The organism is Chloroflexota bacterium, from assembly GCA_014360905.1.
In the GTDB taxonomy this organism is placed as follows: Bacteria; Chloroflexota; Anaerolineae; order UBA2200; family UBA2200; genus JACIWX01.
Map to the genome: position 1 here is coordinate 1 of JACIWW010000016.1, position 57671 is coordinate 57671.

Annotated in this window: 42 protein-coding genes and 3 pseudogenes; 20 read left to right on the forward strand and 25 right to left on the reverse strand. The window is 58.6% G+C overall.

Annotated elements, in window-relative coordinates:
• The first annotated feature begins 147 nt into the window (after positions 1-147).
• Positions 148-369 (forward strand): annotated as a pseudogene (locus H5T67_07895) (transposase).
• Positions 370-458: 89 nt separating this feature from the next.
• Here H5T67_07895 and H5T67_07900 read toward each other — a convergent pair.
• Genes H5T67_07900 through H5T67_07910 form a run of 3 tightly spaced genes read right to left on the reverse strand, consistent with a single transcriptional unit; the run spans position 459 to position 2615 of the window.
• On the reverse strand, positions 459-1754 hold the full coding sequence (locus tag H5T67_07900; protein ID MBC7245243.1) for an MFS transporter: 1296 nt from the start codon (positions 1752-1754) through the stop codon (positions 459-461).
• A gap of 45 nt (positions 1755-1799) precedes the next feature.
• Entirely contained in the window at positions 1800-2306 is a 507-nt protein-coding gene (lspA, locus tag H5T67_07905; GenBank protein MBC7245244.1) for a signal peptidase II, read from the reverse strand.
• Between the two features lie 27 nt (positions 2307-2333).
• Positions 2334-2615 carry a TraR/DksA C4-type zinc finger protein gene (locus tag H5T67_07910; GenBank protein ID MBC7245245.1) on the reverse strand — a complete coding sequence of 94 codons (282 nt, stop codon included), beginning with the start codon at positions 2613-2615 and terminating at the stop codon, positions 2334-2336.
• Positions 2616-3333: 718 nt separating this feature from the next.
• On the opposite strand from H5T67_07910, the gene H5T67_07915 reads away from it, so the two are divergent.
• From H5T67_07915 to H5T67_07925, 3 genes are all read left to right on the forward strand, one after another.
• Positions 3334-5163, forward strand: a complete 1830-nt coding sequence (locus tag H5T67_07915; GenBank protein ID MBC7245246.1) for a 6-bladed beta-propeller — start codon at positions 3334-3336, stop codon at positions 5161-5163.
• A gap of 2 nt (positions 5164-5165) precedes the next feature.
• Positions 5166-6320: a glycosyltransferase family 4 protein gene (locus H5T67_07920; protein MBC7245247.1), complete on the forward strand. Its 1155-nt coding sequence runs from the start codon at positions 5166-5168 to the stop codon at positions 6318-6320.
• 177 nt (positions 6321-6497) lie between these two features.
• Positions 6498-8198 (forward strand): alpha-amylase, encoded by a 1701-nt coding sequence (locus H5T67_07925; protein MBC7245248.1) that lies wholly within the window; start codon positions 6498-6500, stop codon positions 8196-8198.
• A 221-nt stretch (positions 8199-8419) separates the two neighbouring features.
• On the opposite strand, the gene H5T67_07930 is transcribed toward H5T67_07925, so the two are convergent.
• The 11 genes from H5T67_07930 to H5T67_07980 form a co-directional block, all read right to left on the reverse strand.
• Entirely contained in the window at positions 8420-8662 is a 243-nt protein-coding gene (locus tag H5T67_07930; GenBank protein ID MBC7245249.1) for a hypothetical protein, read from the reverse strand.
• Between the two features lie 282 nt (positions 8663-8944).
• Positions 8945-9940: a hypothetical protein gene (locus H5T67_07935; protein ID MBC7245250.1), complete on the reverse strand. Its 996-nt coding sequence runs from the start codon at positions 9938-9940 to the stop codon at positions 8945-8947.
• A 109-nt stretch (positions 9941-10049) separates the two neighbouring features.
• Positions 10050-10991, reverse strand: a complete 942-nt coding sequence (locus tag H5T67_07940) for a prolyl oligopeptidase family serine peptidase (protein MBC7245251.1) — start codon at positions 10989-10991, stop codon at positions 10050-10052.
• Positions 10988-11773: an inositol monophosphatase family protein gene (locus tag H5T67_07945; protein MBC7245252.1), complete on the reverse strand. Its 786-nt coding sequence runs from the start codon at positions 11771-11773 to the stop codon at positions 10988-10990. Before H5T67_07945 ends, H5T67_07940 begins: the two co-directional genes overlap by 4 nt.
• 78 nt (positions 11774-11851) lie before the next feature.
• Positions 11852-12259 carry a protease inhibitor I42 family protein gene (locus H5T67_07950; GenBank protein MBC7245253.1) on the reverse strand — a complete coding sequence of 136 codons (408 nt, stop codon included), beginning with the start codon at positions 12257-12259 and terminating at the stop codon, positions 11852-11854.
• Positions 12260-12299: 40 nt separating this feature from the next.
• Complete coding sequence (locus H5T67_07955; protein MBC7245254.1) at positions 12300-12869, reverse strand: DUF998 domain-containing protein; 570 nt, start codon at positions 12867-12869, stop codon at positions 12300-12302.
• 6 nt (positions 12870-12875) lie between these two features.
• A complete protein-coding gene (locus H5T67_07960) occupies positions 12876-14252 on the reverse strand; it encodes a C69 family dipeptidase (GenBank protein MBC7245255.1) in 1377 nt (458 codons plus the stop codon).
• A gap of 245 nt (positions 14253-14497) precedes the next feature.
• Complete coding sequence (locus tag H5T67_07965; GenBank protein ID MBC7245256.1) at positions 14498-16171, reverse strand: ABC transporter ATP-binding protein; 1674 nt, start codon at positions 16169-16171, stop codon at positions 14498-14500.
• Positions 16172-16374: 203 nt separating this feature from the next.
• Positions 16375-17397, reverse strand: coding sequence for a hypothetical protein (locus H5T67_07970; GenBank protein MBC7245257.1), 1023 nt, complete (start codon positions 17395-17397; stop codon positions 16375-16377).
• A 116-nt stretch (positions 17398-17513) separates the two neighbouring features.
• Positions 17514-18161 (reverse strand): SdpI family protein, encoded by a 648-nt coding sequence (locus H5T67_07975; GenBank protein MBC7245258.1) that lies wholly within the window; start codon positions 18159-18161, stop codon positions 17514-17516.
• A gap of 336 nt (positions 18162-18497) precedes the next feature.
• The gene (locus tag H5T67_07980; GenBank protein MBC7245259.1) at positions 18498-19544 is read right to left on the reverse strand and encodes a CAP domain-containing protein; all 1047 of its coding nucleotides are present in this window, start codon (positions 19542-19544) and stop codon (positions 18498-18500) included.
• Positions 19545-19791: 247 nt separating this feature from the next.
• On the opposite strand from H5T67_07980, the gene H5T67_07985 reads away from it, so the two are divergent.
• From H5T67_07985 to H5T67_07995, 3 genes are all read left to right on the forward strand, one after another.
• Positions 19792-20478 carry a hypothetical protein gene (locus H5T67_07985; GenBank protein ID MBC7245260.1) on the forward strand — a complete coding sequence of 229 codons (687 nt, stop codon included), beginning with the start codon at positions 19792-19794 and terminating at the stop codon, positions 20476-20478.
• 113 nt (positions 20479-20591) lie between these two features.
• The gene (locus H5T67_07990; GenBank protein ID MBC7245261.1) at positions 20592-21008 is read left to right on the forward strand and encodes a hypothetical protein; all 417 of its coding nucleotides are present in this window, start codon (positions 20592-20594) and stop codon (positions 21006-21008) included.
• Position 21009: 1 nt separating this feature from the next.
• Positions 21010-22008, forward strand: a complete 999-nt coding sequence (locus H5T67_07995) for a methyltransferase domain-containing protein (protein ID MBC7245262.1) — start codon at positions 21010-21012, stop codon at positions 22006-22008.
• A gap of 86 nt (positions 22009-22094) precedes the next feature.
• Here the strand turns inward: H5T67_07995 and H5T67_08000 are convergent, their stop codons facing one another.
• From H5T67_08000 to H5T67_08015, 4 genes are read right to left on the reverse strand one after another with little or no spacing between them, the layout of a single operon-like run.
• Positions 22095-23009: a metal ABC transporter permease gene (locus H5T67_08000; protein ID MBC7245263.1), complete on the reverse strand. Its 915-nt coding sequence runs from the start codon at positions 23007-23009 to the stop codon at positions 22095-22097.
• Positions 22970-23743, reverse strand: a complete 774-nt coding sequence (locus H5T67_08005; GenBank protein MBC7245264.1) for a metal ABC transporter ATP-binding protein — start codon at positions 23741-23743, stop codon at positions 22970-22972. The genes H5T67_08000 and H5T67_08005 overlap by 40 nt, the downstream gene beginning before the upstream one ends.
• 52 nt (positions 23744-23795) lie before the next feature.
• Complete coding sequence (locus tag H5T67_08010) at positions 23796-24734, reverse strand: zinc ABC transporter substrate-binding protein (GenBank protein ID MBC7245265.1); 939 nt, start codon at positions 24732-24734, stop codon at positions 23796-23798.
• Positions 24727-25197 carry a transcriptional repressor gene (locus H5T67_08015; protein MBC7245266.1) on the reverse strand — a complete coding sequence of 157 codons (471 nt, stop codon included), beginning with the start codon at positions 25195-25197 and terminating at the stop codon, positions 24727-24729. The genes H5T67_08010 and H5T67_08015 overlap by 8 nt, the downstream gene beginning before the upstream one ends.
• Before the next feature lie 623 nt (positions 25198-25820).
• Between H5T67_08015 and H5T67_08020 the strand changes: the two genes are divergently transcribed.
• The 5 genes and pseudogenes from H5T67_08020 to H5T67_08040 all read left to right on the forward strand — a co-directional run bounded on the left by H5T67_08020 (position 25821) and on the right by H5T67_08040 (position 32247).
• Entirely contained in the window at positions 25821-26768 is a 948-nt protein-coding gene (locus tag H5T67_08020) for a site-specific integrase (protein ID MBC7245267.1), read from the forward strand.
• 249 nt (positions 26769-27017) lie between these two features.
• A pseudogene (locus tag H5T67_08025) lies at positions 27018-28833 on the forward strand (ABC transporter ATP-binding protein).
• Positions 28817-30628, forward strand: coding sequence for an ABC transporter ATP-binding protein (locus H5T67_08030; protein MBC7245268.1), 1812 nt, complete (start codon positions 28817-28819; stop codon positions 30626-30628). The pseudogene H5T67_08025 and the gene H5T67_08030 overlap by 17 nt, the downstream one beginning before the upstream one ends.
• A gap of 127 nt (positions 30629-30755) precedes the next feature.
• The gene (locus H5T67_08035; protein MBC7245269.1) at positions 30756-31571 is read left to right on the forward strand and encodes a class I SAM-dependent methyltransferase; all 816 of its coding nucleotides are present in this window, start codon (positions 30756-30758) and stop codon (positions 31569-31571) included.
• Positions 31564-32247 (forward strand): hypothetical protein, encoded by a 684-nt coding sequence (locus tag H5T67_08040; protein MBC7245270.1) that lies wholly within the window; start codon positions 31564-31566, stop codon positions 32245-32247. Before H5T67_08035 ends, H5T67_08040 begins: the two co-directional genes overlap by 8 nt.
• Positions 32248-32449: 202 nt before the next feature.
• Here H5T67_08040 and H5T67_08045 read toward each other — a convergent pair whose 3' ends face one another.
• From H5T67_08045 to H5T67_08055, 3 genes are all read right to left on the reverse strand, one after another.
• The gene (locus H5T67_08045) at positions 32450-33817 is read right to left on the reverse strand and encodes a bifunctional folylpolyglutamate synthase/dihydrofolate synthase (GenBank protein MBC7245271.1); all 1368 of its coding nucleotides are present in this window, start codon (positions 33815-33817) and stop codon (positions 32450-32452) included.
• 364 nt (positions 33818-34181) lie between these two features.
• The gene (locus H5T67_08050) at positions 34182-35003 is read right to left on the reverse strand and encodes an orotidine 5'-phosphate decarboxylase (protein MBC7245272.1); all 822 of its coding nucleotides are present in this window, start codon (positions 35001-35003) and stop codon (positions 34182-34184) included.
• 6 nt (positions 35004-35009) lie between these two features.
• Positions 35010-35768: a slipin family protein gene (locus H5T67_08055; GenBank protein ID MBC7245273.1), complete on the reverse strand. Its 759-nt coding sequence runs from the start codon at positions 35766-35768 to the stop codon at positions 35010-35012.
• 295 nt (positions 35769-36063) lie between these two features.
• Between H5T67_08055 and H5T67_08060 the strand changes: the two genes are divergently transcribed.
• The 6 genes from H5T67_08060 to H5T67_08085 all read left to right on the forward strand — a co-directional run bounded on the left by H5T67_08060 (position 36064) and on the right by H5T67_08085 (position 49385).
• The gene (locus H5T67_08060) at positions 36064-36687 is read left to right on the forward strand and encodes a tetratricopeptide repeat protein (GenBank protein MBC7245274.1); all 624 of its coding nucleotides are present in this window, start codon (positions 36064-36066) and stop codon (positions 36685-36687) included.
• A gap of 85 nt (positions 36688-36772) precedes the next feature.
• Positions 36773-38098 carry a hypothetical protein gene (locus tag H5T67_08065; GenBank protein MBC7245275.1) on the forward strand — a complete coding sequence of 442 codons (1326 nt, stop codon included), beginning with the start codon at positions 36773-36775 and terminating at the stop codon, positions 38096-38098.
• 684 nt (positions 38099-38782) lie between these two features.
• The gene (locus H5T67_08070) at positions 38783-41032 is read left to right on the forward strand and encodes an ABC transporter ATP-binding protein (GenBank protein MBC7245276.1); all 2250 of its coding nucleotides are present in this window, start codon (positions 38783-38785) and stop codon (positions 41030-41032) included.
• Complete coding sequence (locus H5T67_08075) at positions 41029-42963, forward strand: ABC transporter ATP-binding protein (GenBank protein ID MBC7245277.1); 1935 nt, start codon at positions 41029-41031, stop codon at positions 42961-42963. The genes H5T67_08070 and H5T67_08075 overlap by 4 nt, the downstream gene beginning before the upstream one ends.
• A 338-nt stretch (positions 42964-43301) precedes the next feature.
• Positions 43302-48095, forward strand: a complete 4794-nt coding sequence (locus H5T67_08080) for a 5'-nucleotidase C-terminal domain-containing protein (protein MBC7245278.1) — start codon at positions 43302-43304, stop codon at positions 48093-48095.
• A gap of 201 nt (positions 48096-48296) precedes the next feature.
• Positions 48297-49385: a 4Fe-4S binding protein gene (locus H5T67_08085; protein ID MBC7245279.1), complete on the forward strand. Its 1089-nt coding sequence runs from the start codon at positions 48297-48299 to the stop codon at positions 49383-49385.
• A 64-nt stretch (positions 49386-49449) separates the two neighbouring features.
• Here H5T67_08085 and H5T67_08090 read toward each other — a convergent pair.
• Positions 49450-49944, reverse strand: a pseudogene (locus H5T67_08090) (thioredoxin domain-containing protein).
• Positions 49945-50151: 207 nt separating this feature from the next.
• Between H5T67_08090 and H5T67_08095 the strand changes: the two are divergent.
• Positions 50152-50865, forward strand: coding sequence for a hypothetical protein (locus tag H5T67_08095; GenBank protein ID MBC7245280.1), 714 nt, complete (start codon positions 50152-50154; stop codon positions 50863-50865).
• A 658-nt stretch (positions 50866-51523) separates the two neighbouring features.
• Here H5T67_08095 and H5T67_08100 read toward each other — a convergent pair.
• The 3 genes from H5T67_08100 to H5T67_08110 are packed head-to-tail and all read right to left on the reverse strand — an operon-like array spanning position 51524 to position 56445.
• On the reverse strand, positions 51524-53773 hold the full coding sequence (locus H5T67_08100) for an alpha-galactosidase (protein ID MBC7245281.1): 2250 nt from the start codon (positions 53771-53773) through the stop codon (positions 51524-51526).
• Positions 53770-55968: an ATP-binding protein gene (locus tag H5T67_08105; protein MBC7245282.1), complete on the reverse strand. Its 2199-nt coding sequence runs from the start codon at positions 55966-55968 to the stop codon at positions 53770-53772. The genes H5T67_08100 and H5T67_08105 overlap by 4 nt, the downstream gene beginning before the upstream one ends.
• Before the next feature lie 6 nt (positions 55969-55974).
• A complete protein-coding gene (locus tag H5T67_08110; GenBank protein ID MBC7245283.1) occupies positions 55975-56445 on the reverse strand; it encodes a hypothetical protein in 471 nt (156 codons plus the stop codon).
• Between the two features lie 314 nt (positions 56446-56759).
• Here H5T67_08110 and H5T67_08115 point away from each other — a divergent pair, with 314 nt between their 5' ends.
• Positions 56760-57221, forward strand: a complete 462-nt coding sequence (locus H5T67_08115) for a DUF1232 domain-containing protein (protein MBC7245284.1) — start codon at positions 56760-56762, stop codon at positions 57219-57221.
• Positions 57222-57671: the final 450 nt, after the last annotated feature.

Consider the following 57671-nt stretch of genomic DNA (forward strand, 5'->3'; position numbering starts at 1 on the left):
TTCGCAACGACAAATCCTTGAACCGCATCCGCGAATACATCGTTAACAACCCGGTTCAATGGGATTACGATCGCGACAATCCCTGTTTCGTGCCCAAATAACGTTGTAGGGGCGGGTTTGAAACCTGCCCCTACCATTGGTGGGCAAAAACGGCACGGTCTGCCCGAAATTATCCGTGGGTTCAAAACATTTTCGGCGCGGCGTATTAACGAAATGCGCAATACACCCGGCATCCCCGTTTGGCAACGCAACTATTACGAACACGTCATTCGCAACGACAAATCCTTGAACCGCATCCGCGAATACATCGTTAACAACCCGGTTCAATGGGATTACGATCGCGACAATCCCTGTTTCGTGCCCAAATAACGTTGTAGGGGCGGGTTTGAAACCCGCCCCTACCATCATCGCATGCCGTGCCCCGACAACCGCGTTTGTTCGCGTGACATCGTTCACAATTATGTCAATGCCATCGCATCCGCTTCCTGCGCCACGCGGATGCCCTCTTTCTCATCCACCAGGGTCAGCAACAGCCCGCCTACCACAAAGAAGATGATGAGCGAGATGATGCTCAGGCGACTGGTGCCGGTGAGCTGTCCCACCAGGGCAAACAACGCCGGTCCGGCAATCCCTGCGAATTTGCTGCTCACGTCGTAAAAGCCGTAGAACTCGGCGCTCTTGGCTTTGGGCACCATCACCCCGAAAAGCGAGCGGCTGAGTGCCTGACTGCCCCCCTGCACCAATCCCACCATGCCCGCCAGCACCCAAAATTGCCAGGCACTGGTCATGAAATAGCCCGCAATGGAGATCAGCGTGTACACGCCAAGCGCCAGGTAGATGGAGCGCTTGGTGCCGATGAACTTGGGCAGCTTGCCAAACAGCAGCGAGAAGGGGATGCCCACGAACTGCGTCAGCAAAAGCGCGCCGATCAAACTCGCCTGCCCTATGCCAATCTCCGTGCCATAAATCGTGGCCATCTTGATGATCGTGCCAATGCCATCGTTGTACAGCCAGAAGGCAATGATAAACTTGGTCAACTCTTTATAGCGACGGATGTCGCGAAAGGTGTGCCCCAGGCGTTGGAAGGCGGCGCGGAACGGGTTCACGCGTGTCCCGCTCACTCCCCGCACTGGCGGTTCTGGTACGATGCGCAAAATGGGGATGGAAAACACCGCCCACCAGATGCCCACGCTAAGGAAGGAAAGGCGGGAAGCCATCTCCTGGCTAGGCAATCCCAGTTTGTCCCAGAACAAAATCATGACGATATTGACCGCCAACAAAATGCCTCCGCCCAGGTAGCCCATGGCATAGCCCTTGCTTGAAACATAGTCAATATCCTCCGGCCGGGCGATATGGGGCAATAAGGAATCGTAAAAGACGATGGACCCGCTGAAGCCAATCTCGCCCAAAATGTACAGCACCGAGGCGAGCAGCCAGTCCCCCTTGCTGACCAACACCAACAACGAAGTGAAGAAGATACCGAACAGGGCAAACACTGCCAGAAAGCGCTTCTTGGCCCCCAGATAATCCGCTGCGGCGCCAAGAACTGGGGCCAAAACAGCGGCAATCAACAGCGCAATCGAAGAAGTATAGCCCCAATAGACCGTGGCCAAGTTGCCCGGCAAATCCGCACCGGCCACCGCGCCATAGAAAGTGGGCAACACCGCCGCCATGATCGTCGTGGCGAAAGCCGAGTTCGCCCAGTCGTACATGCACCAGGCATTGATGATGCGTTGATACGCCTTGTCCTGCATTGATGTGCCTCCTTTATGGATAAAAATAGGCTTCCGAAGTCCCCCTCAGGCTTCGGAAGCCTTGGACAAAGCCTTTTCGCGAAAGAGCATATAGATGACCATGATACAGACGCCGACCACAAGGGAACTGTCCGCTATGTTGAAAACCGGCCATTCGTGCATTGGCCAGAAATTGAGATCAATGAAATCAATCACCTGCCCATGCCAAAGGCGATCTACCAGATTGCCGAGAGCACCGCCTAGTTGCATGCCTAGACTGACTGCCAACAGCCAGTGGTCAATGGGGAAACGGCGGTAAAAGAGGATGATGAAAGCAGTCACCACTATCGCGACCAGGGTGTAGAACCAACTCAACTGCGGGAAGAGACCGAAAGAACCGCCAGTGTTGGTCACAAAGGTGAAGCTCATGATGGGACGCAGCCATGGAGTCGGGTTCCAAGGTACAGCTGGCAGGAGGTGCTGGCGTACCCAATGCTTGCTAAGTTGATCGGCGGCCAATACAACGAGCGCGGCACCGAAGACGAAAATGTCTCTGGCTCGCCTGGAATTCAATGCATTTTCCCCCGCTGCATAGTGCTTTTAACGTGAGCTCCGCATTTCAGCGCGTGCCTGGCAGTACATGCATAGCGTGGCATAAGGCAGCGCCTTCAGCCGCGCCGGGTCAATGGGATCTCCACACTGCTCGCAGATTCCATATGTACCCTTTTCCATCTTCTCCAATGCCTTGTTGACTAGATTGAGCGTATGACGCAGACGCTGGCGGACTGCCAAATTCTTGGCCTGTTCAAAGACCTCCGTTGCGTTATCTGCCATGTGCGTGCCATAACCCGGGCGCTCGCGTTCGTCCATCGCTGTGCCCATGCAACTCAGTTCGTTCTCCAGGCGGGCGCGCTCCTCCTCGAGCCATATTCTGTTACGTTGCAACCGTTTCTCGCTGAGCACCCAAATACTCCTACGAACTTGTTTAGCACATTATTTTACCTCATATATTGCCAAAAAGCAAATTGGGACAAACAGCAGATGCTTTGCCGTGCTCAAAGATTCCTGTCATTCTGCGGAGCGCAGTGATGAAAACCTCGCTAACCCTCCCTCTCCTGCGCTGCAGGAGAGATTTTGCTCCAAGGCGGACAACAGTCCACTGCGTCCTGGCGGGTTTGTAGTGAGCGCTTCAGCGCTCGGATTGCCTCACCCCCGGCCCCCTCTCCTACAGCGTAGGAGAGGGGCTTTTTGCGCGGGCTGTTGCCCATTGATGCCAGGGATTGAAATCCCTGGCTAAAAGCGAACAGCCCCTTTCAGGGGCTTCTCACATTCAGCTGGGGAATTCATTCCTCGGCTATGCTCCAAGGCGGACAACAGTCCGCCGCCTTCTGGCATGGGCTGTTGCCCACGCGTTGCAGGGGCGTAATTGAATTGCATCCCTGCAACGCTCATCAGAGCATCCTCGCAACGATATAAACAAGGGGTTGCCAAAATCGCCTGAATAGTGTAAAATATCAATACATGACAAAACTGTAACGAACCCACACGCTTACCCATTACGTCTTATTTACTGAGAGAGAAGCGCGAGGAGGCATAAGCGATGAAAGCGTTCAGGCGCTTGGTGTGGGTAGTGCTCTTGTGCTTAGCCTGGGCGCCCCTAGCTTCGGCACAAACTACCGAAGGTTATGCCTGGATTCGGACCATTGGCGTCCCGCATGGCCCTGGCGAATTCAAGTGGCCATGCGATGTTGCGGTGAGTCCCAACGGTCTGGTCTATGTCGTGGACAACGCGAACCACCGCATCCAGGTCTTTGCTGCTGACGGCGCTTTTGTACGACAATGGGGGGGCTACGGCATCTACAGTGGTCAATTCAACTTCCCCACCAGCATAGCGGTTGGGCCTGATGGAAGCGTTTATGTGGCGGACACAGGAAACTACCGCGTGCAAGTCTTCGATGCCAATGGCAACTTCCTGCGCAAATGGGGCGGCTATGGCACCGATAACGGGCTTTTCAGTTATCCCTCAGCCTTAGCCATTGGCCCTGACCAACACATATACGTCGCTGACCGTCAAAGCAACTGCATCCAAGTTTTCGACTCCCAAGGACGTTTCATCTTGCGCTGGGGCTCTGAAGGCAGCGGTGACGGGCAGTTCTCCTCGCTCTCGGATATCGCTGTAGCCCCAAATGGCCGGGTCTACGCTGCCGATGCTTGGAACCACAACATACAAGCCTTCGACAGCAGCGGACACTTCCTCTTCAAATGGGGTCGCTACGGCACCGGCAATAGTTCCCTGGGAGCGCCCGCCGGCATTGCCGTAGATCGCAACGGATACATCTATGTCACAGAGGGCTGGAACCACCGCGTGCAGATTTTCGACAGTAATGGCAGTTATCTGTACAAATTCGGCTCCTATGGCACTGCAGATGAGCAATTCCGCAGCCCTGCAGGCATTGCCATAGCCCCGGATGGACGCATCTATGTCGCCGATTATGCCAACGAGCGCATTCAATCGTTTTACGCTGACCGCACCTTTGCTGCTAAGTGGGGGGCACCCAGCATAGGCAATGGCCAGTTGCTCTGGCCAGCCGACGTCGCAGTAGCCCCTGATGGACGCGTTTATGTTGCTGATACGTCCAATCATCGCATCCAGATTTTCGACCGCGATGGGGCTTTTCTCAGCCGATGGGGCACGCAGGGGACAAACCCCGGCCAATTCAACCTCCCAGGCAGCGTGGACATTGCACCCGATGGGCGCGTTTACGTTGCAGATACCAATAACAGCCGCATCGAGGTATTCGACGCCAATGGCAATTACCTGAGCGCATGGGGGAGCTATGGCAGCGCAGATGGCCAATTCGCTTCACCCTCGGGTCTGGCGGTTGCATCGTCAGGGCTGGTGTACGTGGTGGATAAGAACAACCACCGCATCCAGGTCTTTGACGGTGACGGAAACTGGCTCAATAAATGGGGTATCCAGGGCACAGGCCCTGGACAGTTCTCCTGGCCTTCGGACGTTGCAGTGGACCCATTGGGGCAAGTATACGTGGCAGACACCTCCAACCACCGCATCCAGATCTTTGGCCCCAACGGCGAGTTTCTATCCGCCTTTGGCAGGTTTGGCTCTGGTACAGGCATGTTCAACTCGCCCGCAGGCATAGCAGTTAGCGCAGATGGCCGCATCTTTGTTGCAGATACCGGCAATCACCGCATCCAGGTCCTGGACAGCAGTGGTAGGTGGCTCAACATGTGGGGACAGCAAGGTTCTATCAATGGACTCTTTGGCCACCCGCGTGGCATAGCCATAGACTCGGATGGAAACGTCTATGTCGCTGACACCGAGAATCATCGTATCCAGGTCTTTACATGCCTGTATTATTCCTACCGGCTGTACCTCCCTCTGGCTTCCTGGACGGCAGAGGGTCGCTGAACATGACCATTTACATTGACATCTCTGCCGCTATCCACCAACGGGCAGGGCTGGCACGCTATGCCGAGGGTTTGGCTAGCGCTCTGCTGACCCACCATTATGGTCAGAAGCATCGCTTTGGCTTGTTCTACAACGGCAACGGGCAGGCAAGAATGGCACCCATATTGCACAATGTGCCCACAGACGTGCCCATACGCACCGTTCGTGCTGGTTACAAGCCTTGGCGCATGGCAGTCTGGCTGGGTCAACTGCTGGGCGTGGGTTTCAATCGCCTGCTGCCCGACGCCGAACTCTATCACGCCACCGAGCACCTGCTCATGCCCTTGCGCGACATCCCAACCGTGCTGACCGTCCACGACCTGGTCTATCACCTCTACCCTGCCTATCACAAACGCCTGAACTATTGGTTCCTAAACACCGCTATGCCCCTCTTCGTGCGACGCGCCAGCGCGCTCATCACCATCTCCGAGTCCAGCAAACGCGACCTAATGCGCATTTACCAGGTGCCGGAAGACAAAATCACCGTGGTATATGAAGCCGCATCCCCTGCCTTCTATCCTGCGCCAGCCGAGCAAGTGGCGGAGATCAAGGCTCGCTATGGTTTGCCCGAACAATACCTCCTCGCCTTGGGCACCATCGAGCCGCGCAAGAACCTGATCCGTTTGGTAGAAGCCCTGCGCTTGCTGCGCCAGAAGTACCCCCAATTAGCCTTGGTCATTGTCGGCAGCGCCGGCTGGCTGTACCAGGACTTTTTCCAGATGCTGGAGAAACTGGACGATCCCAAAGCCGTGCTCCTCTCTGGCTATGTGCCCGATGAGGACTTGCCAGCTATCATCAGTGGGGCAGAAGCCTACGTCCTAGCCTCTCTGTACGAAGGCTTTGGACTGCCCATACTGGAGGCCATGGCTTGCGGCACGCCTGTGGTATGCAGCAATACCTCCAGCATGCCCGAACTGGGGGGTGATGCTGCACGTTACTTTGACCCGCACGATGTACGAGACATGGCCGCAACCATTGGCACGGTGCTTGCGGATGCCGACCTCCGCGCCGAAATGCGCCAGCGTGGCCTAACCCAAGCCGCGCGCTTTTCCTGGCAACGCGCCGCACAAGAAACCCTCGCCGTGTACGAACGCTTGTTGAGCCCAAAACCTAATTGAACCAGCCTGTGCATTGAGCGCTAAAGCGCTCAATGCCACTGAAGTGCGTACTACGAATGGCTTTGCTAGAGCTTTGAGCATGCGCTATAATATGAAATGCATGGATAAGAGCATCCAAGCGATGCTGCATCACGGTGAGAGAAGGGGTCCTTTGCCTTAAGAAAGGAAAGCCTCGCCATGAACCGGCACCATATTAAAATCTTCGCTCTCGTTGCCCTCCTATTGCTGAGCAGTTGCGCCAGAATAGCGCCGACGCCCACTGCTGAGCCCACCACTGCCCCGCCCAAGACCGCTGAACCCACGCCGCGCCCAGCCAGCACACCCCCGTTGCCCATCCCAGGCGGACTGAAGCCTGGTTGGTGGAACGACTGCATCTTCTACGTCCTCCTGGTGCGCAGTTTCTACGATAGCGACGGCGACGGCAATGGTGACCTCAAGGGTCTGATGGAGAAACTGGACTATCTCAACGACGGCAACCCAGATACGGATTCCGATCTAGGCGTCAACGCTTTGTGGCTCATGCCCGTATACAAATCCGCTGCATATCATGGCTACGCCGCCACCGATTACTACAACATCGAGCCCCACTATGGCGACAACGAAACCTTCCGCCAACTGGTCAGCGAAGCACACCGCCGGGGCATCTATGTCATCGTGGACATCGCCTTGAACCACACTTCGGAAAAGCATCCCTGGTTCCTGGAATCCCTCACCGGTCCCACCTCCTCCTATCGCGATTGGTACATCTGGTCGGATACGGATCCGGGATGGCGCGGCCCCGATCAGCGCCGGGTCTGGTATCAGCGCGACGGCAGTTACTATTACGCCTTTTTCGGTCCCTCCCTGCCGGACCTGAACCTACGCAACGAGGTGGTGACGCAGCAGATGCTGGATGTCATCCGCTTCTGGCTGCAGGACATGGGGGTGGATGGCTTTCGCTTGGATGCCATCCGCCACCTCATCGAAGAGGGGACGCAGCAAGAGAGCACGCCCTCTACGCATCAATGGCTGAAACGCTTCTACTCGTTCTACAAAGGGCTGCAGCCCAATGCCTTCGCCATCGGCGAGGTAACCGGCCCCACTTCCGAGCGCTTGGGCTATTACCATGAGGAAGTGGACATGTGCTTCGAGTTCGATTGGGCCAATGCCGCTGTGACCAGCCTGGATCAAGGCGATCCCACGCTGTTCCGAACCCAACAAGGCATCATCCACTCCCTCTATCCCAAGGGACAGTACGGCACCTTCCTGGCATTGCAGGACCACAACCGCATCATTACCCAACTGCGCGATAGCCTGCCCAAGGCACGTCTGGCTGCCACGCTCCTGCTGACTTCACCCGGGGTGCCCTTCCTATACTATGGCGAGGAAATTGGCATGAGAGGCGCCAAACCCGATGTCTTCATCCGGCGACCAATGCAGTGGGCGAACACACGCGCCGCTGGCTTCACCACGGGGCGCCCCTGGATGGATGTGGACCTGAACTACAACGAGGTCAACGTGGAGAGCCAACTAGGCGATCCAGATTCTCTGCTCAGTCACTACCGGCGCCTGACCCGTCTGCGCTTGCAGTATCGCGCCCTGCGCACCGGCGACTGGATGCCCCTGGAATCCAGCGCTAAGCAGGTCTATGCCTACCTGCGCCACGCACCCAATGCCGACATACTGGTTCTGCTCAACTTTGCGGATCGCGTCATCCGCGACTGGTATCTGATCGCTACGCAGAGCCCCATCCCAGCCGGCCAATATACACCACAAGACCTGCTGGGCAAAGAAACCATTGCCCCACTGACCGTGGGCGCAGGAGGCAGCATCAGCGGCTACACACCGCTCCCCACGCTGGCTCCGCTCACTGGATATGTCATCCTAATCCGTTCGTAAGCACAGGGGGACATCTCGAGATATTCGTCTAGCAGCGAGGAAACAGCGCTACAGATCGTACTGGCTACAGCCTGCTGGGAGCAGGCGAAATCGAGGCAGCACAAAACAGCCCTGCCCTAACCATTGCAGGACAGGGCCAAATAACCCTTTGCGCGCTCACAACAAGCACCTGGGTTGAACAGGGAAATATGCACTTGGGAGAATAAAGCGGTGGCTCCAATTTAATCCTGTGTGTCCATTTTCTTGCTGTGCTCGGCGATTCCCAAGCCCAGGAACATGCCGACCACGAGCCCTGCTGTAGCAGCGCTGGCAATGACCCAGGTATTGCTGCGCAACTGGTCAACCAACGCAAAGGCTACAGCAAGGATCACCCCTTCGAGCAATGTGGAAGCATACTGCTTCACCAGATTCTTTACCCCTCCACTAAGCACCTCCTTTTGTCTGGAAACAGCTATGCTTGGCACTGCTCTTTCCACTGATAGAATTGTTAAGGGATTGGGTTCCTTGTGGCCTTAGCGAGTGACCTGCTGGCTAACAGTATAGCAAGTTGTCCCTTGAGTGTCAAGCCATGAACAACTGCTAACCTAGGAGGGAACTAACGGAAAACGGCAGCCCCAGCTCCCAAGGCTGCCGTTCGTCGGATGGCTTGCTGAGGTCACAGGGGCCTGGCTGCTCTCCTGCCATCGCCCCTGCGGGAGCTGTGCTCCTTCCTCTCAGTGTCGCGCAGAGCGAAAGCAAAACACATCCTATTCTGGGGTTTGCGTAGTAGCGGACAGGATCTCGATCTTCTGCGCCGTCAATGGCCGACGCGGTATGGACACAGCCTGCACATGAGCCATCAACCCAACTCGTGGCGTGCCCACGATCTCCGTCTCGCGCGTTACCCATACCTCGCGCCCACCCACGACCCAGCGTCCAATGTAAGTGGGGGGATAAATGGCGATATTGGGTGGCAATCGTTCAATCTTGCCGGTCCATTCGATCAGTTGTGACTCATCCTGCACCACGATGAGCAGGGCCAACAATAGGCCATTGGGTTGCCTGATCGCCCGTACCTTGGCCGTCAGACCAACCCGCGGCTGACCAACGATCGTAGTCTGCCGCGTCACCTGCACCCGCTGTCCTCCGATGATCCAGGCCGGCTGACCCATGTACTGGATGACGCCCTCGAACTCTACCACACGCTCGGACAGAGGGAGCACCTCGATCTTCAGGGCCTTCAATCCCTCGCTGGTGCGCACAGCCAGCACATGCACCACCACGCCGACTTTCAGTTCTCCTATGATCACCGTAGAGTCGTCATACAGGATCCTGAGCCCGTTCACCACCAAATAGGTGTCTCCCACCTCGCTGACCCAGCCACGGATGGCAATGGGGCGCACCGTGTCGCTCGTTGCCAACACGCGTATCCAAATCGCCTCCAGCACTGCTGCGCTGGAGTCGGGTCCTGGCACGCGCTTGGCCTCGACCTCCACGTGAGAGCCCTCTACGGCAGGGCCAAGCGTCTCATCCAACGTAGTGTCTTCGGTCACCCCCACTTGACGGTTGCCGATGATCCAAATGCCCAACGTGGTGTCATCGGGGCGATCCACCACTACCCCACGGAATCGTATTAGCAACGTGGGAGGGCCAACCACTGGCGGATCCGTCTCGGGGTCAGCCAGGGCAACTCCACCACCCAGCGCCAGCACCAGGCTGGCTAGCACTACTGTCAAGATTACCAAGCGCCACTTTTGGTTCATTCTATACACTCCTTTCTCCCTGAATCTAGGGGGCGTTTTCGCCCCTCACTTCAGAAGAGAGCCCAACGCGAGAAAAAATACACAAATACAAGAAACCGGGTTTCTTATGCTATCTTTGCTGCGCAAACAGCCAGGCATATAGTTCTTCATCAGCGTATGCCCGCTCCCAAGCCTGCGTGTGCGCCGCATCATCGTAGAGCGTGAAGCGCACATTGCCCCCGCATTCCTGCAGTGCCAGCACCGCTTTCTCCGAATCGGTGTAGGGCACATTCTGGTCCAGCCGCCCATGGAAAACCCAGATGGGCAGTTCCTTCAGATCGCACATGTTCTGCGGCACCTCGTCACTCACAGCGTTAGCTCCGCCGGCGATGGGCACCATGGCAGCAAAACGCTGCGGATAGCGCAGCGCCAGTGCCCACGCCCCATACGCCCCCATGCTGATGCCTGTCAGATAGACGCGTTCGGCATCAATGGCGTACAGGGACTGCACTTGATCCAGGAAAGCACCCAAGATGTGCACCCGAGACACCCAGCGCTTTCCCTGGGGACATTGCGGCGATATGACCACTGCCGGGAAATCGGGACGCCCCTCCAGCATTTTGGGCAGTCCCTCCCTCTTCAGCAGGCCTGGGTTCTCGCCACGTTCTTCCGAGCCATGCAAGAACAGGACGAGCGGCCATTTCCGCCCCTCCTCCTGCCTATAATCCTGGGGAAGATACAAGAGATAATGGACCTGAACGATCTCCGTCATGCCGCCAGCGCCTTCTACCTGCACCGTGGTTGAGCAGGCTTGCTGTCCGCTCCAGGGGCGGGGCGTAGGCGATGGGCTCATGCTCGGCGTCGCGGTAGGGCTTGGCGTAGCGGTTGCCGGCACGGGCGAGGCTGTAGCGGTGGGGGTGGAAGTCGGAGCAATGGGTGTAGCCGTTGCTGTATGCGTCGGGGAAAGAGCAACCTGGCGCACAACCGGAGAGGCGCTGGGATGACCGGCACTTGTGCAGCCTACCAGCATGCTCATGACCGCGACGGAGAGCAAAAACGCCAGGTACTTCAATCCCCGGCCTCCTCCCCGCGGATGAGCGCCAGCAACTGGGGCAGCAGAGCCTTCGTTGCGGCCAAGCCTTCGCTGGCGTAGATCGTGGCATTCCCCTGCCAGTCGCCGAAGTAGCCACCCGCTTCCTGCAGGATGGGCAAGAGAGGAGCACTGTCCCACACGCTCATCACCGGGTCGAGCATGACATCCACCCGCCCCGTCGCTACCAGGCCATAGCCATAGGCATCGCCCCAGCCGGCGCAGTAATAAGTGGCCGCCTGGATGCGCTGCCATGCTTCTCCTCGTCCGTAGCGCTCAAAAAGGCTCAAAGAGGTAAATGCCACCACTGCCTGACGGAGATGGGACACGTTCGAAACATGCGCGCGGCGTCCATTCCACCAGCATCCTTCGCCGCTGGCTGCAGCGATCATTTCATCCAATGCGGGAAAGTAGGTCACGCCGACCTTCGTGTCTCCTTCGATTTCCAGCGCCAGAAGCACGCCATAGAGCGGCACGCCACAGACAAAGGATTTGGTGCCGTCAATGGGGTCAATGAACCAGCGATGGCTCGCTTCCTCGCTGCCTTGTTCGCCGTACTCCTCGCCCACGATGAAATGCTGCGGATATTTCCGCTCGATGCGCTGGCGAATCAACTCTTCTGCCCGGCGATCCGCCACTGTCACCGGACTGCCATCGGTCTTGAACTCAGGTCGTGTATCCGCTTGGAAGTAGCCCAGTGTAAGTCTACCTGCCAGGTAGGCTGTTTCGACGGCAAAGTCTAAATATTCACGCAAAGATTCCATCGCCCAATCCTTTCCCCGCGAGTAATCGTGCTACTACGTCATCTGTTTATTTGTGCCCCCTATGCGTTGACCGCTGCCCTATTTGGCTTCCTTGACCAAAATGTACAACTCAAAGGTCTTTGCTGGTGCAACCCTTTGCTCCCACGAACGGTGGTAGACGAGGCGCAGCCACTCTTCCCCCGCAGCCACAGCCTGAAAATGGATCGTCATCTTGCCCCCTGCACCGAGAGCATTGCTGTCCGGTACAAACTCTGGCTCCCCGACCTGCTGCACAACGCGGACCTCCCCCGCCAACTCCCATTGATACCCCGTGGTGGGGTTAGCATCCAACACCACATCGAACTTGTCTCCGACGCGCAGTTCGAGCATGCTGCCGGTATCCCTTTCCACCACCTTCAGCGGCTTCCGTGCCACCGTGCAAGCGACTAGAGCCACCACACACACCATGCACCATAACCCCATAGATTGCCATAACCGCTTATCCATTTGTATTCCTTTCTGTTTTCTGTTTGACGCTTTCCATCTCCTATTCCAACAACAACCTCATGCCCGTCGCAAACACCCGGCTGGTCAAGATCAACGTCGCCACAATCTCTGGCACCGCCAAGCCATTGTGAGGGACACCCATGATTGCTAGGAAAGCGCCTATTCCAGCAGCGATCGTCAGCGCACCATGCACTCGTTGCCCTTTGCACCATGTTGCCGCGCCGAGCAACACATAACCAACGGGCGTGATGAGAAAATAGGTCGCTGCGGCGTACCAGTGCACTCCACCATAGTTCTCCGGGAACACTCCAACCCCAATCAGCCCCACAGCGCCGATGAATGCCGCTGCCGTCCCGCAATAACCAATCCAGCCTGGCCCAATCCATTGCCCCACGCCGATAGCCAGTGTGGCAGTAAGCACGCCGCCGATGATCAGCGCCGCGTTGAACCAGCCAGCCGTTCCAGGGTGGACCCCCAAGTCGCTCAACGCATTGGTGTGCCAGTTGAACCAGGGCGAAATGGCAACGGCAAAGAAGATCATGCCCAGTGAAACGACCGGAGCAATCACGCCGCATAGTCCGGCCACGCGGAGGAAAGACTTCCTTGTCATCCGATGCTATACCGAATGCTCTATCTTGAACTCTGCTGCTTTGTTGAAGCCATCCCAGGCCAGCCTAAACAGCCAGGATGGTTTGTGCTTCACCGGCGTTGCTGAAACCATTTCAGACCAACGCACTGTCGCCTCCCGCGCTCGCGCAAAGCACGAGGCGGTAAAATCCCGCAGGAAAGGCGCCCGCTCCTCTACGCTCATGCCACGGTATTGGGCATACATCTCTGCTGCCTCACCCAGGAAGGCTTGCTCCAGTGCATCGCGCTCGCTGCGGTACAAGGTCATCCGCGTTGCATAATCCTGGATCACAGCGCGGTGCAATCTCTCGTGCGTCCACCATAACGACTGCTCGTCGTAGTGGCCGCTTGGCTCTGGTCCCAGGTCGGGCAGCCCAGCTCCGCCCAGGTACACCGGCTTGAAGATGCCCGTGCATGTCCCGGAGGTGCCGGTCAGCCAATACGTGGGCAGGTCGCGCGCCAGGTGAGCCACCATCGCCCCCGTTGACTGGCTTGGACGCGTCGGCCCCAGCCCAGCATGTACGCAAATGGTATCCATCACCCAGCCCCGGCTAGGGTTCCAGGTAGCATCGGCAACCGCGCCAGAGCCGTGATCGCGCAGCACGGACATCATCACCTGCGGCGTAATGCGTCCCTGCTGCTCCTCCAGCAGCGCAGTGGAACGGCACTGCCGTGGCCGACAGCCATCCAAGCGCGTGTACAGGAAATCCGAATAACAACGGGCAAAATGGAAATCCTCCTTGGATTTGCACCATCCCTTCTCGATGGCATGTTCCACCAGCCCAGGCGAAGCCAGGTCCCACTTATTTCCAATGGTCAAGCCATTGGAAATAGTGCGCACGCCGCGCACTCGTTCTGCCGCCCAGTACTTGCCTGCCGTCTCCAATACCCATGCCTCTTCGGGATCGGCGATGATGAACGAGTTGTGATAGTACGTCTTGTGCTGAAAGCCGCAATTGCCGCTCTGGCCATAGGTCGCCAGGAGTTCCACGATGATATCCAGTGCTTTGCGTGCTGTATCCGCGCGTTCCAAGGCCAAGCGCATCATGTCCATACCTAATAGACCCGGTTCCTTGCCATAAGGTTCCCTGGTGAACACGGCTTCATTGCCTATCGCCACACCGTGTTCGTTGGCACCCATCTCGCATCCCCACATCCAGAAGGGGCGCGAGAGGATCACTTCGTACGTTTCCGCCACCTGTGGAACCTCGATATAGGTGCACTTGACTTTGCTCCCAGGCTCGTGCCTGGCGCGCGGGATGTACGTCAGCACCTGGGCTTCGTTTGGCTCGCGATCGCTGTTCTTGGCCAGGATTGTCGTGCCATCAGCAGTAGCCTCGCCCACTGCCACCAGTGTATCACACATCTCCCACCTCCATGATAGATAAGTTCGTAGCGCGCACTTTAATGCGCTTTGTCGTTCGTAGCGCGCACTTTAATGCGCTTTCGTTCGTAGTGCGCACTTTAATGCGCTTCGTTCGTAGTGCGCACTTTAGTGCGCTTCGTCGTTCGTAGTGCGCACTTTAATGCGCTTTGTCGTTCGTAGTGCGCACTTTAGTGCGCTTCGTCGTTCGTAGTGCGCACTTTGCTTTGCGCTGCGCGCATCAAACCTTACCTCTCTGCAAACTGTAGCGTGTACAAGCGGTGATACACGCCACCGGCAGCCATCAACTCCCAATGCGTGCCCTGCTCCACGATCTTGCCGCCCTCCAGCACCACGATGCGGTCAGCTCGCTGCACGGTCGCCAGACGGTGCGCAATGATGAATATAGTTCGTCCGCGCATCAGCCGCTCCAGCGCCATCTGCACTTCGTGCTCCGCTTCTGCATCCAACGAAGACGTGGGTTCGTCCAAAATCAAGATGCGCGGATCCTTCAGCAGCGCCTGCGCGATAGCCAGCCGCTGGCGCTGCCCGCTCGAAAGCCGCACCCCACGCTCGCCAATCACCGTATCATAACCTTCCGGTAGATTGACAATGAACTCCTCGGCACAAGCGGCGCGTGCCACCGCGGCGATCTCCTCATCGCTGGCCCCGGGCTTGCCATAGGCAATGTTCTCGCGCACCGTCCCACCAAAGAGGAAGATATCCTGTGGCACTAGCCCGATCTGCTCGCGCAGGCTGCGTAAGCGCACGCGACGGATATCGTAGCCATCAATTTCAATGCGTCCCTGGGTCGGTTCGTAGAAGCGCAGTAGCAGGCTGACCAGAGTGGTCTTCCCCTCCCCACTGTGCCCAACCAAAGCGATGACCTCGCCAGGTTGGACCTCTAGGTCGATCCCCTGCAAGACCGGTTCCACGCCGTTGTAACTGAAATGCACATCCACAAAGCGCACCAATCCCTTCACCGGCGGCAACTCTGGAGCCTGCGCATCGTCCAAAGGCTCGGGCTCGGCCCGCATCAGTTCCAACACGCGTCGCGCTGCACCAATCGCCTCTTGCACCTGTGAATACAGGCCAGCCATCGCCGCCATCGGCCCGCTCACCAGCATCATGTACACCAGAAAAGCCACCATCTCGCCAGGAGTCATCATGCCCGCCAGGACCTGCTGCCCACCAAACCACAACAGAGCCAGGATGAACCCCAGTCCCAAAAAACTAATCAAGGCCATGAACGCTGCGCGCAGGCGAGTGCGTTGCATCGCCGTGCCAAAACCTGCTTCGACATAGCGCCCAAAGCGGCGTCGTTCCGAATCCTCCTGGACGAAGGATTTGACCACGCGTACCCCCGCCAGCGTCTCCTCCAGGACCGCAGTGGCATCGGCCAAGCGATCCTGCACGGCTGTGGACAAGCGCCGCAAAGGTCGCCCGAATAAGGCGGAAACACCCAAGATCACTGGCACGAGGACAAACACCAGCACAGTCAGTTGCCAGTTCATTACCAGCATCAAGACACCGCCGCCGGCCAGAGTGATGATCTCGCGCAGGAGGTAGATAGGAGTTTCGGTCAGCATGGCCTGAATCACGGTGATATCGTTCGTCACCCGTGAGACCAATTCGCCCACGCGCCGCTCAGTCAGAAAACGCAGCGGCAGACCAACCATGCGGTCATAGATGGCTCGCCGCAGGTCCACCGTCACCCGTTGTGCCACGAAAGTGAGCGCATAACTTTGGACAAAGGTGAACAATGCCTGCAGCAAAAAGAGCACCAACAGGCTCAGAATCAATCGGTTGAGTTGGCTCTGCTCTCGGCTGACGAACACCGAGTCTACCAGAGCACGCAGCGCCCAAGGCAAGGCTAGGCTGATGAGACTGCCTGCCATCAGCGCTAGCCCAGCCAGAGTCATCTGCTTCCAATACGGCCTTACATAGCGAAACAACGCGCGCAGTTCAGACAAGAGACCTGCCTTTGCTACTAACCGATAAGCGTGTCGCTAGCCACTTCAGTCGCTTTATCGCAGACGAGCGCAGCCATCAATATACACACCATACCACTATCCGGCACTTCATAAGCGATGACCGTGCAACCACGGCATGGTATAACAAGCCGTCAGAACCAATGTCGTCCTAATTTGGGATGACGCTTCGCGGCGAGATTGATCAGATAACTGGCCATTGCTCCATAGGAATAGCCAGCCTCCGCTGCGGCATAGACTGTGCTCGTTTCTGCGCTGATGTCTGGGTTGGGGTTCACATCCAGGACGTAGAAAATGCCGCCTCGCAAGCGGATGTCCAACCGTCCATAGTCGCGGCAGCCAAGAGCCAGGTACGCGGCGCGTGCCGTCTGCTCCAGTTGCCTGCATTCGTCCTCATCCAGCGGCGCGGGCAAGCGCAACTGGATGCAGTCATAGTGCAATGAACCAGGACAGAACTTGGAATCAAAACTGCACAAACGGTCATGTATATCAGCAAAGGCGCTGAAATCCATCTCTGCCGGCGGTAGAACTTGCACCTCCCCATTGCCCCATAGCGTAACGTGGAACTCGCGACCATCAATGAAATCTTCGACTAGAGCAGGTTGGTGAAATACATCGAGCACATAGGCGATCCGTTCGCATAGCTCTTCCGGCGTGAGCACTACCGATTCGGGGGTGACGCCATAACTACAGTGTTCATGTACCGGCTTGACAATGGCTGGGAAACAACCCCAATCGGAAGCCTGAGCCCTTTCGTAAATCTTCCAACGCGGTGTGGGAATGCCACATTGACTCAGCAAACGCTTCACTCTGCCCTTAGCCCAGCTCAGAGTCAGCACGGACGCGGGCGAACCAGTGTACGTGAACCCCAAAGCACTCAACGTCTGGGCCACTTGTGCCTCGCTGTAGGGCACTCCAGGCAGGCTTTCGCACCAGTTGAAAACGATGTGCTGATCCGGATCGTACTCGCCGAGATAGGCAGCCAGTTCCGCATTGGAAACAGGCACAGTGGTAACAGGATGCCCCAGCTCCTGCAGTTCCTCTACCAGGCGGTTAACGTCGCGCTGCGCTTCCTCTATCTCGTCAACCGTCCATGAGGTGTCCAGGTCATGCATCAACAACACGGGCAAATCGGTGCGGGTATGAATTGCGCTCACGTTCAACACCTCCACTTTGATTGGGCCAAGCCCTTATGCAGTTTTTCTGCCCGTGCACTTCCGCGAAACTGGCCGCGGTACATGCAGCAGAGGCTACTCATTCACCAAGCGTCTTTTCAAGTTGTGGGTGTTTTGGTCACTCTCTGGTACTCTAGATATGAATACATGGCCGTGTACAGTGCCGCCAAGAGCACAGGGGCCATGATGAAGAAAAGCCCCCACTGCGGCCATATGGCTCCGCCCAGAGCAAGCAACCCAGCCGCCTTGAACCACTTGCCACCGACCTTGTGCGTGCGGTTCCAAACCTCCTCATTTGCCAATGTCCACGGCGTGCGGATGCCAATGAAATAATTCCGCTTGGCATGTTCCACGAGGACTCCTGCGCCATAGAAGAGAAGTGCCATCCCAGGGGAGATCACCCGCATGATGGGCATCTCCCAGCCCAGGTTCGCCGCCAAAGTGAAGAGATGCACATAGAAGAAAAAGCCCAGCGCGAGCACCACAAAACGTTCGTACTGCGCCAGAAACTGTTCGATGTTCTCCCGCAAGGGATCGATCTTGGGCAGCACAAGCAGCAAGAGCGCAAAGGCAACCAGCAGCAACGGCAGAAAGAACACGCCCCAGAACCTGGGCATGTAGCCATCCACCTGACCTTGGGCATTCCAATGCGAAGCCATCTGCTCTGGCATCCTGGGATAGAGATAGATGCTCACGGCAAACGACAACAGGATAATCGCAATCATGAGCATGCGATTTATCTTCATGGTAATTCGACCTCGCTTTCACAGAAATATCTCATAAGCGCCACGCGCTTTCCGAGTATACTATTAGCTTCGCCTTTCGTCAACTTGCCGTGTTCTGAGCGCTCCGCGGGGGCAACAGCCCACGCCTGCCTGCACCGCAGAGCACGCGTTGTAGGGGCGCAATTGAATTGCGCCCCTGCTCCGCGTGGGCAACAGCCCACGCCAAAAGACGGCGGACTGTTGTCCGCCTGGAGCAGGCATGCCATCAACGAATGGCTGCGCCAAAACGAATGAACGAATCGCCAGCGCAGTCCATTCGTTTATTCGTTCCCCTATTCGCTGATGGCTCCCCTCATTCTAGTACGGATCGAAGAGGATCACCACGTACGTAAAATGATGGACAACGCCCCCTATCACGACATTGCGGACACGCACGGTGTACCATTGATCCTTGCTGGGGCGCTCTAAGGATATATGCGGCTCCCAAACAAGCGTGTTCTCGCCATAGCCATCGGCAACGGGCAACAGCGTGAGGGGCACCTCGCTGCCCTCGTAGGTCATGGAAACCGAAGCCTGGGAGAAATCAGCATCATCGTAGGAAAAGGACCAGCGGGGATAGACCACGACGTAGGGTACGTAGCCGGGAGGAGGCCAGGCAAAAAAGTTGTCGCGTGTTTTGGGCCTTTCGGCAGAGGCAATACCAAACACCAACAGCGCATTCGCCGCCGGGTAGCCCGAAACTGGTGGGATATCCCCAATGCCCATCGTCATGGTGCGTGGATTCAGCAGCCAGCGACGGTGGGGCACGTGTGCATTGCCGCTTCCCGCATCCTGCATATACCCGTCAATGGCCTCGCAGGAATGCGCCACCAAATACAAATTGGAACTGCGGGCGCCCTGCGCTCCCTCCAGCGAATAGCAGCGCCAACTCTCATCCGGTGTGTGGCTCAGCAGCCCGTTCGCGCTGAGCATCAACGCTGCTTTCTGTGCTTTCTCATTCAACTCCGCGCGGAAGGTGATATCCGCCGGCACGCCTGCCATGGCGCGGAAGTAATTGATGCGCTGCAAAACCGCAGCCTGAAAAGCCTCCGAGGTGCTCCCTTCGTTGCAAGTGGCGTGGTTCCCGGTCCAGCCAGTGGAAATGTTTTCGCAGGGGCGGTAGTAGGCGTAGAAAAAAGCCCACGCATTCTGCTTCTCCAGCGGATTGACGGACAACCCACCTTCACGCGCACCCGCGGGCACGATCGTGAACGCACCCGCGAAGGATTCATCTACCAGAAGCCAAGGGGCCTGCCCCAGTTCAGGTGACAAAGAGGGCGATGAACCATCTCCCATTTTCCCCAGCGCGAACAAGAGCAGGAGACAGAGCAACAAAAGCGGAATGATCAGGCGCAGGCGTCTCATGTGCATGGTTATCCTTCACTCGCACTGTAATGGCAAACAATGCCAATGGGATTATACTACGCAGAGGACGCGCCTACAACTACCATGGGCGAACCTCGTGTTTGCCCCTACTGCAACGACATCATCGCCTGTTTGACATTGTGCGAATCCCGTCATACAATTGCAATAGGAACAGTTGAATCATCGCCGACGTCCCTTGCAACTTGTTTCTATACCATTTTCTATACCATCTAAAGGAGCAAGACGCATGAAAAACGCCAAGGCCATCAAACCGCTCGATATTGGGATCGCTATCCTCGCCCTCGGCTCTCTGTGGGGCTTTTCCGAGGTCGTGCTGAACAGCGCCATCCAGCGTGCCGGTCTCCCCTTCCGCGCCGCCATCCTCACCGGCATTGGCTTCGGACTCATGGCCATTGCCGTGGCCATGTTCAAAAAGCCATGGATGCTGGCTGGCATCGCCATCGTCGCCATCCTGTGCAAACAACTGGCCGTGCCCATCCTGCACGTATCGGTCATGTGCAAAGCCAACTCGTGCCTGGCCGTGCTCTTGGAAGGATTAACCCTGGCTGGTGCAATCGCCGTAGCCGGACGCGCTCTGCACAAAACCAGCCTAGCCCGCGCTGCCACTGCTGCTTCGGCGGCGTTGCTATCCGCGGGAGCATTCCACTTCCTGGGCATCCGTTTGGCTCCCTGCCTGTACCTGCTCTCCTTCAACCGTCCGGGGGGGTTGCTGGCATTCCTGGCGGCAGAAGGCATCCCCTGGGCAGTAGCCTCTGCCATGCTCTTCCCGCTGGGCTACCGTCTTGGAGAATGGCTGGAAGTGAATGCGCCGCAACTGCGCGCACGCCAGCCCGTGACCTACTACGTCAGCAACGCAGTGCTCATTGCCACTTGCTGGCTCGCCAGCGCTGTGGCCATTGCCACAGGGTTCTAGAAGAAGCACTGGGGCAGGCTCAATTGCAGCATCACTGCCACTTGAAATTGATAGCGCACCATCCTCGCAAGAGCAGCCCCAATGCCGAGACTTGCACAAGGTAACGCTGGACTATGAACACAAAACTCCTCGTACGTTATGCCATTCGCGAGGCTATGGGACTTGTCTTTATGGGCGTGGCCCTGTTTGCATCAGCCGGGCGGATAGATTGGTGGCCAGCCTGGGCGTGCCTTGCAGTGATGTTAGCGTGGATCATAGCGACAGCCAGCATCATTATCCGCTCCAACCCAGACCTGCTGGCTGAGCGCCTGGGTCCGCGCAAGGGGGCTAAGACTTGGGACACGGCCATCATGAGCATGCTCGGCCTGGTTCAGTTGGCGCGCTATATCGTTGCCGGGCTTGATCAGCGCTATGGCTGGTCTGGTGGCTTTTCTTTGACTGCTCAAATTGTGGCATTGATCGCATGTGCCCTGGGCTATGCCCTGGTCGTCTGGGCCACCGCTGCTATCGAACGTCCTACGGAGGTCTGATATGCATCCCTACCTCATCGAAATGCTGCAATGCCCAGCCTGTCACGGCAATCTGGAGTGGAGCATTGCCGAGCGCAGCAATGCCCGCATCGAAACCGCAGAAGCACGCTGTGCGGCATGTGCCGCCTCCTATCCCGTCCGCGAGGGAATTGGCGTATTCCTCACCCCCGATCTACCGCGCGATGACCTGTGGGAGCACTTGGACAGCCGTCTGACGCAATATCTGCGCGAACACCCCGAAGTCGAACGCCAATTGATGAATGTGGCGCTGGAGACTCTGTCCCCTGCTGACCAATTCTTCCGCGCCATGATCTTGGACGAACGCGGACAGTTCGCTCAGGCAAAGGCTGCCAGGGACGTAGCCCTTCCGGGAATCTATACTCCAGAATACCTCGCCTGCTCGGAGAGACAAATCAACTATATCATCGAACGCCTCGCTACCACTGATGGCCCTATCGTGGATCTAGCCTCGGGATTATGTCACTTGGTTGAAAAGTTGGCGCGCGGGCTCAACCGCCCCGTCGTCGCCACCGACTTTAGCCCCCGCGTGCTGCGCCGAGACCGCAAACGCTTCGAGTTCTTTGGACTGTACGACCACGTGAGTCTCCTGGCATTCGATGCCCGGCGCACACCGTTCAAGGACGGTGCGGTCGCGACTTTGACCACCTATCAGGGTTTGCCGAACATCAGAGAACCCGGCGATTTGCTCCGCGAACTGCGACGCATTGTCTCAGGCTCGTTCCTGGCCATCTCCATCTTCTTCCCCGAAGATGACGAGGACAACGCCGCACGGATTGCCGAATGGGGGCTTTCTGACCTGCTCTTCCGCCGTTCCCTGCTGGAGCGTTTCGCCCAAGCCGGCTGGGAGGTCGAAGTGGCCACTTCTTGCTTCGGGAAAGCGCGCCCGACCCCAACTGGCGTGGTATTGGAAGGAGCCACCATAGATGCCCTGCCGATGAAAGAGACGACGCTGGAATGGTGCACCCTGGTGGCAAAATAGCATACCCGGGCGGCAGTACTCACCACCAAGACACCAAGACACGAAGATATTATAAAAACTTGGTATCTTCGTGCCTTTGTGGTAAATTAACTTTCCTCTGCACATTCCGCCAGCAGTGACGTCTGCCTCCCTCTCCGCCACTGCCAGAGCGCACCGCGCTGTGGCGCCAGCAGGAACGCTGCCAAAAAGACGGCGGTCGCCACCAGCACCACTGCTGCGCCAGAGGCGACATTCCAGTAGAAACTAATGTACAAGCCCGTGACGCTCGAGAAGGCGCCAATCAACGCTGCCACCGCCATCATGGCCGGCAGGCGACGCGTGAGCAGATAAGCCGTTGCCCCCGGCGTCACGAGCATCGCTGCCACCAAACCCACGCCCACCGTCTGCAGTGAAACGACCACCGTCAGTGCCAGCAGGATCAGCATCAAATGGCGTAGCCACTCTACGGGCAAGCGCAGGGTCGTAGCCAGCACTGGATCGAACGAGATGACGAGAAACTCTTTGTACAACAGAGCAATGGCCGTCAGCACCAGCAGGCTCAGCGCCCCCGTCAGCCACAGGTCGCCCGTGCTCACGCCCAGCACATTGCCAAAGAGGATGTGTGTCAAATCCACGGCATAGGTGCGAATCGTGCTGATGAGCAGCACCCCCAGCGAAAGCGCCGCCGCAAAGAGGATGCCGATAGCCGTGTCCTCCTTGATCGTCCCTTGGCGGGAGAAGAAGCCAATGCCCAGGGCAACGACCACAGCTGCTGCCAGCGCCCCGATGAGCAAATTGCCCTTCAGCAGGTAGGCTACAGCAATGCCAGGCAGGATGGCGTGCGCCAGAGCATCGCCAATGAAAGCCATCGAACGCAGCACCACATAGCAGCCAATCACGGCGCACAATACCCCCACCATGATCGAAGCCATCAGTCCACGCTGCATGAACTCATACGCCAATGGCGCAGTCAGCCAGGTGATCACCTCCGCACCCTCCTTCCTGTATCTGGCGCGCAACATTGATCAACCACTACAGCCCCTTCGCCCAGGATGAACAACTGCCCGCCAAAAGCCTCTGCCAGTCGCTCCTGCGTGAACACCTCGTGTGCGGCTCCGCAAGCAATCACACGCCGGTTGAGCAACAACACCTGGTCGAAGTGCGCCGAGGCCAGGCTCAGGTCGTGTGTCGAAATCAACACCGTTACCTGCTGCGCCCGTAGCTCTTCCAGCAGCGCCATAATCGCTTCCTGCGTGGTCATGTCAATTGCGGTGAAGGGCTCGTCCATCAACAGGATGTGCGGCTCCTGCGCCAGCGCACGTGCCAGGAACACCCGCTGCTGCTGTCCTCCCGAAAGCTCTTGGATGGGACGACGCGCCAAATCAGCGATGCGCATGTGCTCCAGACAGCGCCAGACGACCTCCTGGTCCTCTTTGCTTGGGCGCTTCAGCCAACCCAACCGCCCATAGCGCCCCATCATCACCACGTCGCTCACGGTGAGTGGGAAGCGCCAGTCCACTTCCTCGCGTTGCGGGACATAAGCCACGCAATCGTGATGATGCCCCAGAGGGCGCCCATGGATCAAGATGCGACCCCCGTGCCAGGGCAATAGCCCCACCAACACCTTGAACAGCGTGGACTTGCCCGCGCCGTTGGGTCCCACCACCGCCACCCGTGCTCCATGCGCGACTTGAAAAGTTATATCGCACAGCACTGGCTGGCCGTTGTATGCCACGCTCACATGCTCCACTTCCAGCCGTGCCGGCTCAGTCTCTGCAAACAACCTCTCACCCTTCACTCCTCACTCCTCACTCCTCACCTTTCAACCCATCCACAATAACCCTCGTATTATGTCGCATCATCTCGATGTAACTGGAAGGTGAGCCACCTGCTGCTCCCAAAGAGTGGGTGTATAGATTGGTAACGATTTTGACCCCCGTCTCCCGTGCCAATTGCTGCGCCAATTGAGGATTGCTGCCCGTTTCCAGGAAGATCGCCGGCGCACCACTCGCCTTGATAGCATCCACCAGCCGTGCCAATTGCCGGGCAGAGGGTGAAGCGCCCGTGCTCACACTGGGTATAACCGTGCCCACGATGCGCAAGCCATAGCGATCCGCAAAGTAGCCAAAACTCTCGTGGTTGGTCACCAGTAGGCGCCGCTGCGGTGGAATCTGCGCTATTTGCTCGGCAATCCAGGCATCCAACTCCTTGAGCTGAGTAACGTACGCCGCGGCATTGGCTGCATACACCGCTGCCCCTTCAGGATCCACCTGGCTCAACCCATCGCGAATGTTCTCCACGTAGCGGATGACCAAGTTCGGGTCGAGCCAGAAATGGGGATCGTGCTCATGTCCATGAGCCTCGCCTTCCAGAACCTCGCCCTCGTGCGGCGTACGGCTGACCAACCCTGTTGACGCCTCGATGACGACACGCTCACCACCGACGCTGCGCAGCAGCCTTTCCAGAAATGCTTCCAAGCCGGCCCCGTTGATAATCAACACCTCGCTATCGGCAACTTTGGCCACATCTGCTGGCGTCGGTTCATAACTATGCGGATCCACACCAGCAGGCAATAGCGACGACACTCTCAAACGGTCGCCGGCCACGTTCTGGGCAACGTCCGCTAGAAATGGCAGCGTCGCCACCACATCCAAGGAAGTCGTCGTTCTTGGTACTGGAGCCGCGGGACGACAGGAGACGAGCAACAAGACCAGGATCAGCATCCCTATTTGTAGGGTATTACGCATTCTCACCGCTTTCCCCCTCCTCTAGTACCTCCGCCTTCTGCCGCTCTCTGCATTCCTCGCACAAGCCATAAAACTCAAGCAAATGCCCCTTGATTTGGAAGCCCAAGCGCTGTGCAAGCAGCGCTTCCAGATCACTGACAACGCATTCCTCAAATGGGATCACGTTGCCACAACTCACACAAAGCAGAAGGTGATGCCCGCGATGGTGCATCTCCACGCAGGCCACGCGCGAACGAGCCTCACCGGCATGGATCATGCACAGCAGCCCCAACTGCGCCAAAATCTCCAGCGTGCGGTAAACGGTCGCCCTGCTCAGCGCAGGGTAAATCGCCTGCCCGCGCGCCAGCACCTCTGCTGGACTGAGGAACTCCCCTTCGCTCTCCAGCACTTGCAATACCGCCCGGCGTGGCCTGGTAATGCGATAGCCCGCTTGCTGCAAGCGTTCCGCAACGTCAGCCAACATACCCCACCCTCCGCTAATTGAGACTTTGTCTCAATTATATCCATGTGACGCATTCTTGTCAAGGGATACAGCCCGAGGTGTTGAAAGTCGCTTTTGTCATGGGATGCCATCAACGAATAAGGCAACGAATAAACGAATGCGCCACGATCTAGCCGCCATCCTCTGCTCGGCGTGGGCAACAGCCCACGCACCACATCCCTAGATTGTGGTCCAGCCGAAGCAAAGAGAGATTCGTTCCAGCGCAGCCATCCGTTGATATGGCGAACTCCGCTCAGCGCGGGCAACAGCCCACGCACCACATCCCTGGACTGTGCTCCAGCCGAAGCAAAGAGAGATTCGTTCCAGCGCAGCCATCCGTTGATATGGCGAACTCCGCTCAGCGCGGGCAACAGCCCACGCGCCACATCCCTGGACTGTGCTCCAGCCGAAGCAAAAAGAGAAATTCGTTCCGGCGCAGCTATCCGCTGGTGGCGAACTCCGCTTGGCAATGAGAATCGAGACCATGGATATACGAATGACCTTTTCTCGTTGCAACCGTCCGTTCGCATATTCCCAATATTTGACAAGTCTAAAGTCCCTGCTATAATTATGTCATAAACTAGTCCTATACGAAGGAGACTGCCATGATGTCTCAACAACCGCTGCTCTCATCTACCGAAGAGGCGCCACTGAGCGCAAAAGAGACTGCAAAACTGACTGCCAACTCTTCCCTGCACAAAGCTCTTGAAGCCTTCCACGCCCACATGGTCAGCCAAGACCTGAGCATCCACACGATCAAAGCCTTCGACAGCGATTTGCGCCTTCTCTCTCGCTACCTGGGCCAAAGGGCGGTCATCGGCCACATCAGCACCAAACAACTGGAGGACTTTCTCCACTACTTGCGCCACGAACGCGGCGTGCCCTGCAAGATGAAATCGCTGGCGCGTCGTTTGACTACACTCAAAGTCTTTTTCTCCTGGCTGGCGGAGGAAGGCATCATCCCATCTAACCCCGCTGCCCCGCTTGTCCACCAGCGCGTCAGCACTCCCCTACCCCGTGTGCTATCCGAAAAAGAAATCGCTCAGCTCCTCACCGCTACCGAGAAGTGGCGCCGCAATGCGCAAAAACCCGATGCGCGCCCCCATCTTCTGTGCATCCTGCTGCTGAGCACGGGCATCAAAAAGTCCGAGTGCATGAACATCGCTCCTACCGACATTGACATCTCCGATCCCAATATGCCCACCGTCTTCATCCGCTACGAAAGCATCCGCCAGCGCTACAAGGAGCGCAAACTGCGCCTGCCACCTCAGTTTCCCGCTGTCCTGAGAGAGTACATTTCCCAGTACAAGCCCCAGACCAAACTCTTCGAGTGCACGGCACGCAACCTGGAATACGTATTGGACGAGTGCACCAAACGGGCTGGGTTGCCATCGCGGAGCGTCTCCTTCGAGATCCTGCGCTGGACCTGCGCCGTGCGCGACCTCAAAGCGGGCATGGATGAGGACCTCCTGCGCCGCAAATTGGGCCTATCCCGCATCACCTGGGCGGATGCACTGGACAAACTCAAGAGGCTTACTGCTGCGCCGCTCTAGACACGGGAAGAAAGCGCCACATCGCCATTGCAAGCCGCCCCAGGCGGCAGGGTTTGCTCCAGGCGGACAACAGTCCGCCGTCTTTGATATGATAAAAACTTGGTGTCTTGGTGCCTTTGTAGTAAAAACTATTCCCCTCCGCCTGGCTTTGCGGCAAAATTGGAAAAAACCCATTTCTGTGCTAAAATGGTCCATTGTCCTTGTTCGGTTGAAACACGAACAGCGCAAACAACCATCTCTAGGACTTGTATGACGCGCTCATCTGCGACGAAAAATGCATACGATTTGAAGGACATGGTCACTTCCAACCGCTTAGAGGGCCTGTGGCGGCTGATGACTGGCTTTCGTTTGCCCTACCTGGCCGCCACGGTCAGCCTGGCTATTGCCGCTACTTCCAGGGCAGGAGAGCATTTCTTGCTGCGCTACTTCGTGGATCAGGTGCTGACGCAGGACCTGAGCTACTTGTGGCTGGTCGTGCTAGCATTTGTCGGGCTGGCGGCGTTAGAAGGCGGGTTCACTTTTCTCAGCGGCCGGCTGGCTGCCTACACCGCCGAGGGCATCACATTGCGCCTGCGCAACTACCTTTTCGACCACATCCAACGCTTGTCATTCACTTATCACGACCACACCTCCACCGGCGAACTGATTGAGCGTTGCACCTCCGATGTGGATGCGGTGCGCCGTTTCTTTGCCGACCAGGCTATCGGCGTGGGGCGCATCCTCTCCCTGTTCCTCATCAGCCTTGCGGCACTGTTGCGCCTGAACGTACGGTTGGCGCTGCTCTCCGTGGTCGCCGTGCCCATCCTGGTTGCCATGTCCGTCTTCTTCTTCAGGAGGGTCTCCAAAGCCTATGAAGCGATGCAGCAACAGGAAGCGGTCGTCTCCACCACTTTGCAGGAGAACCTGACCGGCGTGCGCGTAGTCAGGGCCTTTGCCCGCCAGGACTTTGAACGGCAAAAGTTCCAGCAGGATAGTTGGGAAAAGTTCCGTCGCGCGCGGTGTTTCATGACCATGCATGCGCTGTACTGGCCCATCTCCGACACAATCTGTGGCGCACAGACCCTGTTCGGCGTGGCCGTAGGCGCCTGGATGGCAATGCATGGCACCATCACTGTGGGCACCTATTTGGCTTACACTGGCTTGCTCATCTGGGTCGTCTGGCCCATACGCAACCTGGGGCGGCTCATCGTGCAGATGTCCAGCGGGCTGGTTTCTTACGAACGCGTCGCTGAGATCATCGCGCAGAAGCGCGAGCCGCTGACGGAAGGCAGATACCAGCCGCGAGGCAATGTGCGCGGTGAAATCATCTTCGATCGCGTCAGCTTCGAGTACTCTTCAGGTTATCGCGCATTGGACAATATCTCCTTCCGCTGCGTACCAGGGCAGGTAACTGCCCTGCTGGGTTCGACCGGCTCGGGCAGGACGACGCTGGTGAACCTATTGCCCCGTTTCTACGATTACACCAATGGCAGCCTGACCCTGGACGGCGTGGAGTTGAAGGACTACCCACGCCACTACCTGCGTCGGCAGATCGGCATCGTGGAGCAGGAGCCATTCCTCTTCTCGCGCACCATCCGCGAGAACTTGACCCACGGCGTCCAGCGCAAGGTCACGCAGGACGAAATAGAGGCGGCCGCGCGCCGCGGCCATTCACGATGAAATCATGCAGTTCCCAAAAGGCTATGACACGCTCGTTGGCGAGCGCGGGGTGATGCTATCTGGCGGGCAGAAACAACGCGTCGCCATTGCCCGCACGCTTTTGAAGGATCCGCGCATCCTCATCCTCGACGACGCCACCTCATCGGTGGACGTGGAGACTGAGCACCTCATTCGCCAGGCTTTGGAGCGCCTCATGCATGGCCGCACTACCTTTATCATCGCCCACCGCATCCAAAGCGTGATGAACGCCGACCTAATTCTGGTCTTTGACCAGGGTCGCATCGTGCAGATGGGTACACACGAGGAACTGCTGCAGCAAGAGGGCATCTACCGGCGCATCTATGAGCTGCAGACGCGGGTGGATGTCGAGCTAGAGAAAGAGATAGCCAGTGTCGGAATACTTTGACGAAGAGGAAGAAAAGCAAACAGAGGTCAGCCTGCAGACGCTGTGCCGCATCCTGGCTCAGACCAAGCCGCACTGGAAGTGGGTGGTTGGGTTCATGGTTTCGGTCGCCGTTGTCTCGGTGCTGGATTCGGTCTTTGCCTACCTGCGCAAGCAGATTGTTGACCAGGGCATTTTGGGCGGCAATCAGACCGTTTTTGTCCAGACATTGTTGATCTATGGCGCGACGATCCTGGCGCAAGCGCTCGGCGTATTCGCTTTCATTTATTTAGTAGGCATCTTGGGACAGCGCATCGAGTATGACCTGCGTCAGGCGATGTTCGACCACCTGCAGGAACTGTCCTTCGACTACTTCAACCGCCGGCCAGTGGGCTGGATCATGGCACGCGTGACCTCGGATTCGGAACGTGTGGCGCATCTGGTCACCTGGGGGTTGTTGGACGTGACCTGGGGACTGCTGAATATTGCCACATCCGCTGTTTTCATGTACATTATCAACTGGCGGTTGGCGCTGATTGTCCTGACCATGCTGCCTATCTTGCTGGTGGTGGCGGCGCAGTTCCAGAAGAGGATCCTCCGCGAATACCGCCGCGTGCGGCGCTTCAATTCCAAGATCACCGCCGCTTACAACGAAAATATCACCGGTGTGCGCGTGGTCAAGGCGCTTTGCCGCGAAGAGGAGAATTTGCGCGAGTTCGGCGCGCTTTCTTCGGACATGTACCGTTCTTCTTACCGTGCGGCTTGGCTTTCTGCACTGTTCCTGCCCACCGTGCAGATCATCAGCGCCTTGGGCGCGGCCAGCGTCATCGGGTACGGCGGTTGGCAAATACGCTGGGGCGGGATCACCATCGGCGGCATCCAGGCCTTTCTCTCTTACATTGGCTTTATGATGTGGCCCATCCAGGACCTGGCGCGTGTTTATGCCGAGCTGCAGCATGCCCTGGCCTCCGGCGAGCGCATCTTTGCCCTGCTGGATACGGCGCCCACCGTAGCGGACCGACCCGGCGCGGTGGAAGTGGACACCATCCGCGGCGACATTTCCTTCGAGCACGTCTATTTCGACTACGATCCAGAAACGCCCGTGCTGGAGGATTTCAATCTTTATGTCAAACAAGGCGAGACCATCGCCCTGGTGGGGCCTACCGGCGGTGGTAAGACCACCATCGTCAACCTCCTGTGCCGCTTCTACGAGCCATGTCAGGGGGTAATCCGCATCGCGGGGCGCGACTATCGGGAGTTATCATTACACTCTATCCAATCGCGCATTGGCGTGGTGCTGCAAACGCCACACCTGTTCTCCGGCACCATTCGTGAAAACATCCGCTACGGCCGCCTAGGAGCTACAGATGAGGAAGTGGAAGAGGCGGCGCTTATCGCAGGTGCACACGACTTTATCGTGAAGCTGGAGAAGGGCTACGATACAGAGGTGGGCGAAGGCGGGCAACTGCTCTCGGTGGGGCAGAAGCAACTCATCAGCCTGGCGCGGGCGGTACTGGCGCAGCCAGACATCTTTGTCATGGATGAGGCGACCAGTTCCGTGGACACGCTAACTGAAGCCTCTATCCAGAAAGGCATGGAGGCGTTGATGAAGGGCCGCACCAGCTTTATCATTGCCCATCGCCTTTCTACCATCAAGCGCGCCAACCGCATCCTGTTCATTGACCACGGGCGCATCGTCGAGATGGGCAGCCATGCCGAGCTCCTGCGTGCTAAGGGGCGCTACTACCAACTCCATGTGCAGCAATTCCAACGCGAGCTGGAGCAAGAGGTGCTGGGTCTGGAAGTCGCCGCCAACTGAGAATACGGGGGCGAATACGAGATTCGCCCCTACGCGGCGTATTGCTCCGCGCGGACAACAGTCCGCACTCTGCTGAAATGGGTCAAGGTTGAGTTGCACTTTTGCTGTTTGCTGCTATAATCAGTGCATGGCTATTTATGACCAGTATGCACGGGTATACGACGAGTCCGGGCAAATTGCCTTCAGCTTGAAGATGATCCCCTACTTGGATGAGCTATTGCAGCGCCATCCTGTGCCGGCACGTTCTATGCTCGATCTGGCCTGTGGCACGGGCACAGTGGCGGTGGCTTTTGCCCAGCAAGGGTGGGAGGTCTATGGCGTGGATGCCTCCGCGGGTATGCTGGAGCAAGCCAGGCGCAAAGCAGCGCAGATAGGGCAGTCAGTGACATTCAGTCAGCAAGATATGCGCCAATTCGTCCTGCCGCACGCGGTGGGGCTGGTCTCTTGCCTTTACGACAGCCTCAACTACATGCTCACCCTTGCTGACCTGCAGCTCGTCTTCCAGCGCGTAGCAGCGGCTCTGCTGCCGAATGGCGTGTTCATGGGCGACATGAACACCCGGGAGATGCTGGAGCATGTGTGGGATAACAACACCTTCTTTGTCGAGGGCAAGAACCTGGCCATCGTCATGGTCAGCAGCTACGACCCAGAAATGGGGCTATCCACCGTAGATGTGGTGGGCTTTGTGCGGCAGGAAAACGGGCTGTACGAGCGCTTCGAGGAACGACACATGGAAAGGGCTTACGAGAACATGCAAGTCCGGGCGGCATTGGAAAGGGCCGGCTTGCGCGTAGAAGCTGCCTACGAATGCTTCAGCTTCGACCCGCCGGATGAGGAGACCAGGCGCATCCTGTGGGTAGCAAGGGCGCACACGAATCGGGACACGGAATACGAAGCATGTAACACGCAATCCCTTCACTCCCTCCTGATCAACCATGTATAATCGCTTTCTAGGCCTCATCTACGCCATTGCCTATGCCTTGCAGCGCAGCAAGGTGGGTTTCTTGTGCCTGCGCATCGGGGCGATCTTGCTGTGCTTGTTCGCGGCTGCTTCAGTCGCCTGGCGCGGCTGGGAGCGCGGATTTGCCTGGAGCGATGCCGGCCTGATTGTGCTGTGCTTTCTCCTGGCTTTCCTGCTTTTCTGGGCGGATAGAAGGCGGTACGTAGTTTTCCGGGTGCGCCCTGTCGCTTGGACAGATGCCACACCAGACCTTGCCGCCGAAGAAAAGCTCTTTCTGCATGGCAGCGGCGTCTTTGAGGTGAGCAATATGAGCCGCTACCTGGTGGAGGTGCCGGTAGTATTCTGGACGACGCAACTGGCGGAGCATATCCTGGCAGCCAAGGTGCGCGCTTTCAATATCCTTGGCGTGGGCGTGCCCACTGATGAGCGCGGCTGGTGGTACATCTTTCTAGAACCGCGCCACGTCGTCGAAATCCAGGTTGGTGAGCTGTGCTTTGGCTTGCGCTGTCGGCCTGCGGTGCGCCTGCTCTACGAGACGAAGAAGGGTCGCCAGCCTATCCATCTGAGCTGCGAGAGCGCGGCACAATTGGCCTGCCTAGTGAAGGAACTGCGCGCCAAGGCGCAGGCAGCAAGCGGGGTAGGTGGGGAAGGTCGTTGATTTTTGCACCACAGAGCGTGCTGAGAACGGTGTCATCCTGAGCCTTGCCTCGAGCAGAGCGAAGGGGCAGCGAAGGATCTCCATCACCCCCCTCGCCCTCTGGGAGAGGGGTTGGGGGTGAGGGCCAGCCCAGCCCCTTGCGCGGACTGTGCGGAGCAAACCTTGCCGCCTGCAGTGGCTCACAATGACGGAGGGAGGCGGTTTAGACTTTGGGGTCTAGCGGTGGCAGCGGCATATTGTGCAGACGCAGCCAGGCCTCGCGGGCTTCGCCCGCTGTGCTGAAGGAGCCTGCCGCTACCACCAACCCGTCCGTGTCTGCCTGTCCCAATGCCACACGCGTGGCTTCACCTACATCAGCGATCACTTGGGTGGGAATGCCATAGCGGACTGCTTCCGTCTCTAATTGCTCTGGGTCTGCTGCGCGTGGATGGTGCGAACGAGTGAAGGTCGCACCGCGGGCATGCGGCAGCAACTGGTGCAGGATAGCTGGGATGTCTTTGTCACTGAGGATGGCGAGGACAAACCATGGCTTTCGGTTCGGGAAGTATTGCTGCAGAGTTTCGGCAAGGCAACGCGCCGAATCCACATTGTGCGCTCCGTCCACGATAAAGTAGGGGGAGCGCCCCATGATTTCGAAACGTGCTGGCCAGACCACATCGCGCAGCCCTTGACGCAACGCCGTATTGCTGACCTGCCACCCTAAGGAACGCAGCACTTCGACGGTCTGCAGGACGACAGTGGCGTTGCGCAGTTGGTGCTTGCCCAGGAGCGGAATATAAAGCTCCTTGTAAAGCCCATTGTTGGGGAGAGGGTTCTGCCCACGATGTGTGGCGGTGAATTCCTGCCCCTCCAAACTGTATTCGGTGTTGCGCCATTGCCAGTCCTTGCCGACGGCATGGAGCGGGGCATGTTTCTCGCTGGCGACGCGCTCGATCACCGCCATCGCTGCCGGCTCCTGCGGCGCAGATACGACGGGCACACCCTCTTTGATGATACCCGCCTTCTCGGTAGCGATCTTGCGCAGCGTCTTGCCAAGGATGTGCATATGGTCATGGCCAATCGTGCTGATAATGGAAACGAGCGGCAGGATGACATTGGTAGCATCCAGCCTCCCACCCAGGCCCACCTCTACGACGGCAATGTCCACCCCGACTTGCGCGAAGTAGGCAAAAGCAAGCGCCGTGGCGACCTCGAAGGTAGTCAACTCCTTATCCCGCTCCGCGATAGGGCGAATTTGACCCACAAGGGCCGCAAAGTCGGCCTCGGGGATATAGTCGTTGTTCACCTGGATGCGTTCACGGAAAGAGTGCAAGTGCGGCGAGATGTACAGTCCGGTGCGGTAGCCGGCCATCTTGAGAATGGAGGCAAGCATAGCGCAAGTGGAGCCTTTGCCTTTGGTGCCGGCAATGTGCACGCTCTGGAACTTGTGGTGCGGATTGTCCAGCGCCTCGAGCAGGCGCTCGACACGTCGCAAGTCAAAGAACTGCGGCGCGTAGGCATAGGTTGACTTGATCTCATAGTTGGTGAGGCTGTATAAATAGCTCAGCGCTTCTGGATAAGAGATGGGCACGCATTGTTCTCCTTGCATGAGATGGCCAATTTTAGCGCCAAGGGCTAGAGATGGCAAATGGGAAACGAATCATTATGGCTATGCTTGTAGTGAGCGCTTCAGCGCTCGGACTGCCTCTCCCCCTGGGAGATGGCCATCAGCGAATAGGGGAACGAATAGGCAGAGATTCGTTCATTCGTTTTGGCGCAGCCATTCGTTGATGGCATTCCTGTCCCAGGCGGACAACAGTCCGCCTGCATTCTTGGCGTGGACTATTGTCCACGCCAAGCAGATGCCAGGGATTGAAACCCCTGGCTAAAAGCGAAAAACTCCTTTCAGGGGCTTCTCACTTCAGCCGGGGAATTCATTCCCCGGCTATGTCCTCTTATTCGATAGTCTCCAGGAACTCGCGCGCCAGCCCGCCCACGTCCGCATCAGCGCGGATGCCTTCCCAGGGCTTGCCTGGCGAGACGATATTGACCACCACGATGTTGGCGCCGTTGAAGATGGCGCTGCGCGCCTCGCGCAAATCCACACCGCCCGCAGCAGAGATGAGCACGTCGAATTTGCTGCGCAGACGGTTGACATGCCGGTACTGGATTACCTTGCCACGTGTGCCCTCCTCATCCCGACCACGGTGCAGGACAACAACCCTGGGCGGCTTTCTCAACTGCGTTACCACGCGCAGCGGGTCGCTCACGCCCAGCATATCAATCATGGACTCCATGCCCAGCCGCTCACAGGCAGCGATGAAGCGGTCCAACGTCTCGATCGGCGAGCTGCCCAGCACCGTGGCGGCAGTGGCGCCCGCGGCATAGACCATCTCTGCCTCCTCGGCACCACCGTCTGACGCTTTCAAATCAGCCACGATATGTCCTGGCCAGTAGCTACGGATCGCCTGGATCCCTTTCAAGCCCTCGCGTTTGATATATGGCGTGCCTGCCTCGATCAGGACGCGCTCGCTCATTGGGATAGCCGGAAGAAGGCGACGCGCTTGTGCCCAATCCTCGTTGAACGCCAGTTGCAGGTAGCGAAAGTCGCTGCTGAGCCTGCTTCGGCTGGGCAGCGCCATGAACTGTTCTGCCACTTCTTTCGCCTCTGGCCATCCTTCGCCAAGAAGGGTTTCCAATCGGGGGTCCACACGGCCCTGGGCGCGCTGTTGTTCCAGGGCAGCTTCCAGTTGCTTGCGGATGATACGGCGCAGCATGGCCCTTTACCCCTTCTGCACGAGCTTGGCGACGGTCTCCTCCAAGTTGCTGGGCATGAAGATGATGATTTTCTCCGACGGGTCGGCAGCGATGTCGCGGATGGTCTGCAAGGTGCGCAGGTGTAGGGCACCGGGGCTCTTGGCGAGCATCTCAGCCGCTTTCATCAGGTTCTCGGCAGCGGACAGCTCGCCTTGCGAAGCAATGATCACCGCGCGGCGCTCGCGCTCCGCCTCGGCCTGCTTCGCCATGGCGCGTTTCATCTCGGCAGGCAGCTCGATCTCCTGGATCTTGATGGATTCGATGTCAATGCCCCACCCAGAAGTCTCGGCGTCCACGATCTTGCGGATGCTCTCGGCAATCTTCTCGCGCTCGCTCAGGACAAAGTCCAACTCGCTGTTGCCCACGACATCGCGCAGGGCAGTCTGCGTGTACTGGCGCACAGCATAGCCGTAATCCTCGATCTTGATGATGGCATCTTCCGGCCTCTCCACGCGGAAATAGACCACCGTGTTGGCGAGGATGGTGATGTTATCGCGAGTGATGACCTCCTGCTTGGGGATGTCCGCGGTCTTGATGCGCATGTCCACTACGCGCATGTTCTGGAAGATGGGCGCAATCCAGGTCAAACCGGGATTGCGGGTACCACTGTACTTGCCAAGAGTAAAGACCACCCCACGTTGGTACTGGTACAACATGCGGATGCCCGAGAGCAGGTAAAAGAACACAAACAGCACCACAGCCAAAAACAGCATGACCCAAAACATGGAACACCTCCTTTATGCATTCTTCGCTACAGCCTGGACGAAGCGATGCCTGGCATGTCGCGATCTTTCATTTTCATTGTACTCGAAAAGGCGCAAATTTTCCTGACAGCCACCCGACAAGCAACTGAAACTGCGCCAATATAGCACAAGACGCTGTGCTAGTCAATTAACCCTGACCGTTTGGACTGCTGAAGCATAGTTTCACAGATAGATCTCTTTGCCCTTTGCAGTGGTTGAGACGGAGGCGAATAGCAAGACCTGTCCCTACTCTCGGCGTTTGCAGCGCTGACACATTTTGACACTTGATCGCTTTGCTCTTATACTATTGTCAAGCACAAGCCAGCATGCGCAAGACAATGCGCTAGCGTCCTCGCATGGCAGGGGAGTTGGGGAGCATGAGCGATATTTTCTGAAATGGATCCAAGAGCACCGAGATGCCCTGAACTTGCTCCTTGGCCCGGGCATCCTTGTCGTGGTGGTGGGCTCGATCATCGCTTCCTTTCGTTGGCTTTGGAGGCGATGGCGTGCGCATCAGATACGCGAAGAAATCTTCCCCTTCGACGAGATTCCCCCGAACAGCGACGTAGCCCGTGTCATCCTGCCTGGCGACGAATACGGCCCCTTATCAGACCGCCTTATTCCCTATAGCGAGGGATATTTCCAGCAGGCCCTGGCACAGTGGGACAAAGCCTGGCAGGAGCATTTGCAGTCTGTAGCGGGCTTGCTCGAAAACAAAGCCATCGCTCTGCTCTGCTTGGGGCAAAAACAGGAGGCTCTCTCCACTCTCACGCAAGCCTTGCGCCAGTGGCTGCCGGCAGATGTGATTGATTTCGCGTTATACGACTTGCTGCGCACCGCGCCCCATCCGCCTGACGGCGTTGAGGAAATGATTGCCATGTTGAAAAAAGGCCCGTCGTAGCAACGATAGTAGTAACGGGCATAAAGCAGAGCGGGAAAATCACGCCGGTCTGCATTTTCGGTGACAAATCGAGGAGTGGAAAGCAATGAGAAACTGGCTATTGAAGCTAGGCAAGGTGCTCTTGAGCGTCTTGGTCCTCTGGCTGCTGCTGGAGGCAGTCGTGCGAATCTACGTTGAGGCGCCCCTCGCCAGTGATTTCTATGGCTCCATCCCACGCACGGAGGTGGCAGAAGAGCAAGCACACTACGGCGTGCAGGTCAACACTGGCCCTGGATGGGTGCACCTGGGCTGGATCGCCAACCCTGAAGCGGAGACCTACCGCATCGAGCGGCGGGCTGCCGCGGGCTGGCAGACAGTCGGGCAGGCGCAGTTCGGTTCCTTCCTATGGCGTGGGGAGGGCGGCTCCTTCCGTGTCTGGCGTGTGCCCAAGCGGGGCGGAGAAGCCACGCTGCTCGACGAGGCGCAGGCGTGGCCAACACAGGACAGTCCCCCATTGTTCGTGCCGCGCATCGCCGGGGAATGGCAATCGCTCTTCAAGCCCGCGCAGTATGGATATTACATCAATGACCACACGGTGTTCCAGGACGCGCAGGGCAACTGGCGGTTGGTGGGCATCACCTCCCTCACCGATGGCGACTATAACCAGGAAAAGTACTTTGCCGTCGCGGTGAGCAAGGATTTCCCGCCCTTGGACGGCATGCAGGAGCAGACCCCCATTGCCGATTTTGGCGAACTGGCGTGGGCGCCGCACGTCCTCTATGCCCAGGGCAAGTATCACATGTTCTGGTCGCCGCACAAGCTGCACCAGATGACCTCTCTCGATGGCATCGGGTGGGAGGATCACCGCATCACCATGTCCACGCCATACCACAAATTCTTCCGCGATGCCATGGTGTTACAGGTAGCCGAGAACCAATGGCTGCTCTACACCACGGCACGCGGGGCTTACTACTCCCAGATCGATCTCTATCAATCCTTCGACTTGGAGCACTGGCAGTACATCCGCACCGCCCTGGGGAGTAGCTGGGGCAGCGAACGCAATTCCGCCTTCGCCTCCATGGAATCGCCCTTTGTCCTGCAGTACGATGGGCACTACTACCTCTCACTCACCTACAACAACGACTCCTTCTTCTGGCCCGCCATCCTCATGCTGTTCAGAATCTGGCCCGATAAAGCCAGCTACAACGAGACGCTGGTCTTTCACTCTGACAACCCATACGATTTCGGCGTTTACCGCGGCAAAGGCCGCTCCCCCACCTTGCTCACCCAACTGGAAGCACATGCCCCGGAGTGGATCTACCATGCTCAGCGCGATCAGTGGTACATCACCACAGCCGGCTGGCCCTGGGTTGCCACCCTCACCTCCGGCGAGGTCGCCATTGCCCCCATCGCATGGCAGCCGCAGCCGTAAACGGCCTTCAGCGCCGCGGGCGATTTCACCCTATTCGTTGATGGCCATCATCACATTGCTCCAGGCGGACAACAGTCCGCGCCAGGGATTGAAATCCCTGGCTAAAAATGACAAGCCCCTGAAGGGGCTTCTCACATTCAGCCGGGGAATTCATTCCCCGGCCACGCTAGCGCGCTGAAGCGCGCACTACGAACCCAACAGGAAAGGTGGTTAGAAAAGCCTCCCTGCACTACACGCTACCTCCTCTCCTGTAGCAGGAGAGGGGACGAGGGGTGAGGTCCTTGCTCCAGGCGGACAAGAGTCCGCCGTCCCCTGGCGTGAGTTCGTAGTGAGCGCTTCAGCGCTCATGCGCACTACGAACTTATCTCACTGCTCTAAGGCGGACTGCTCATGCGCACTGAAGTGCGCACTACGAACTTATCTCACTGCTCTAAGGCGGACTGTTGTCCACGCCGAGCGGAAAGGCGGCTCCTGGCACGGGCTGCTGCCCACCCCGAGCGCACCCCACAATTGACAAAAACGCGCCCCTGTGGTATCATTAGCAACGCTAAATAATTGCCACAGATCGGGATGAACCGCGTAGGCCAGTTGTGACCGGGGCTGCCTGTTGTCCGCGCATGATTGCGCGGCCCGGCCGACTTTTGGCCGCTTTTTGTGGTTTTCCCAAATGCCAAAGGAGTTTCGATGCTGCGCTTGCTCAAATACCTAAAGCCATTCACTTGGTGGATTTTGCTTGCTATTGTGCTGCTTTTCATCCAGGCCAACGCTGACCTGGCCCTGCCCGACTATATGTCGCGCATCGTCAACGTGGGCATCCAGCAGGGCGGTGTAGAGCACGCCGTGCCGGAGGCTTTGCGCCAGAGCACGATGGAACGCTTGGCGCTCTTCCTCACCGCGGACGAGAAAGCAGAGGTGCTTGCCCACTATCGTCTGGTGACGCAATCCGCTCCCGATTACGAAGCGTATCTCGAGAAGTATCCCACGCTAGCGCAAGAGCCTATCTATGTCCTACAGGACGCCGATGCCGCAACGGTGAAGCGCCTCAACCCCGTGATGGGGCGGGCGCTGCTCATCGTCTTTGGCATCGAGCAGATAAAAGCGCATCCCGAACAGGCCAGCGCCCTGATGCCGGGGCTGGAAGTCTTCGACCTCTCCAAACTTCCGCCGGGGATGGACCTCTTCGCCCTCCTGGGTCGGCTGTCCGCTGATCAGCGCACCCAGATCAATACCGCGGTGGAGCGGCGCTTCGCGGCGCTGGGCGGCGAGAAAGCGCTGTTGCAAGCAGCAGCGCGTGCTGTGCGCAGCGAATACGAAGCCCTCGGCGTGGATCCACTGCGCATTCAGAACGCCTACATCCTGCGCGTGGGTGGGCAGATGCTGCTCATCTCTCTGATCTCCATCACCGCGGCCATCATCGTTGGTTTCCTCTCGACGCGCACCGCAGCGGGACTGGCGCGCAACCTGCGGCACTTTTTCTTCGCGCAAGTCATGCGCTTTTCCAGCGTCGAACTGGAGCGTTTTTCCACCGCCTCGCTCATCACGCGCTCGACCAACGACATCACCCAGATTCAGATGGTGACTATGATGATGATCCGCATGGTATTCTTTGCTCCCATCATGGGCATCGGGGGCATCATCCATGCCCTGAACAAAAGCCCCTCGATGTGGTGGATCATTGCCCTTGCTGTGCTGCTCCTGATCAGTCTGATTGCGACCGCCTTCCGCATCGCCGTGCCCAAGTTCCGCATCATCCAGTCCCTGGTGGATGCGCTGAACCGCATTGCGCGTGAGAACCTCTCGGGCATGATGGTGGTGCGCGCCTTCAACCGCCAAAAGCACGAGAACAAACGCTTCGACCAAGCCAACCGCGATCTGATGCGCATCAGCCTCTTTGTCAACCGCGTCCTTGTCATCATGATGCCGCTGATGATGCTGTTGATGAACGGCGTCTCCATCCTCATCATCTGGGTCGGTGCGCATCAAGTCGCCCAGGCAAGGATGCAAGTGGGGGACATGATGGCCTTTTTGCAGTATGCCATGCAAGTCTTCTTTTCCTTCACGATGCTCTCCATGCTCTTCATCATGCTGCCCCGCGCCGATGTCGCAGCGAACCGCATCGCCGAGGTGCTGGAGACCGAGGTCAGCATCTGCGACCCCGTAGAGCCCACACCTTTCCCGGAACCATTCGAGGGCACGATCGAGTTCCGCCATGTTTCGTTCCGCTATCCCGATGCCGAGGAATGCGTGCTCCGCGACATCACCTTCACCATCCCTGCCGGGCAGACCGTGGGCATCATCGGCACGACCGGTTCGGGCAAGTCCACGCTGATCAACCTCATCCCGCGCTTCTACGATGTCACCGAGGGGGCAATTTACGTCGGCGGAGTGGACATCCGCCGCGTGCGCCTGAGCGAACTGCGGGACAAAATTGGCTACGTCCCCCAGCAGAGCAACTTGTTCAGCGGCACCGTCGAGAGCAACCTACGCTATGCCAACGAGGACGCCAATGAGGAGGTGATGCGCCTGGCGTTGGAGATTGCCCAGGCTGAGGATTTCGTCCTCTCGCAACCGGAGGGGCTGGCTGCGGATGTTGCGCAAGGCGGGGCGAACTTTTCCGGGGGGCAGAAGCAGCGCCTGAGCATTGCCCGTGCTCTGGTCAAGCATCCGCCCATCTACATCTTCGATGATAGTTTCTCGTCGCTTGATTTCAAGACCGACGTCCGTCTGCGCCGCGCGCTCAGGCAATTCGTGGGCGACAGCACGGTCATCATCGTCTCGCAAAGAGTGGCGACGATCAAAGATGCCGATTGGATCCTCGTGTTGGACGAGGGGGAGGTGATTGGACAGGGCACCCACGAAGAACTGCTCGAGCGCTGTCCCATCTACCACGAGATCGCGCAATCGCAGTTGAAACTGCAGGAGGTGTTGGCATGAGCACAACCGATCGCCCACCGCGAAACTCTTCCGCACCTCGCCCTGATACGCAGAGCAGACCCAGTCCGATTGGCACCCCAGGCCCATTCGGCAGAGCTGGCCCGTTTGGTGGACGGGGGCCAAGGGGCAGACCTGGCCCGCCCATCTCCATGAGGCCGGTCGAAAAGGCACGCGACTTTCGCGGCACGTTGCGCAAGTTGATCGCTTACCTTGGCCCACATCGGATCAGCATTGTGGTGGTCATCCTGCTGGCTGCTGCTTCCACCATCTTTTCCATCTTCGGGCCGAAGGTGCTCGGTTCGGCGACCACCAAACTGTTCGAGGGGCTGATCGCTCAAATCAGCGGCACGGGTGGAATTGACTTTGCCGCCATTGGGCGCATTTTGCTCACCGTCTTGGGACTGTACCTGCTCTCGGCAATGCTGAGCTATGTGCAGGGCTGGCTGATGACCGATGTGACCATGCGGATTACGTATCAGTTGCGCGGGGACATCATGACCAAGATCCACCGCATGCCCTTCCGCTACTTTGACGGCACGACGCATGGCGAGGTCCTCTCGCGCCTGACCAACGATGTGGACACGGTCAACCAGACGCTCAACCAGAGCTTAACGCAGATGATCACGTCGGTGGTCACAGTCGTGGGCATGCTCGCCATGATGCTGAGCATCAGTTGGCAGATGACGCTGATCGCCTTGCTCATCCTGCCGCTGGCCACGGGTCTGACCACGAGCATCATCCGCAGATCCCAGAAACTGTTCGTTCAGCAGCAGGAATATCTCGGGCATGTGAATGGGCATGTGGAGGAGATGTTCGGCGGGCATGTCATCGTCAAGGTTTTCAACGGTGAGGAAAAAAGCATTCGCCAGTTCGACCGCTACAACGATGCCCTCTACAGCGTGGCCTGGAAGGCGCTGTTCCTCTCCGGCATCATGATGCCAGTGATGCACTTCATCAGCAACCTGGGCTTTGTCGCCGTGGTGGTCATGGGCAGTTACCTGACCATTCGCGGGCTCATCGCCATCGGCGACATCCAGGCCTTTATCCAGTACGTGCGCATGTTCACCCAGCCCATCACCCAATTGGCGAACATCTTCAATGTCCTACAGCAGATGGCGGCAGCAGCGGAGCGCGTGTTCGAGTTCCTGGCCGAAGCGGAGGAACCACCCGAGGTTGTGGAGCAGCCGGTGCAACTGGAGAAAGTGGAAGGGCAGGTGGAATTCCGCAATGTCCGCTTCAGTTATCTGCCGGGCAAGCCGGTCATCAAAGGCTTCTCCGCAGCCATCAAACCGGGACAGAAAGTGGCCATCGTGGGACCGACCGGCGCAGGCAAGACGACGCTGGTCAAGCTGCTCATGCGCTTCTACGATGTGGATGATGGTGCCATCCTGGTGGATGGGCACGACATCCGCCAATTTCGGCGCGCCGACCTGCGGCGTCTCTTTGGCATGGTGCTGCAGGACACCTGGCTGTTCAATGGCACGGTGCTGGACAACATCCGCTATGGGCGCGGGGATGCCAGCGAAGAGGAGGTCATCGCCGCAGCGCGGGTGGCGCACATAGACCGCTACATCCGCACCCTGCCCGAAGGCTACCACATGGTGATCAACGAGGAGGTCACCAACATCTCGCAGGGACAGAAGCAGTTGCTGACCATCGCCCGTGCCATTCTGGCCAACCCGCCCATGCTCATCCTGGACGAGGCGACCAGTTCCGTGGACACGCACACCGAGCTGCTCATCCAGGAAGCGATGGATAACCTGATGCGCGGACGCACCAGTTTTGTCATCGCGCATCGGCTCTCCACCATCCGCAACGCCGACCTCATCCTGATGATCCGCGACGGCAATATCGTGGAGCAAGGCACGCACGAGGAGTTGCTAGCGCGCGGCGGCGCTTATGCCGAGATGTACAACAGCCAGTTTGAATAGCATAGACCTGACGGGTCTGGGGAGACCCGTCAGGTCTAGTACAAGCACAATATATAGTGGTGCAATGGCAGTGCACCTCCTACCGATTTGCCAATTTTGCTTATTTTTGCTATAATAATACACGATAAAACCCCTTCTGGCTGAGAGAAGACTGGCTCTTCTCGCGCCAGAGATTGTAGTCCACATTGGCTTTCGCTTTCGGCCAAGATATGCCTTGGCGAAAGCGCAATAGTTCCTTTGGAAGGAGGTGATGACAGGATCTCAATAACCACAGCTTGTAGGCGGTTTTGAGCTGTAAGTCAGATGCATAAGAGATAGAATTCCAAAGGAGGAAGAAAGTGTCAAACTCCAATAAGAAAGTACTTGGCGCATTGCTTGTTTGCGTCACTCTGCTGTTGGCTTTTGCCCTTGGTTTGACCGTTCATGGCGAAGCCAGAACCACGAAGCAGATTACCATCCTGCACACCAACGACTTCCACGGCAATCTGCAACCTGACTCCAGTGGGCGCGGCGGCTCCGCGTACATCGCCGGCAAGGTCAACGAGATCCGTGTTGAGGTCGGTGTGGACAATGTTGCCCTCTTGGATGCGGGCGATGTCTACCTCGGCGGCGCGCCTATCTCGCAGTTGCTCCTCGGCGAGAGCACCATTGACATCTACAACATGATCGGCTACGATGTTGCTGCTTACGGTAACCACGAGTTCGACAAGGGCCAGACAGTGCTCATCAGCCGCACTAACCAATCGAACTTCCCCTGGGTCAGTGCCAACATCGTCATCTCCGGCACAGAGTGGGAGCACCCCACTTGGACCAAGCCCTATATCACCCTGACCTTGGGCAGCGCTGGGGATCAGGTCGTGCTGGGCGTGCTTGGCTTGACCACGGACGAGACGCCAGTAGTGACGCTGAAGGGCACGACGGAGGGGCTGGTGTTCAAAGACCCGACGGAGGCTGTGCTGCACTACTACGATGAACTCAAGTCCCAGTGCGATGCCATGGTGGTGCTGGCGCACATTGGCTCAGCAGACAGCGGGCCGTACAAGGGGCTGCGCACCATTGCCCAGGAGCTGATTGATGCCGGCAAGCCGGTGGACCTAATGATCGGCGGACATCAGCACGAGCGCCTGGACACGCCGATCATGGTAGGCGACACAGCCATCGTCTCTGCCTGGTACGCGGGGCGTGCTCTGGGGCGGGTGAATGCCACGGTTGACCCCGCGACCAAGAAGCTGACGGTGGACAGCTACCAGTTGATCCTCATCACTACCGCCACCGTGACGCCCGATCCGGCGGTAGCGGACCGCGTGGCGTACTGGGCGAGCGTAGTACAGCCCATCCTGCAGCAGCCGGTGGGCTACACTAACGTCAGCCTGGTGCGTAATTACAACAACGAGTCCAACATCGGCGACCTGGTGGCGGACAGCATGCGCTGGAAGGCGGATGAGTACGACGATGGCGAAGTCAACGGTTCGGTGGACATTGCCTTCACCAATGCTGGTGGGCTGCGTGCGGACCTCGTCATCCCGGCTGGCGCGACGCTGCCATATACCATCACCTGGGGTGATACCTACAGCGTGCTGCCCTTTGCCAACACGCTTTACCTGATGGACCTGACTGGCTGGCAGATCCAAGCCTTGCTCGATCAGGCCGCCACACTGTACAAGGGTATCTTGCAGTCCTCGGGCATCACCTGGTATTGGTACAACGATGTAGGTGGCGTGTCGCCCACGGCTTGGGGTGCTTATGGCGTGATGGTGGACGGCGAGCCACTGGACTATAAGAAAACCTACCGCGTGGTGACCAACAACTTCCTGGCTCCTGGTGGGGATGGGTTCGTCACCTTTAGAGAGGGCACGAACCGCTGGGATACGTACTACGACATGCAGCAAGGGTTGAACGAGTACATCCAGTGGTACAATGCGACCGTTGGCCCCATTGACTACGAGGTCGAGGGGCGCATCCAGAAGCTGGACAAGGTGGTTACCATCTTGCACACCAACGATGAGCATGGCCGTGCCTATACCGACACCTACCGCGGCAATCCCATTGGCTTGACCTACATTTCCTCGCTGGTCAAGCATGAGCGGGCAAAGAACCCCAATGCTCTGCTGCTGACCGCTAGCGACACCATCCAAGGCAATGCTTTTGCCTTCTACTTCCGCAATGCCCCTGGGCCCGTACCTGGCGGCGAGACCACGCTCGCCAACCCGATGATGGCGGTGATGAACGCCATGGGCTACAATGCCTCGACCATAGGCAACCATGAGTTCAACTTCGGGCGGGAAACCTTTGCCAAGGCATTGGGCCAGGCGCAATTCCCCTTTGTTGCGGCGAACGTCTCAGATGACGGGCGCTACGGCTTCATCGAGGAGAACGTGCGCGACTATATCACGACAACGGTCGAAGGCATGAAGGTAGCCATCTTCGGCCTGACCAACCCGCGGGTGCCCAGCTACGAACTACCCAGCAATATCGTCGGGCTGACCTTCGTGGGTGGCTATGAGGCAGCCAGCGCTCTGGTGCCGCAGATTATTGCTGATGAGAACCCCGACTTGCTCGTTGGCTTGACCCACCTGGGCTATTCACCATACGAAGGCTCGCGTCCCGAGGACACGGATGTCTTCCTGGCAGACAACGTGCCGGGTATTGACGTCATCATTGGTGGCCACAGCCATACTAAGCTCGACCCGGCCGTGATGCGCACCTCCATCACCAACACGGAAGGCACTTTGATTGCCCAGGCTGAGCGACATGCCTACTACTTGGGCAAGGTCAATGTGGGCTTTGTTGGCAATGAGACCGATGGCTATCAGGTGGTGCTGCGCGAGGGTCGCTTGCTGCCGGCGGGCTTGCTGCCGCCAGATCCTGAGATCGAAGCGCTGCTGGCACCGTACATGACAGAGTTGAATGCCTATACCAGCCAGGTAATCGGCGAGAGCACAGTGGACTTGGATACGCGCACCGCGCTCTTTGAGGAAACAGCTGGCTCGAATTTGCAGGTGGATGCCTCCAAGTGGGCTCTGGAACGGGCGGGCATTGATGTGGACTTTCACCTGTCAGGTGCTATGACCAACCAGTACGTGCCGGCTGGGACGCTGCGCGTGCAGGACATGTTCACGCTCATGCCCTACGAGAACTCGCTGGTGGTCATGCGCATGAACGGCCCACAGCTCAAGAGGGTGCTGGAGCGCAGCTTCTACAACTATGACCTGTGGCGTCGTGGTCAGGCGCGCTACACGACCTGCTTCCTGGACATCTCCGCAGGCGGGCAGATCGTCTACAATCCCAATGTGCCTGAGGCGGAAGACAATGTCGTATCGCTGACGATCAACGGTGTGCCAGTGGATTTCAGTGATGCTGATACCTACTACAACGTCTCCACCGTGAACTACCTGGCAGCAGGTGCCTGCTCGTACAGCGATGCGGGTGTCTCCATCTGGCCGCTGGATCAGATTATCGCTGACACGCAGTACTATGTGCGCGATGTGGTCATTGACTACATCAAGGAGCACACGCCCATCTCGCCGCAGGTGGAAGGACGCATTCGCTTCCTGCCGTCCGTGACCATCCTGCACACCAACGACTTCCACGGCAATCTGCAACCTGACTCCAGTGGGCGCGGCGGCTCCGCGTACATCGCAGGCAAGGTCAACGAGATCCGTGTTGAGGTCGGTGTGGACAATGTTGCCCTCTTAGATGCGGGCGATGTCTACCTCGGCGGCGCGCCTATCTCGCAGTTGCTCCTCGGCGAGAGCACCATTGACATCTACAACATGATCGGCTACGATGTTGCTGCTTACGGTAACCACGAGTTCGACAAGGGCCAGACAGTGCTCATCAGCCGCACTAACCAATCGAACTTCCCCTGGGTCAGTGCCAACATCGTCATTTCCGGCACAGAGTGGGAGCACCCCACTTGGACCAAGCCCTATATCACCCTGACCTTGGGCAGCGCTGGGGATCAGGTCGTGCTGGGCGTGCTGGGCTTGACCACGGACGAGACGCCAGTAGTGACGCTGAAGGGCACGACGGAGGGGCTGGTGTTCAAAGACCCGACGGAGGCCGTGCTGCACTACTACGATGAACTCAAGTCCCAGTGCGATGCCATGGTGGTGCTGGCGCACATTGGCTCAGCAGACAGCGGGCCGTACAAGGGGCTGCGCACCATTGCCCAGGAGCTGATTGATGCCGGCAAGCCGGTGGACCTAATGATCGGCGGACATCAGCACGAGCGCCTGGACACACCGATCATGGTAGGCGACACAGCCATCGTCTCTGCCTGGTATGCAGGGCGTGCTCTGGGGCGGGTGAATGCCACGGTTGACCCCGCGACCAAGAAGCTGACGGTGGACAGCTACCAGTTGATCCTCATCACTACCGCCACCGTGACGCCCGATCCGGCGGTAGCGGACCGCGTGGCGTACTGGGCGAGCGTAGTACAGCCCATCCTGCAGCAGCCGGTGGGCTACACCAACGTCAGCCTGGTGCGTGACTACAACAACGAGTCCAACATTGGCGACCTGGTGGCGGACAGCATGCGTTGGAAGGCGGATGCGTATGATGACGACGAAGTCAACGGCTCGGTGGACATTGCCTTCACCAATGCTGGTGGGCTGCGTGCGGACCTCGTCATCCCGGCTGGCGCGACGCTGCCATATACCATCACCTGGGGTGATACCTTCAGCGTGCTGCCCTTTGCCAACACGCTCTATCTGATGGACCTGACCGGGGCGCAGATCCAGGCCTTGCTCAATCAGTCGGCGTCCTTGTACAAGGGCATGCTGCAGTGCTCAGGCATCACCTTCAAGTGGTACAACGATTGCCGTTGCAACACGCCCAAGAGCTGGGGTGCCTTTGACATCAAGGTGAACGGTGAGCCGCTGGATGAGAGCAAGACCTACCGCGTGGTGACAAACAACTTCCTGGCGCCTGGCGGGGATGGGTTCGTCACCTTTAGAGAGGGCACGAACCGCTGGGATACGTACTACGACATGCAGCAAGGGTTGAACGAGTACATCCAGTGGTACAATGCGACCGTTGGGCCCATTGACTACGAGGTCGAGGGGCGCATCCAGCACATGCACCGTTACTTTATACCCACCGTGTACCACAGGTTCGTCCTGCCTAGGTAAAGAATCAAGGCCCGTCTACCGGTACGGGTGGACGGGCCTTTTCTTTTTGGGGAGAGGGTTAACCACAAAGGGCAGAGGTTATTGATCTTGGGATCTTCATGTCTTGGTAAAAGAGGGACTAACCACGAAGACACAAAGACACGAAGAAATAAAAATTGGAAAAGTTTGCTTTTGTGATAAAAAAGGAAAAAGGCTAACGATATGACTGATACAGTATCCGTATACGAGCGGCTGGCGGAGCGCTTGAGCCAGACGCCAAGCGGTTTTCCGCGCACGAAAAGCGGCGTGGAGCTCAAGTTGTTAGCGAAGATGTTCACGCCAGAGGAAGCGGCTCTGGCGGCGGTGATGCGCTTGCAGCGCGAAGAGGTGGCGGACATTGCCGCACGTGCCGGCATGGACGAGCAACAGGCTTACCAGACTTTGAAGGGGATGGCACGCAAGGGCTTGGTCAGTGCTGGGCGGGGGCAGAAGGGCCTGGCCTTCGCCCTGCTGCCCTTTGTGGTGGGCTCCTATGAAGAGTCGCTACCCTACATGGACAAGGAGATGGCGGAGCTCTTCGAAGCTATGGTACAGGAGACGCGTGGCGAGGGACTGCTCGTGCCTGGCCCAGCGTTCCAGCGCATCATCCCGGTGGAGCAGAGCGTGGCAGCGGAGATTGACGTGCTGCCCTACGAAAGCGTTTCGGCGCTGTTGGACAATGCCGAGTCCTTCGGCGTGCGCGAATGCATTTGCCGCAAGCAGAAGGCGTTGCTTGGCGAGCCCTGCGACTATCCGCGCATGAATTGCATCAACTTTGCGCCGGTCGAAGGGGCTTTTGCCAACATGCCGCATGTGCAGTCCATCACCAAGGAGGAAGCGCTGCGCATCCTACGCGAGGCAGAAGAAGCGGGGCTGGTGCATTCGGTCTACAACCAGCAGGAGAACATCTACTACATCTGCAACTGCTGTCCTTGCTGCTGTGGTATCATGCGCGGCATAATCGAGTTCGGTCAGGCGCATGCGCTAGCGCGCTCTGCCTTTCTGGCGGCGGTAGATGCAGAGCTGTGTACGGGCTGCGAGGCGTGTATCGAGCGCTGCCATTTCCATGCCCTGTCCGTCCCGGATGATGTCTGCGTGGTGGACGCCATGCATTGCATGGGCTGTGGCTTGTGCGTGGCGGCTTGCCCCAGCGATGCACTGCGCCTGGTGCGCCGGCCTGCGGAGGAGCAGCCGCCGCCACCGAAGGACCACCGCCAATGGATGGCAGAACGCGCTGCTGCACGCGGCAAGCGGCTGGAGGAGTTGCTGTGAGTGATGAATGGCCAAGAAAGGTCTCGCGTTGCAGGTCTGCAGGCGGCAGGTCGGCAGCCATCTGTTGGCGGATTGCCTCGACAATCTGGATGCTGCCGTCCACCAGCTCTGCGCGGCGGGTTTGCCAGGCATGGGCGATTGCCTGCAGTATCTGGCGGAAGGAGGGCATCCCATAGCGCGGCTCGTGCGGGAAGTAAGTACCACCGAAGAAAGGGTGCCCATCGGGGGTGAGGAAGACAGAGAGAGGCCAGCCAGCGCGCCCGGCAAGCATCTGCACGGCCTGGATGTAGATGGCGTCTATATCGGGGCGCTCCTCGCGGTCCACTTTGATGTTAACAAAGTGTTCGTTCATCAATGCTGCTGTCTCAGGGTTGGTGAAGGATTCGTGCGCCATTACGTGGCACCAATGGCAAGCGGCATAGCCGATGCTGAGGAAAATGGGGCGGTCGGTGGCGCGTGCCAGAGCGAAGGCTTCTTCTCCCCATTGGTACCAGTCTACAGGGTTATCGGCGTGCTGGCGTAGGTATGGGCTGCTCGCGTTAGCTAGGCGGTTGGGCATAGTATTTTCCTTGGTGCTTGGTTGTGATATCCATTGTAGTGCGTGACGTGTAATGCGTCAAAAATGGAATAGGGTGTTGGAAGACTGCTCCGGTGTCATCCTAAGCAACTCCCCTTTGTCATCATGCGTTTGGCATACGGCGGCGGATGGCTATAATGCAAAGCATGGGGGCGGGCGGTAAGGTTACCTGCCTTTGCCCAGGAGGCGATGTTGCGTACCGGTAAGGAGCACTGGCTGGGATGGTTGATCCATAGCAAGCAGGGACGGCTGGCTTCGGTCGGTGTCCTCTTGGCTTGCCTCTGCCTTGTGGGATGCAGAGGTACGCAGCCGGTAGCTACGCCCACTATTGAGAGAGTGCCCACAGAAATGCTCGCGCCAGCGCCCACGTTCACGCCCACGCTCTTTTCTTCCGAAGGCTGCATTTGGGACTGGGGCACGCGTCCCTTGCCGGAGCTCTCCGCCCAGGTGCAAGCGGCATTGGCATCTGCTGGGATAACCGATGCGACCGTCTCCGCTGTAGCATACGGCGAGGATTGCATTGACCCGCAAACGGGCAATGTGAAGGGCTTTGCCCTGTTGGAGACGGATTTCTACTTCACCCTCCCCGTCTCCAGCCTTGCTGTTGAGCCGTTGGGCAACCTGGCGGAACAATTGTTGACGGTGCTGGACAGCTTGCCAGTAGGCAGCATCCCGGGGACACAGCCCGGCTACGTGGGGATGGATTTCGTGGCGGGGGAGGAGTGCTATCACCTGTGGTTCGAGGTCACGCTGTGGTGGGAAGCGCGGCAGGCGGGTTTGCATGGCGCGGCATTGCTGCAGGCGCTGAGCCGGCCCTTCGCCCAGACGCCCGTGCCTACGGCAACGCCAGTGCCGACCGTTACGGCTGCTCCTCGCGCCACGCTTACGCCTGAGCTGTCGTAGGCGCCCGTGATAGGATGCATACGGCGTGGCAGGCAGTCCATGTAGATCACATAAATAGATGATGGAGATTTCAATCCCTGGCCCTGCTTGGCGTGGGCAACAGCCCGCGCAAAAAGCCCCTCTCCTACAGCGTAGGAGAGGGGCCGCGTGTAGTGCAGGGAGGCTTTTCTAACCACCTTTCCTGTTGGGTTCGTAGTGCGCGCTTCGCGCTAGCGTGGCCGGGGAATGAATTCCCCGGCTGACTGCGAGAAGCCTCTTCAGGGGCTTGTCGCTTTTAGCCAAGGATTTCAATCCCTGGCCTCTGCTTGGCGTGGGCAACAGCCCATGCAAAAAGCCCCTCTCCTACAGCGTAGGAGAGGGGCCGGGGTGAGGCAATCCGAGCGCTGAAGCGCTCACTACAAACCCGCCTAAAGACGGCGGACTGTTGTCCGCCTGGAGCAAACTTTGCCGCCTGCGGTGGATCGTAGTGGCGGTGTGGAGGCTACGAATACGGCGGCGTGGGAGCCGCCTCTGCAAAGCGCAGCAGGCTGGGCTCCCATGCCCAGCCTGCATAGCCAGGGATTTCAATCCCTGGCCCGAGTGAGCGCTTTAAGCGCTTATGACAAATGCACACCCCGATCCCTCCAAGGGAGAAGGCTCCAGGGAGTGAGGCATCCTTCTATCTCGCCGTCGCCTCTATCCGTAGCAAGCGATGTGCGTGCGGCTCCAAGACCAGCGTGATTTCCCCTCTGTAGTCCCCTAGCTTCTCGCCACTCCATAGGTCGCTTACCGAGTATGTGGCATGCGGGTCAAGGCCGATGTCGCCCAAGCGCAGTGTGATCTCACCGCGGCGCTCACGCCAGTTGAACAGCCCCACAAAGTGCGTGCCTTCTTCAGAGGTGTGCCAGATGCGCGGCAGGTCGCGGAAGGTCAAGCGCTGGCTGTCCTGAAAGACGTTCATCGCACCAATGCCCGCCCACCGATCCGGCCTGGCGAACAAGTCCACTGGCCTGGCCGCTACGGGCAACTTGCTCAAGGCCAAGACGCTTTCTTGGGTCAGCAAAAGCACCTTCTCCTCTGGCAGCGCCGTCAGGTCGCCCGCTAGCCACAGGCTCCCGCCCAGGGCATACACGGCAACAAACGTCTTGGCTTCCTCGTACGTCCAGGGATGCAGGCGCAGGCCCTCGCCAGGAGCGATGTTGAACAAGTTGCCCTGCGCAAAATAGCCCGCCAGGTTGTTGCGGATGTACCACAGCGCATACTGCCAGTTCAGCCCAGAGACGTCACTCGTGGTGGTGCCAGCGCTGAGGCGGAACTCGGTGTCCATGCCCACGCGGCTCTCATCGAGGATGCCGACCGCAGCCAGGAAGGGTCCGATGGCTTGCTGGATGTAGGCTTCGCTGCCTGCCCCACTGCGGATGGCACGCAAGCCGGCGCGCAACGCCTCCATGCCAGTCATCTGTTCGTCGTAGCGCTTCCCCTCCACGGCGCCCGCATGGAGGAAATCCAGCTTCAAGTAGTCATAGCCCCACTCCTGGACTGCCCTGGCAAACAACTCCCTTAGCCACGCCTGCACTCCTGGATGCGACCCATCCAAAACATAGCGCTCAGGAGCGCTCATGTCCTGCTTGTACACGTAGAGGGAGCCGTCTTCACACCTCACGAACCAGTCGGGATGCTCCTGGAGCAAAGCAGATTCCTTATCCACCAAAAACGGCGCAAACCACAACCCCACCTTCAGCCCCAACTGGTGGATTTGGCGTGCTATCTCTGCCATGCCCGCGGGGAACTTTTCATTGGCAGCCCAGTCCCCGCGGCAGGTGAACCAGCCGCTGTCAATGAGGATATAAGGGTAGCGACGCTCTAACTTGTCCGCCACGAATTGGGCGTTGCGCAACACGTCCGAGGCCGTGATCTTGCGGTAATAGTAGGGCCAAGAACACCAGCCGGCGACCTTCTCTCGCAACCGTACTGCGTTGACCTGCCTTACGGCCCAGGCATATTCCTCAAGGCCCTGCAAGGGGTCAGCGTAGCCGCCGAGGAAAATCTTCTCCGAGCGGAATACCTCCCCAGGCGGCAACACGGCACTGCCCAGGTTGCCCACCTGCCAGCCCCTGAAGCGATTGCGCCGGAAATCTGGCTGGATCTGGATAGATGTCTTCCACTTCTCCGCGCTCAAGGCGCCAGCCACGAATGCCAGGTTCTGCTTGCTGTTCCAAAGGGCGTGCACCCACCAGCCGGAGTAGTTGCCCAACTCTAGGTTGCCTGTGCCGTCCGCCAAGGCGAGCGGCACACGCCAGTTGGGCACGGGCAGTATGGGCACCACGCCGCGATAGCCCACATTGGTATAGCTGTTGATGAACACCGCCGTTGACCGTGGGCTGATGCCGCGCAGGAATGCTCCGCCAGTTCCGACCGCCAGAGGCGTTAGGGACTGTACGGCGCGGTCGCTCTCACCCGCATTGTGGAGCGCCACCTCAAGCACCGCATAGTGCGCATCCTCGTAGAGCGTCACGGCAAGGGACAACTTCAAGCCATCCCACCCCTGGCTCTCCAGCATGGCGCGAGTCCCACTGCCCAGTGGATCGCTTACCTCAGCCGTGCTCCAGGTTGCCCACGAAAAGTCGGTGCTCCGATACGTTGTCCCAGCAACGGATACCGCGGCATGCCCTCCCTCTATCAGAGGAACGCCATCGGCTTCGTAAGAAAGCGTGCCGCGCTGGGTATCCATCTTGACCAGAACGTGCGCATTGGAAAGCGTCAGGATGCCCAACTCCTGGTCAAACACAACCGAGACCCCCATGGCACCCCGTACCTCTGCTGCGGTAGCCGGAGATGCGCTTTGCCATGGACGGGCAGAGCAGCACATGGGCACGAACACCAGATGGATGGCAAGCACGCCTGTCACCCAACGCAGGAGCCTCCTCACGGCCACCACCTCCCCACATCCTGGATGGCGCGAAATGCCTCCGCCACCGCTCCCGTCCCGCCCAAGGCAAAGATCACGGGCTGCAGCGCACGCAGGTCTGCCAGCAAATTACTGCGCGTGCGGCGCGCCAGGAGGGGCAGCGTCTCCGCCCAGAGGGGATAGAGATGGGGTTGAGGGAGTGCCGCCAGGTGCGGCGCCAAGGCCGCCAAAGCCTCGGCACGGGAATATTCATCCCAGATACCCCGCGCCGCCTGCAGCGCCTCAGCCAGGAGCGCCGGCTCCAGGTGCGGCGCCAAGGCCGCCAAAGCCTCGGCACGGGAATATTCATCCCAGATACCCCGCGCCGCCTGCAGCGCCTCAGCCAGGAGCGCCGGCTCCAGGTGCGGCGCCAAGGCCGCCAAAGCCCCGGCACGGGCACCTTCATCCCAGATGCCCCGCGCCGCCTGCAGCGCCTCAGCCAAGGCTTGCGCGCGCAAGTCCGGCTCCAGGTGCGGCGCCAAGGCCGCCAAAGCCTCGGCACGGGCACCTTCAGCCGGTATCTGCCGCGCATAGGTTAGTGCCTGCCGCGCCTGCCACACGCCGCCGCGCACCAACTCCACCAGCAGCTCCGGCGGCAGGTTGCCGGCCAGGGAGTGTATGCTGGCTTCTACCAGCGCACAGCGCACTTCTCCTCCCAGATAGGGTGCCAGCTCGTCTCGTGCGGCCTTCTCCCCATCGGCAAGGGTGCAGACCCGCCAGGCCCGCTCCACGTCGTGGATAAAGAGGCTGTAGTCTCCCTCTAGCGCCTCCCCAGCCGCCGCCCACACCCCGTCCACCAACTGCAGCCATTCCTCTGGCGTCGCCCCCGCCCGCGCCAGGTGATTGCCCAGAGCACGCACCAGGTAAGGCGACACAGCGCGTGGAGCGCATTCCCCCTTTTTCAGCGCTTCCAAAATCGTCCGTCCCCATGCCAGGAAACGCTCCTCCAGCGCTTTCCGTTCCTTGGGGCTCAGCTTCTCCCAGAAGTACTGCCCCAGGCGGGGATGGCTGAAAGCATACCCCTGGGCACGCCCATCGCCAACCACCAGCCGCTTCAGCGGGCGCAGCGCTTCCTCCAGCGCCCAGGTGTCCATTGCTGTGCTCAGGCTTAGCACGTCATCCTGTCCAAGGGGAGCTAAGGCCGCAGCGAGCAGGTTGAGCACCTCCCGCACGGTCTGCTCCCGGAGCGGGGCCTCGTCTCCCCATTGCTTGCGCTGATCCTCCCACCAGCGGTCAAAGTACCCCTCCAGGCCGGGCTTTAGTTCCTGGAGGTCTTCTGGCTGCAGGCGGGCTGCTTCTTCTCCGCGCTGCCAGAGGTCGTCCACATACAGGCGCACCAGCAAGGGGTCGCCTTCGCTCAGGCGATGCAGTTCGGCCACGATGTCCACCCGGCGGCCCAGGCAGTCCAGGGGAAAACCCATCTTCAGCAGCACGTCCGCCACGCCTTCTCTGGTCAGCGGGTCCAGGTCCAAGGTGCAGGCCAGGTCAGGGCGCTCCCATTCCAAGCGGCGCAGCCAGCCCTCCGCCCCCCGATCGCCGGCCAGGTAGCGTGCCGAGACTACCACATGCAATCCCCTTGGCGGCTGGAAGGGGAAAAGGTCTGGTCCGGCCTGCCAGTCGGTGGCTTCGTCCAGGCCGTCTAGCACCACGAGCAGACGGCCATGAGGCGAGGGTTGGCTGAGAAAGCTGCTCACCATGCTGCGCCAAACGTCGGGCGCGTAGCTCAGGTCGGCAGGGACCTTTTCGCCATAGAGATGAGCGAGACGGGCAGACAGGGCAGCGAAGAAAACGACTTGAGAGGCAGTGTTGACGCGCAGGCTGACCGGCACAAAGACCAGCAGCAAGTCAGGTTCGCGCTCTCGCAAGCGCTGCAGCCAGCGCACCAGCAAAGCGGATTTGCCACGGCCTGCCGGAGCAGCGAGAAGGAGATAAGGGGGGCCATCGGCGGCTAGCCAGTCATCCAATTTCTGCAGGTCGCCTTCCCGCCCGCCAAAGGGGACGGGACTTTCAGGCGTGCCGGTGTACTGCAGAATAAAGTTGCCAATGCGCGTGCTGTAGTCGGTCGGCAGGTAGTTAATGCCCAGCGTCAGGTGCTGGATGACGGCCTGGATGACGTTCTTTATGGTTCCGCTGCCGCTGGCCTCGATTTTCATCTCGACCGGCTTGTCGTCACCCATGTGCATTCACTCCCGAATTTGACGCACGCCCTTGATGCGGGTGCCTTTGCCCTCACCCTTGACCTCTTGTTCTGTGGGGCCGCCTTTCGCGCGTTGTTCCACATCCTTGATGATTGCGCGACGCTGTGCCAGCACACGTTGTATCACTGCGCTAGCCATGACGCGCGCCACTTCAGCAGTCAGCGCCTCATCTTCGCTCAAGATCTGGCGCACTTGCAGCCGCAAGGCCGCCTGGGCATCCGCATCTTGCGGCGCAGCAGCAACCTCCTCCACTGCTTCCTGGGCGGCAGGTCGCGCTTCTGCCTTGGGGCGCAGTCTTTCCCACAGGGATTTGGCTGCGGCAACGCTCTCCTCGCTGAACTGCTCACCCAGTTTCTTCGCTGCCTCCTGCCCCGCCAGTTTGGCTCCCTTGACCAGATAGGGGAGAAAGGGAGCCAGGAATGCCACGACATCCTTTGCCAATGCGCCGACGTCCATGTCCATCCTCCTTATCCGTTTTCACCGCCGAGCACGCCGAGAGCGCAGAGGAAATTGCTTGCCAAAGACACAAAATTTTGCTCGCTAGTCATTGGAATTTCAATGCCCTTTGTGCCCCCTTAATAGAGATTTTAGCACAGAGGGCGCGAAACACAAAAAGCAAACACCAAAGGCGCGAAAAGAGGCTGGCATTGCTGAAACGTGGCTTCAGCGGTCCAGAAGTGAGCAGGATTCAACTCCAGGGCAGATTTCACCCGAAAGCTTGCCAGGGACTGAACCTTCAGCAGTTGGCAGGTACGGAAAAAGGGAGTACAATGGACAGCAAAGGTGGTGAAGTAGGGATGCCGCATCGGGAGAACACTTCCTCCGAGGGAGGGATAAACTGGCTGTTGGAATTGCTGCGCAATTTGCGCTTGGCTTGGCGCCTGCTTTGGGACCCCTTGGTCCCGACCTGGCTCAAGCTGATCCCAGTTGGAGCAATCCTGTACGTCCTCTTCGTGGGCGACCTCGTGCCTGACATCATCCCGGGCCTGGGTCAACTGGACGATCTAGGCGTCCTGGCGCTGAGCATCAAGCTATTGTTGAGCCTTTGTCCACAGGAGATCCTGGAACGCCATCAGCGACAGATGTCTTCTGTGGAGGGGTCATACCGCGTGGTGGATGAGGAGCCGCCGCAGGAAACGCCGCCGGCTGGCTACCTGAGCGCCGACTCAAGCACCTCTGCCTCCCCTCGGCAGGCACAGCACAGTGGGCAAGAGCCCGATCAGGCTCCCTAAAGGGATGGCAACGGCAGCGGCTTGCGAGGCACCGCTGCCGTTGTCTCATCTCCCTGCTCGGCTTAGACCACAGTCCGCTGTCATCTCTGGCGTGGGTTCGTAGTGAGCGCTTCAGCGCTCATACGCGCCAGGGATTGAAATCCTTGCCTAAAAGGGAAAAGCCCCTAAAAGGGCTTTTCACATTCAGCTGGGGAATCCATTCCCCGGCCATGCTCCAGGCGGACAACAGTCCGCTGTCATCTCTGGCGTGGGTTCGTAGTGAGCGCTTCAGCGCTCATACGCGCCAGGGATTGAAATCCTTGCCTAAAAGGGAAAAGCCCCTAAAAAGGGCTTTTCACATTCAGCTGGGGAATCCATTCCCCGGCCACGCTCCAGGCGCACTGAAGTGCGCACTACGAACCTGGCGCACTGAAGTGCGCACTACGAACCTGTACTGAAGGGGCTTCTCAT

Excerpts from the sequence above, each read along its gene's own strand:
- H5T67_07900 (MBC7245243.1), bottom strand. The coding sequence starts at position 1,754 with ATGCAGGACAAGGCGTATCAACGCATCATCAATGCCTGGTGCATGTAC.
- H5T67_07910 (MBC7245245.1), bottom strand. The coding sequence starts at position 2,615 with ATGGGCACAGCGATGGACGAACGCGAGCGCCCGGGTTATGGCACGCAC.
- H5T67_07915 (MBC7245246.1), top strand. The coding sequence starts at position 3,334 with ATGAAAGCGTTCAGGCGCTTGGTGTGGGTAGTGCTCTTGTGCTTAGCC.
- H5T67_07920 (MBC7245247.1), top strand. The coding sequence starts at position 5,166 with ATGACCATTTACATTGACATCTCTGCCGCTATCCACCAACGGGCAGGG.
- H5T67_07925 (MBC7245248.1), top strand. The coding sequence starts at position 6,498 with ATGAACCGGCACCATATTAAAATCTTCGCTCTCGTTGCCCTCCTATTG.
- H5T67_07935 (MBC7245250.1), bottom strand. The coding sequence starts at position 9,940 with ATGAACCAAAAGTGGCGCTTGGTAATCTTGACAGTAGTGCTAGCCAGC.
- H5T67_07945 (MBC7245252.1), bottom strand. The coding sequence starts at position 11,773 with ATGGAATCTTTGCGTGAATATTTAGACTTTGCCGTCGAAACAGCCTAC.
- H5T67_07950 (MBC7245253.1), bottom strand. The coding sequence starts at position 12,259 with ATGGATAAGCGGTTATGGCAATCTATGGGGTTATGGTGCATGGTGTGT.
- H5T67_07955 (MBC7245254.1), bottom strand. The coding sequence starts at position 12,869 with ATGACAAGGAAGTCTTTCCTCCGCGTGGCCGGACTATGCGGCGTGATT.
- H5T67_07960 (MBC7245255.1), bottom strand. The coding sequence starts at position 14,252 with ATGTGTGATACACTGGTGGCAGTGGGCGAGGCTACTGCTGATGGCACG.
- H5T67_07965 (MBC7245256.1), bottom strand. The coding sequence starts at position 16,171 with ATGACTCTGGCTGGGCTAGCGCTGATGGCAGGCAGTCTCATCAGCCTA.
- H5T67_07975 (MBC7245258.1), bottom strand. The coding sequence starts at position 18,161 with ATGAAGATAAATCGCATGCTCATGATTGCGATTATCCTGTTGTCGTTT.
- H5T67_07980 (MBC7245259.1), bottom strand. The coding sequence starts at position 19,544 with ATGAGACGCCTGCGCCTGATCATTCCGCTTTTGTTGCTCTGTCTCCTG.
- H5T67_07985 (MBC7245260.1), top strand. The coding sequence starts at position 19,792 with ATGAAAAACGCCAAGGCCATCAAACCGCTCGATATTGGGATCGCTATC.
- H5T67_07990 (MBC7245261.1), top strand. The coding sequence starts at position 20,592 with ATGAACACAAAACTCCTCGTACGTTATGCCATTCGCGAGGCTATGGGA.
- H5T67_07995 (MBC7245262.1), top strand. The coding sequence starts at position 21,010 with ATGCATCCCTACCTCATCGAAATGCTGCAATGCCCAGCCTGTCACGGC.
- H5T67_08000 (MBC7245263.1), bottom strand. The coding sequence starts at position 23,009 with ATGTTGCGCGCCAGATACAGGAAGGAGGGTGCGGAGGTGATCACCTGG.
- H5T67_08010 (MBC7245265.1), bottom strand. The coding sequence starts at position 24,734 with ATGCGTAATACCCTACAAATAGGGATGCTGATCCTGGTCTTGTTGCTC.
- H5T67_08015 (MBC7245266.1), bottom strand. The coding sequence starts at position 25,197 with ATGTTGGCTGACGTTGCGGAACGCTTGCAGCAAGCGGGCTATCGCATT.
- H5T67_08020 (MBC7245267.1), top strand. The coding sequence starts at position 25,821 with ATGATGTCTCAACAACCGCTGCTCTCATCTACCGAAGAGGCGCCACTG.
- H5T67_08035 (MBC7245269.1), top strand. The coding sequence starts at position 30,756 with ATGGCTATTTATGACCAGTATGCACGGGTATACGACGAGTCCGGGCAA.
- H5T67_08040 (MBC7245270.1), top strand. The coding sequence starts at position 31,564 with ATGTATAATCGCTTTCTAGGCCTCATCTACGCCATTGCCTATGCCTTG.
- H5T67_08050 (MBC7245272.1), bottom strand. The coding sequence starts at position 35,003 with ATGCTGCGCCGTATCATCCGCAAGCAACTGGAAGCTGCCCTGGAACAA.
- H5T67_08055 (MBC7245273.1), bottom strand. The coding sequence starts at position 35,768 with ATGTTTTGGGTCATGCTGTTTTTGGCTGTGGTGCTGTTTGTGTTCTTT.
- H5T67_08065 (MBC7245275.1), top strand. The coding sequence starts at position 36,773 with ATGAGAAACTGGCTATTGAAGCTAGGCAAGGTGCTCTTGAGCGTCTTG.
- H5T67_08070 (MBC7245276.1), top strand. The coding sequence starts at position 38,783 with ATGCTGCGCTTGCTCAAATACCTAAAGCCATTCACTTGGTGGATTTTG.
- H5T67_08075 (MBC7245277.1), top strand. The coding sequence starts at position 41,029 with ATGAGCACAACCGATCGCCCACCGCGAAACTCTTCCGCACCTCGCCCT.
- H5T67_08085 (MBC7245279.1), top strand. The coding sequence starts at position 48,297 with ATGACTGATACAGTATCCGTATACGAGCGGCTGGCGGAGCGCTTGAGC.
- H5T67_08095 (MBC7245280.1), top strand. The coding sequence starts at position 50,152 with ATGTTGCGTACCGGTAAGGAGCACTGGCTGGGATGGTTGATCCATAGC.
- H5T67_08105 (MBC7245282.1), bottom strand. The coding sequence starts at position 55,968 with ATGGGTGACGACAAGCCGGTCGAGATGAAAATCGAGGCCAGCGGCAGC.
- H5T67_08110 (MBC7245283.1), bottom strand. The coding sequence starts at position 56,445 with ATGGACGTCGGCGCATTGGCAAAGGATGTCGTGGCATTCCTGGCTCCC.
- H5T67_08115 (MBC7245284.1), top strand. The coding sequence starts at position 56,760 with ATGGACAGCAAAGGTGGTGAAGTAGGGATGCCGCATCGGGAGAACACT.